Source organism: Collimonas fungivorans Ter331 (genome assembly GCF_000221045.1).
GTDB lineage: Bacteria > Pseudomonadota > Gammaproteobacteria > Burkholderiales > Burkholderiaceae_D > Collimonas > Collimonas fungivorans_A.
Genome location: NC_015856.1, coordinates 115,343 through 170,027 on the forward strand (window position 1 = coordinate 115,343; position 54,685 = coordinate 170,027).

The 54,685-nt window shown below is 59.7% G+C and carries 58 protein-coding genes and 1 pseudogene (2 of these 59 cut by a window edge); 39 read left to right on the forward strand and 20 right to left on the reverse strand.

The window, feature by feature from the left end; genetic code table 11:
* From CFU_RS00405 to CFU_RS00420, 4 genes are all read left to right on the forward strand, one after another.
* A protein-coding gene (locus CFU_RS00405) for a type VI secretion system Vgr family protein (RefSeq protein ID WP_050808701.1) crosses the window boundary here: on the forward strand, positions 1-862 show its 3' end. It extends 1,778 nt beyond the left edge of the window; the window shows 862 of its 2,640 coding nt (coding positions 1,779-2,640); the start codon falls outside the window, past its left edge; it ends in the stop codon at positions 860-862.
* A complete protein-coding gene (locus tag CFU_RS00410) occupies positions 852-2,066 on the forward strand; it encodes a hypothetical protein (RefSeq protein WP_041741006.1) in 1,215 nt (404 codons plus the stop codon). The genes CFU_RS00405 and CFU_RS00410 overlap by 11 nt, the downstream gene beginning before the upstream one ends.
* Entirely contained in the window at positions 2,045-2,965 is a 921-nt protein-coding gene (locus CFU_RS23145; protein ID WP_238531370.1) for a hypothetical protein, read from the forward strand. Before CFU_RS00410 ends, CFU_RS23145 begins: the two co-directional genes overlap by 22 nt.
* Before the next feature lie 312 nt (positions 2,966-3,277).
* Complete coding sequence (locus tag CFU_RS00420) at positions 3,278-3,712, forward strand: hypothetical protein (RefSeq protein WP_148264720.1); 435 nt, start codon at positions 3,278-3,280, stop codon at positions 3,710-3,712.
* Positions 3,713-3,824: 112 nt separating this feature from the next.
* Here CFU_RS00420 and CFU_RS23575 read toward each other — a convergent pair whose 3' ends face one another.
* Together CFU_RS23575 and CFU_RS00430 are read right to left on the reverse strand one after the other, a co-directional pair.
* Positions 3,825-4,232, reverse strand: coding sequence for a VOC family protein (locus CFU_RS23575; RefSeq protein WP_014004075.1), 408 nt, complete (start codon positions 4,230-4,232; stop codon positions 3,825-3,827).
* A gap of 48 nt (positions 4,233-4,280) precedes the next feature.
* On the reverse strand, positions 4,281-4,757 hold the full coding sequence (locus CFU_RS00430) for a MaoC family dehydratase (protein WP_041741009.1): 477 nt from the start codon (positions 4,755-4,757) through the stop codon (positions 4,281-4,283).
* A gap of 317 nt (positions 4,758-5,074) precedes the next feature.
* Between CFU_RS00430 and CFU_RS00435 the strand changes: the two genes are divergently transcribed.
* A complete protein-coding gene (locus tag CFU_RS00435; protein WP_041741010.1) occupies positions 5,075-5,665 on the forward strand; it encodes a BPSL1445 family SYLF domain-containing lipoprotein in 591 nt (196 codons plus the stop codon).
* A 69-nt stretch (positions 5,666-5,734) separates the two neighbouring features.
* Here the strand turns inward: CFU_RS00435 and CFU_RS00440 are convergent, their stop codons facing one another.
* Positions 5,735-6,940: an AI-2E family transporter gene (locus CFU_RS00440; RefSeq protein WP_014004078.1), complete on the reverse strand. Its 1,206-nt coding sequence runs from the start codon at positions 6,938-6,940 to the stop codon at positions 5,735-5,737.
* Between the two features lie 314 nt (positions 6,941-7,254).
* Here CFU_RS00440 and CFU_RS00445 point away from each other — a divergent pair, with 314 nt between their 5' ends.
* Positions 7,255-7,617, forward strand: a complete 363-nt coding sequence (locus CFU_RS00445) for a DOPA 4,5-dioxygenase family protein (RefSeq protein ID WP_014004079.1) — start codon at positions 7,255-7,257, stop codon at positions 7,615-7,617.
* Complete coding sequence (locus tag CFU_RS00450) at positions 7,614-8,324, forward strand: right-handed parallel beta-helix repeat-containing protein (RefSeq protein ID WP_014004080.1); 711 nt, start codon at positions 7,614-7,616, stop codon at positions 8,322-8,324. The genes CFU_RS00445 and CFU_RS00450 overlap by 4 nt, the downstream gene beginning before the upstream one ends.
* 6 nt (positions 8,325-8,330) lie before the next feature.
* Here CFU_RS00450 and CFU_RS00455 read toward each other — a convergent pair whose 3' ends face one another.
* Entirely contained in the window at positions 8,331-9,311 is a 981-nt protein-coding gene (locus tag CFU_RS00455; RefSeq protein WP_014004081.1) for an aldo/keto reductase, read from the reverse strand.
* 250 nt (positions 9,312-9,561) lie between these two features.
* Between CFU_RS00455 and cysS the strand changes: the two genes are divergently transcribed.
* Positions 9,562-10,941 (forward strand): cysteine--tRNA ligase, encoded by a 1,380-nt coding sequence (gene cysS / locus CFU_RS00465; protein WP_041741012.1) that lies wholly within the window; start codon positions 9,562-9,564, stop codon positions 10,939-10,941.
* Positions 10,942-10,989: 48 nt separating this feature from the next.
* On the opposite strand, the gene CFU_RS00470 is transcribed toward cysS, so the two are convergent.
* Together CFU_RS00470 and CFU_RS00475 are read right to left on the reverse strand one after the other, a co-directional pair.
* Complete coding sequence (locus CFU_RS00470; RefSeq protein WP_014004083.1) at positions 10,990-12,489, reverse strand: CoA-acylating methylmalonate-semialdehyde dehydrogenase; 1,500 nt, start codon at positions 12,487-12,489, stop codon at positions 10,990-10,992.
* Between the two features lie 12 nt (positions 12,490-12,501).
* The gene (locus tag CFU_RS00475; protein ID WP_014004084.1) at positions 12,502-13,830 is read right to left on the reverse strand and encodes an aspartate aminotransferase family protein; all 1,329 of its coding nucleotides are present in this window, start codon (positions 13,828-13,830) and stop codon (positions 12,502-12,504) included.
* Positions 13,831-13,995: 165 nt separating this feature from the next.
* Between CFU_RS00475 and CFU_RS00480 the strand changes: the two genes are divergently transcribed.
* Complete coding sequence (locus tag CFU_RS00480) at positions 13,996-15,426, forward strand: PLP-dependent aminotransferase family protein (RefSeq protein ID WP_050808430.1); 1,431 nt, start codon at positions 13,996-13,998, stop codon at positions 15,424-15,426.
* Between the two features lie 27 nt (positions 15,427-15,453).
* On the opposite strand, the gene CFU_RS00485 is transcribed toward CFU_RS00480, so the two are convergent.
* Both CFU_RS00485 and CFU_RS00490 read right to left on the reverse strand, forming a co-directional pair.
* Positions 15,454-15,666: a tautomerase family protein gene (locus CFU_RS00485; RefSeq protein ID WP_014004085.1), complete on the reverse strand. Its 213-nt coding sequence runs from the start codon at positions 15,664-15,666 to the stop codon at positions 15,454-15,456.
* A 61-nt stretch (positions 15,667-15,727) separates the two neighbouring features.
* Positions 15,728-15,940, reverse strand: a complete 213-nt coding sequence (locus tag CFU_RS00490; RefSeq protein ID WP_014004086.1) for an SDR family oxidoreductase — start codon at positions 15,938-15,940, stop codon at positions 15,728-15,730.
* 32 nt (positions 15,941-15,972) lie between these two features.
* Here CFU_RS00490 and CFU_RS25055 point away from each other — a divergent pair.
* Positions 15,973-16,080 (forward strand): annotated as a pseudogene (locus CFU_RS25055) (LysR family transcriptional regulator); the annotation flags it as partial.
* A gap of 125 nt (positions 16,081-16,205) precedes the next feature.
* Here the strand turns inward: CFU_RS25055 and CFU_RS00495 are convergent.
* The gene (locus tag CFU_RS00495) at positions 16,206-16,613 is read right to left on the reverse strand and encodes a DUF4148 domain-containing protein (RefSeq protein ID WP_014004087.1); all 408 of its coding nucleotides are present in this window, start codon (positions 16,611-16,613) and stop codon (positions 16,206-16,208) included.
* A 581-nt stretch (positions 16,614-17,194) separates the two neighbouring features.
* Between CFU_RS00495 and CFU_RS00500 the strand changes: the two genes are divergently transcribed.
* Positions 17,195-17,809, forward strand: a complete 615-nt coding sequence (locus CFU_RS00500; RefSeq protein ID WP_014004088.1) for a TetR/AcrR family transcriptional regulator — start codon at positions 17,195-17,197, stop codon at positions 17,807-17,809.
* 109 nt (positions 17,810-17,918) lie between these two features.
* On the opposite strand, the gene CFU_RS00505 is transcribed toward CFU_RS00500, so the two are convergent.
* Entirely contained in the window at positions 17,919-18,848 is a 930-nt protein-coding gene (locus CFU_RS00505; protein WP_014004089.1) for a LysR family transcriptional regulator, read from the reverse strand.
* Between the two features lie 98 nt (positions 18,849-18,946).
* Between CFU_RS00505 and CFU_RS00510 the strand changes: the two genes are divergently transcribed.
* A complete protein-coding gene (locus CFU_RS00510; RefSeq protein ID WP_041741013.1) occupies positions 18,947-19,912 on the forward strand; it encodes an SDR family NAD(P)-dependent oxidoreductase in 966 nt (321 codons plus the stop codon).
* Positions 19,913-20,079: 167 nt separating this feature from the next.
* Positions 20,080-20,583, forward strand: a complete 504-nt coding sequence (locus CFU_RS00515) for a hypothetical protein (RefSeq protein WP_238531372.1) — start codon at positions 20,080-20,082, stop codon at positions 20,581-20,583.
* Positions 20,584-20,673: 90 nt separating this feature from the next.
* Here CFU_RS00515 and CFU_RS00520 read toward each other — a convergent pair whose 3' ends face one another.
* A complete protein-coding gene (locus CFU_RS00520) occupies positions 20,674-21,297 on the reverse strand; it encodes a TetR/AcrR family transcriptional regulator (protein ID WP_014004092.1) in 624 nt (207 codons plus the stop codon).
* A 145-nt stretch (positions 21,298-21,442) separates the two neighbouring features.
* Between CFU_RS00520 and CFU_RS00525 the strand changes: the two genes are divergently transcribed.
* From CFU_RS00525 to CFU_RS00535, 3 genes are all read left to right on the forward strand, one after another.
* Positions 21,443-22,102: an epimerase gene (locus CFU_RS00525; protein ID WP_041741014.1), complete on the forward strand. Its 660-nt coding sequence runs from the start codon at positions 21,443-21,445 to the stop codon at positions 22,100-22,102.
* Positions 22,103-22,339: 237 nt separating this feature from the next.
* Entirely contained in the window at positions 22,340-22,624 is a 285-nt protein-coding gene (locus CFU_RS00530; protein ID WP_014004094.1) for an HU family DNA-binding protein, read from the forward strand.
* A 274-nt stretch (positions 22,625-22,898) separates the two neighbouring features.
* Positions 22,899-24,767: a DUF885 domain-containing protein gene (locus CFU_RS00535; RefSeq protein ID WP_014004095.1), complete on the forward strand. Its 1,869-nt coding sequence runs from the start codon at positions 22,899-22,901 to the stop codon at positions 24,765-24,767.
* 58 nt (positions 24,768-24,825) lie between these two features.
* Here CFU_RS00535 and CFU_RS00540 read toward each other — a convergent pair whose 3' ends face one another.
* The 3 genes from CFU_RS00540 to CFU_RS00550 form a co-directional block, all read right to left on the reverse strand.
* Entirely contained in the window at positions 24,826-25,188 is a 363-nt protein-coding gene (locus CFU_RS00540; protein WP_014004097.1) for a VOC family protein, read from the reverse strand.
* A 51-nt stretch (positions 25,189-25,239) separates the two neighbouring features.
* On the reverse strand, positions 25,240-26,079 hold the full coding sequence (locus tag CFU_RS00545; protein ID WP_014004098.1) for a helix-turn-helix transcriptional regulator: 840 nt from the start codon (positions 26,077-26,079) through the stop codon (positions 25,240-25,242).
* A gap of 119 nt (positions 26,080-26,198) precedes the next feature.
* On the reverse strand, positions 26,199-26,957 hold the full coding sequence (locus CFU_RS00550; protein ID WP_041741015.1) for a 3-oxoacyl-ACP reductase family protein: 759 nt from the start codon (positions 26,955-26,957) through the stop codon (positions 26,199-26,201).
* Positions 26,958-27,094: 137 nt separating this feature from the next.
* Between CFU_RS00550 and CFU_RS00555 the strand changes: the two genes are divergently transcribed.
* Entirely contained in the window at positions 27,095-28,018 is a 924-nt protein-coding gene (locus CFU_RS00555; RefSeq protein WP_014004100.1) for a LysR family transcriptional regulator, read from the forward strand.
* Between the two features lie 77 nt (positions 28,019-28,095).
* Here CFU_RS00555 and CFU_RS00560 read toward each other — a convergent pair whose 3' ends face one another.
* Complete coding sequence (locus CFU_RS00560; RefSeq protein WP_238531373.1) at positions 28,096-28,800, reverse strand: helix-turn-helix domain-containing protein; 705 nt, start codon at positions 28,798-28,800, stop codon at positions 28,096-28,098.
* A 172-nt stretch (positions 28,801-28,972) separates the two neighbouring features.
* Here CFU_RS00560 and CFU_RS00565 point away from each other — a divergent pair, with 172 nt between their 5' ends.
* Positions 28,973-29,458: a hypothetical protein gene (locus CFU_RS00565; RefSeq protein ID WP_014004102.1), complete on the forward strand. Its 486-nt coding sequence runs from the start codon at positions 28,973-28,975 to the stop codon at positions 29,456-29,458.
* Between the two features lie 62 nt (positions 29,459-29,520).
* Positions 29,521-30,306, forward strand: coding sequence for a DUF2145 domain-containing protein (locus CFU_RS00570; RefSeq protein WP_014004103.1), 786 nt, complete (start codon positions 29,521-29,523; stop codon positions 30,304-30,306).
* A gap of 60 nt (positions 30,307-30,366) precedes the next feature.
* On the opposite strand, the gene CFU_RS00575 is transcribed toward CFU_RS00570, so the two are convergent.
* Entirely contained in the window at positions 30,367-31,251 is an 885-nt protein-coding gene (locus CFU_RS00575; protein WP_014004104.1) for a cysteine hydrolase, read from the reverse strand.
* A gap of 39 nt (positions 31,252-31,290) precedes the next feature.
* Positions 31,291-31,770, reverse strand: a complete 480-nt coding sequence (locus tag CFU_RS00580; protein ID WP_014004105.1) for an HAD domain-containing protein — start codon at positions 31,768-31,770, stop codon at positions 31,291-31,293.
* Between the two features lie 216 nt (positions 31,771-31,986).
* Between CFU_RS00580 and CFU_RS00585 the strand changes: the two genes are divergently transcribed.
* Both CFU_RS00585 and CFU_RS00590 read left to right on the forward strand, forming a co-directional pair.
* Entirely contained in the window at positions 31,987-32,994 is a 1,008-nt protein-coding gene (locus tag CFU_RS00585) for an LLM class flavin-dependent oxidoreductase (RefSeq protein ID WP_014004106.1), read from the forward strand.
* Between the two features lie 12 nt (positions 32,995-33,006).
* Positions 33,007-33,903, forward strand: a complete 897-nt coding sequence (locus tag CFU_RS00590; RefSeq protein WP_014004107.1) for a 1-aminocyclopropane-1-carboxylate deaminase/D-cysteine desulfhydrase — start codon at positions 33,007-33,009, stop codon at positions 33,901-33,903.
* 4 nt (positions 33,904-33,907) lie between these two features.
* On the opposite strand, the gene CFU_RS00595 is transcribed toward CFU_RS00590, so the two are convergent.
* A complete protein-coding gene (locus CFU_RS00595; RefSeq protein ID WP_014004108.1) occupies positions 33,908-34,177 on the reverse strand; it encodes a hypothetical protein in 270 nt (89 codons plus the stop codon).
* 112 nt (positions 34,178-34,289) lie between these two features.
* Between CFU_RS00595 and CFU_RS00600 the strand changes: the two genes are divergently transcribed.
* The 9 genes from CFU_RS00600 to alaC all read left to right on the forward strand — a co-directional run bounded on the left by CFU_RS00600 (position 34,290) and on the right by alaC (position 42,341).
* Positions 34,290-35,252 (forward strand): LysR substrate-binding domain-containing protein, encoded by a 963-nt coding sequence (locus CFU_RS00600; protein WP_014004109.1) that lies wholly within the window; start codon positions 34,290-34,292, stop codon positions 35,250-35,252.
* 38 nt (positions 35,253-35,290) lie between these two features.
* Positions 35,291-35,932 carry a tRNA-uridine aminocarboxypropyltransferase gene (locus CFU_RS00605; RefSeq protein WP_014004110.1) on the forward strand — a complete coding sequence of 214 codons (642 nt, stop codon included), beginning with the start codon at positions 35,291-35,293 and terminating at the stop codon, positions 35,930-35,932.
* Between the two features lie 193 nt (positions 35,933-36,125).
* Positions 36,126-37,172, forward strand: a complete 1,047-nt coding sequence (locus tag CFU_RS00610; RefSeq protein WP_014004111.1) for an extracellular catalytic domain type 2 short-chain-length polyhydroxyalkanoate depolymerase — start codon at positions 36,126-36,128, stop codon at positions 37,170-37,172.
* A 53-nt stretch (positions 37,173-37,225) separates the two neighbouring features.
* Positions 37,226-37,858 (forward strand): hypothetical protein, encoded by a 633-nt coding sequence (locus tag CFU_RS00615; protein WP_014004112.1) that lies wholly within the window; start codon positions 37,226-37,228, stop codon positions 37,856-37,858.
* A 212-nt stretch (positions 37,859-38,070) separates the two neighbouring features.
* Entirely contained in the window at positions 38,071-38,349 is a 279-nt protein-coding gene (locus CFU_RS00620) for a DnaJ domain-containing protein (RefSeq protein ID WP_014004113.1), read from the forward strand.
* Positions 38,346-38,879, forward strand: coding sequence for a hypothetical protein (locus CFU_RS00625; RefSeq protein ID WP_014004114.1), 534 nt, complete (start codon positions 38,346-38,348; stop codon positions 38,877-38,879). Before CFU_RS00620 ends, CFU_RS00625 begins: the two co-directional genes overlap by 4 nt.
* Before the next feature lie 31 nt (positions 38,880-38,910).
* Positions 38,911-39,624, forward strand: coding sequence for a hypothetical protein (locus tag CFU_RS00630; protein ID WP_014004115.1), 714 nt, complete (start codon positions 38,911-38,913; stop codon positions 39,622-39,624).
* A gap of 39 nt (positions 39,625-39,663) precedes the next feature.
* Positions 39,664-40,875 (forward strand): hypothetical protein, encoded by a 1,212-nt coding sequence (locus tag CFU_RS00635; protein ID WP_148264721.1) that lies wholly within the window; start codon positions 39,664-39,666, stop codon positions 40,873-40,875.
* A 266-nt stretch (positions 40,876-41,141) separates the two neighbouring features.
* A complete protein-coding gene (gene alaC, locus CFU_RS00640) occupies positions 41,142-42,341 on the forward strand; it encodes an alanine transaminase (protein ID WP_041742863.1) in 1,200 nt (399 codons plus the stop codon).
* Between the two features lie 23 nt (positions 42,342-42,364).
* On the opposite strand, the gene CFU_RS00645 is transcribed toward alaC, so the two are convergent.
* Positions 42,365-42,676 (reverse strand): DNA-binding protein, encoded by a 312-nt coding sequence (locus CFU_RS00645; protein WP_041741018.1) that lies wholly within the window; start codon positions 42,674-42,676, stop codon positions 42,365-42,367.
* 326 nt (positions 42,677-43,002) lie between these two features.
* On the opposite strand from CFU_RS00645, the gene tagH reads away from it, so the two are divergent.
* The 4 genes from tagH to CFU_RS23150 are packed head-to-tail and all read left to right on the forward strand — an operon-like array spanning position 43,003 to position 47,252.
* The gene (tagH, locus tag CFU_RS23580) at positions 43,003-44,193 is read left to right on the forward strand and encodes a type VI secretion system-associated FHA domain protein TagH (RefSeq protein WP_190275206.1); all 1,191 of its coding nucleotides are present in this window, start codon (positions 43,003-43,005) and stop codon (positions 44,191-44,193) included.
* Positions 44,186-45,004, forward strand: coding sequence for a PP2C family protein-serine/threonine phosphatase (locus tag CFU_RS00655; protein ID WP_014004121.1), 819 nt, complete (start codon positions 44,186-44,188; stop codon positions 45,002-45,004). Before tagH ends, CFU_RS00655 begins: the two co-directional genes overlap by 8 nt.
* A gap of 47 nt (positions 45,005-45,051) precedes the next feature.
* Complete coding sequence (locus tag CFU_RS00660; protein WP_148264722.1) at positions 45,052-46,755, forward strand: serine/threonine protein kinase; 1,704 nt, start codon at positions 45,052-45,054, stop codon at positions 46,753-46,755.
* A gap of 23 nt (positions 46,756-46,778) precedes the next feature.
* Complete coding sequence (locus CFU_RS23150; RefSeq protein WP_148264723.1) at positions 46,779-47,252, forward strand: TssQ family T6SS-associated lipoprotein; 474 nt, start codon at positions 46,779-46,781, stop codon at positions 47,250-47,252.
* A gap of 7 nt (positions 47,253-47,259) precedes the next feature.
* Here the strand turns inward: CFU_RS23150 and CFU_RS00670 are convergent, their stop codons facing one another.
* Entirely contained in the window at positions 47,260-48,177 is a 918-nt protein-coding gene (locus tag CFU_RS00670) for a LysR family transcriptional regulator (protein ID WP_014004124.1), read from the reverse strand.
* A 216-nt stretch (positions 48,178-48,393) separates the two neighbouring features.
* Between CFU_RS00670 and CFU_RS00675 the strand changes: the two genes are divergently transcribed.
* From CFU_RS00675 to CFU_RS00695, 5 genes are all read left to right on the forward strand, one after another.
* A complete protein-coding gene (locus CFU_RS00675; RefSeq protein WP_014004125.1) occupies positions 48,394-49,503 on the forward strand; it encodes an amidohydrolase family protein in 1,110 nt (369 codons plus the stop codon).
* 123 nt (positions 49,504-49,626) lie between these two features.
* Positions 49,627-50,901 carry an SGNH/GDSL hydrolase family protein gene (locus tag CFU_RS00680; RefSeq protein WP_014004126.1) on the forward strand — a complete coding sequence of 425 codons (1,275 nt, stop codon included), beginning with the start codon at positions 49,627-49,629 and terminating at the stop codon, positions 50,899-50,901.
* Positions 50,902-51,040: 139 nt separating this feature from the next.
* Positions 51,041-53,116: an NADPH-dependent 2,4-dienoyl-CoA reductase gene (locus CFU_RS00685; protein ID WP_041741019.1), complete on the forward strand. Its 2,076-nt coding sequence runs from the start codon at positions 51,041-51,043 to the stop codon at positions 53,114-53,116.
* A gap of 224 nt (positions 53,117-53,340) precedes the next feature.
* A complete protein-coding gene (gene pip / locus CFU_RS00690; protein WP_014004128.1) occupies positions 53,341-54,327 on the forward strand; it encodes a prolyl aminopeptidase in 987 nt (328 codons plus the stop codon).
* 86 nt (positions 54,328-54,413) lie between these two features.
* Positions 54,414-54,685, forward strand: partial view of a hypothetical protein gene (locus tag CFU_RS00695; RefSeq protein ID WP_014004129.1) — the 5' portion only. The gene runs 262 nt beyond the window's last position; 272 of the gene's 534 nt are visible here — the first part of the coding sequence; it begins with the start codon at positions 54,414-54,416; the stop codon falls past the right edge of the window.

The following is a 54,685-nucleotide window of genomic DNA, read 5'->3' on the forward strand; positions in this document are numbered from 1 at the left end:
TATGGGCGAGACGGTGCAAAGGCTTACCTCTGCGCGCGACCAGCACGAGACGCTGGCGGAGATGGCGCAGCAGGCGGGGGCGCAGGAGAAGCAGGGTCAGCAGGCCGATGTTGCGCAGATTCTCAAGACGCAGAATGAGGCAATCAAGGGTGGCACAGCAAAAGAGGGCAGTTTCCCGGAACTGGCCCAACCGCATCTGGTGCTGGCCAGTCCCGCCGGCATAGAAACCACCACCGCGCAATCGACGCACATTGCCAGCGATGAGCACACCGCCATCACTACCGGCAAGAGTCTGTCCATTGCCAGTGGCGATAGCCTGTTTGCCAGTATTACGAATACTTTCCGCTTGTTTGTACAAAAAACGGGAATGAAAATGGTCGCAGCTGCCGGCGATGTGGATATGCAGACTCTCTCAGACAGCATCAACCTGCTGGCCAAGTTGAACATCACGCAAACTGCAAACACCATTACCATTACCGCCAAAGAAGAGGTAGTGATCAATGGCGGAGGCAGTTACGGGAAATTCAATGCCGGCGGCATCGAGCACGGTACTAACGGCAATTATGTCGCCCATGCAGCTACGCACAGCTTGCCAGGAGCGAAAAATCTGGCCATCAAAATGCCTGAGTTCCCTCACGTAGCTATGCCTGGCGTGTTCAATGAATATTTTCATATCGCTGAAGAAGGCACGGGAAAAAAATTGGCCAACATACCGTACACTCTCGCACGTCATTCAACAGGTGAGACGATAGAAGGAGTAACCGCCACAAATGGCAAGACACAATTAGCTGGCACTGAAAAAAAATCCGACGATCTGCATTTCTTCTATACAGGTGATAAAAAGGAAAATCATGGCTGGTGAAGAAACAAAGACCATTGGCAGACTGCTTAAAGTAGCCAAATCCACGCCATCTGAAAATCAGGAAGGTGTTGCCGCGCAAATTAAATTCGCGGCATTGGCGAAATACGAGGTCAATGTACGTTCGTTTCACCCTAACCGGCAATTTGAACGCAAGGGCTTTAGATTCCATGGGGACAATCGAGGCTTTTCTTTGGGGGAGAGCTGGGTTGGCGGGGATGATTCAAAAGGTCGGCCCACATCGCGAATTTGGCAGCGGTATATTCTAGATACGAATTTAATGGTGACCGGAGCATTAACAAAATCCACCGATTCAAATTTGGAACAAGCGTCAAATCCTTCTGACTCCGGCCCTGGTCTATGGAGCATATTTGGAAGCCGAGAAGACTATAAGAAAAAGGAATTTCAACCGCACGGCACGCTTGTAGTTACGCAGGTCAACACTCCGCATGGCGGGCAAAAGGAACTTCGAACGAAAAGCTGGTACGGTGGTATAAATTTTGCGTTTTTGATGTCGAAGCCTATAGAAAAAGTAATTGGTACAACCCCCGTACCTTCATTGGACGTATTTAATGAAATATGGATCAAGGTAGAGAGGGTTAATCTCTATATGGACATATTGTCTCTAACCTATGGAGATGGTTTTCCAAATTGCGAAAGCTTCGTAAAAGATCCCGCAGGGAATACGCTCTTCTTGGGAAGTCACGTGCGCATCGGAGACCCGTCTACTCATTTGTGGAACGTGAATAAGCGTTTGATGTGGGCCAACACGATACGTATAGAAATAGACGAAAAGGGTAATTTCGGCCAAAAGCTTTGGGTATTCGGGCAGGTCTTGGGTGGGTCTCCTAGCTTACGCGAGTTATATCCGACCTCAGGAGAAGACGAGACATGCATGATCGCGTCCGGTGACATGAAGTCCGACGTATCAAAAAAAACATGGGGAAAATTTGAGTGGAATTGTGGTGATCCTACTCAAATTACTCAACCAGAAAAAGGGAGCACGCTGCCTCTGTATTTATCAGCCTATCAAACGCCCCTCGATGTGTTGTCCGGCCTATTAGATGCAACATGGAAAATCGGGCCACGGAATAAAACTACACGTGACGATTGGAACAACTATCATTTGCATCGCAATCCAAACGAAGGACGGACAAAAGATGATTACGATCTGGCTGACGAAAAATGGAAGCTAAAAAAGCAATGAGAATATGGTTAACACGAAAGCGGAATCTATGGCTGGCATTTTTTCTGCTCGCCGCATTGAGTTATGGAACAGTGAGATTTTATAAGGAAATAACGATGCCCGCCCCACTGGTATTTCTGATCCCCGATAGCTATATTGGGCCTGTGTTTTTTTTCTTTGGTCAAGCCGACGGTGTAGATGTGAAATCCGACCCTCTCGGCAAAGCCGTGTGGGTTCCAGAAAATGGCGTAGTCAAATTGAAAGCTCCTGTAGATGAAGTGATGGGAGACTCTACCCCTGGTCACAGAGCAACCTATATGGTCTCCGTTTCGAAAACAGGAGAACGGAAAATTCTAAAAATGCATGGTGATGCAGCTCAAGATGACGACGACAAATGGTTTACCTTCTACTTTGACGAAAACACTCAAATTCATAAATTTCCGACTGCATCGGAAAGTGGCAAATCCAGATTTTATTATTTTACCGACGTCCAAAAAAACGAGCCTATGGTGTTTAACCATGGTAGCTGTTCCCATCAGGATTTCATTCCCGATAACGATGCAACTGCAGAGGCTCCGGCGTGTGGAAAATTTCTAGTTGTATCGCCAAATCAATATTTAACGTTACCCGACTGGATGTGGAAAAACCTTCAGCATGCTTACAGCTCTATCCAGTCGTTCGAAACCGAAGCGAATCAGCGTGTACAACTAAAAAAGGAGTACTACACTCCAGAGCAATCGGCACTCAAACAACCTGACGCGCCGCTACGCGAAAAAGCCGGCCAACCGAGTCCAAAGACAGGAGTGTGGGAGTCTATGGACGCTGTTCCAGTCCAACGCATCTTCAAAGCAGGAGAGATTATGCCCAATCTGAAATCGGCGTATGGGCTAACCGTGTGGCAATGGCTAAGAGATTCTTAGGGTACTCAATCTGCTCAATGGTACCCGCTGTGCTGACAAAATTCTCGGCCACGCGTGAGCAAAAAGAAACTGAACTCAAGGCCAAAGGCATGGCAATTGACGAAACGTATCGAGACCCTCCGATTCCGAGTTGAAGCGGGAAAACGCCCGGGAAGGCGTAATCATCCTTTGATGAACAGTTCTATCAATGACGTTTAGGAAATTTCTTTCTAAAAACTGGGTTCTTGGCGTATTGGCGCTATGGCTAATTGCCTCTATGGGGAACGCATTCTGGTTTGTGTTTAATCTCTTGGCGAAAAAATTCTTCGTAATATGCGTGCAGCCCTCTTAAAATTTCTACGTACGGCAGCTTTGATGCTGATCGCGTTTGGGATTTTTGCCGTAACGTATAAAGATCACGGTGAGAACTGGTTTTCACTATGGGTGGGGATACTTCTCATATTGAGTGTTTTTCTGCTTTTCGATTTTCGAAATATCGTAAAACTTCTTTTTTCGATTAATACTCCAGAGGGAGAATTCAAGATACTGGCACACACTGGCGCAATTTTCTTGGGGACATTTTTTTATTTTGCAACCGCTTCATCAAAGGACGCAGCGTCCAAAATATCTCCTTGGGCAGCCGCGATTCTCGGGCTGTTAACTGTGTATTTATTTTATTTTCTTTGGTGGCTGGTATTCGAACGTCCTTTTTCTGGCTCCAGCAAGAAGCATAAGCCTCCAAAGAAGCGCAAGCACCCAATCCCTTAGGCTAGAGCGGATCGTTCATAAGCTGCCGGATGCCATCTGCGGCCTGTCTATTCCAACAGTAAGCGCGTGCAAGAAAATATTCCATCCAAATGAATAATCGTCGTTTGATCCATCAATCATACGGCGGCCCCTTGAGCTCAACCACATTCCCCTCCGGATCCGTGACATAAATCGACGGCCCTTCCCCTTCCGCCCCGTTTCTTGACTCAAGCTCGCCAGCCGCTACGCCATGCGCAACAAGATGCGCGCGAATCGTCGCTTCGTCGAAGGGTTCAACCCGAAAGCAGAAATGATCGAGGTTGCGCCCTTCCTTCCCCGGCGCCGCGCCGCCCACACTGCCAAGCTTGCCATCGACCGGCACCAGGTCGAGCATGGCGCTGCCGGCGCGCAGCTGGACCAGGCCGATATTGTCCAGGCGACGGTCAACAGTGCAGCCGAGCGCGTCGCAGTAAAAGCGCAGCATCTGTTCAAGATCGGTCACGCGCAATACGATGTGGTCGATTTCACGGATATGTATCATCTCGGCGCTCGTTCAAAAATTTTATTGTAGATCCGCAGGCCATTCATTTCACGCAGCCGCCGGTTTGCGGAACACCACCAGCTTCGACACGAACAGCTGCAGCACTTCGCCGCGCTGGTTGCGGGTTTCGCTGCGCAGTTTGACCATGCCGCGGTCCGGCCGTGAACGCGATGGCGTGATTTCCATGATTTCGCTTTCCACGCGCAGGATGTCGCCGGCGCGGGTTGCTTGCGGCCAACTGATTTCGCCGCCGGCGCCGATGATGCCGTCCTGCAGCGGCATGCCGCTGGTGACCAGCAGGCGCATGGTGATGGCCGCGGTATGCCAGCCGCTGGCCGCCAGGCCGCCGAACAGGGTGCCTTTGGCGGCGGCGTCGCTCAAGTGGAAAGGCTGGGGATCGAACTGGCGGGCGAACTCCAGGATCTGCTGTTCGTCCAGCGTGTGTTCGGCGCTGCTGAAGCGGTCGCCGGTTTTCAGGTCGTCCAGGTAGAGCCCGGGCTGCGGCTTGGCGCTGTGTTCGTTCATTGCAGATTCCTCGCTATGGTCAGAGCTTCCTGCTCTCGGCAACCCGGGCAGGCAATAGCTGTTTGAATGTGTGCTACCGTACAGATGCAATCTTACATCCCGCCTAGAGTGAAACCATGATTGCGGATAATGATGCGCCGCAGCTTGGATGCCGCGATGTCGCCTTCGTTGCGGCCGATTCAGTCAGGGATACCGTCAGGAGCTGGGAGGTCATGGAAGCTCAGTCAAAAAATGCCGCTTTATACACGTCCTTTGCAATGCGATATATAATTTACAACGTTGTCTAATTGTTATCCTTATTCTTGATGGAGAAAAAAATGCAAAATAAATTCTCATTCCCTTCCAAGGGCCTGGCAGCTGTCGCCGTCGCCATGGCCAGCCTGACGTTTGCCGGCTGCACCACCACCATGCCGGGCAAGGACGCCAGTTCTTCAACCAGCCGCAACGACGTCAATGCCGGAGTGGACGCCACTTTGTCCAAACTGTATCAGACCGCGCCTGCTTCGCGTGACCTGGTAGCGCGCGCCAAGGGCGTATTGGTGTTCCCGGAAGTGCTGCAAGCCAGCTTTGTGATCGGCGGCGAATACGGTAAGGGCGCATTGCGCGTCGGCGGCCGCAACGTGGGCTATTACAGCACCACAGCCGGTTCCATCGGCTTCCAGGCCGGTGCGCAATCGAAAGCCATCGTACTGTTGTTCATGACACAGGATTCGCTTGATAAATTCCGCAACAGCAACGGCTGGACTGTCGGCGCTGATGCCACCGTCGCGCTGGCCAACATTGGCGCCAACGGCAACATCGACACCAACACCGCGCAACAGCCGATCATCGGTTTCGTGACCACCAACGGCGGCCTGATCGCCGGCGTGTCGCTGCAAGGCGCCAAGATCTCCAAGATCTCGCTTTAATTCCCGCCTGAAACCTGGCTTGATGCGGCGTCCTCGGATGCCGCATTTTTTTGCCTGCAGAAAAGAAGGCTAGTCGCCCAGCAGCTCGGCGACCGCATGCATGCGGTCCACGTGCTTGGCGATGACCTTGACGATGACGATGATCGGAATGCCCAGCAGCATTCCCCATACTCCCCACAGCCAGCCCCAGAACAGCAGCCCGATGAAGACCGCGGCCGCATTCATCTTCGCGATCCGGCCTATCATCCAGGTCGTCACGAATGTGCCGACCAGGGTTGCGATGACCAGCGTCGAGGCCGACACCAGCAGCATCATCGAGAACGATTCGAACTGCATGAAGGCGGTCAGGCCAGTAGCGACGGCGATCAGGATCGGACCGAAGTACGGAATGATGTGCAGAAAACCGCTGGCGACGGCCCAGGCGCCGGCGTTCTCAAGTCCGATCAGGCGAAACACCGCCCACATCAGGACCGCCAGCAAGGCGTTCGTCACCAGCAGCATGAACATGTAGCTCTGGATCGAGGTATTGATGTCGAACAGAATGCTGACGGCTATTTTCTTGTTGGTGAGCGACGGCCCGGTCAGTTTTACCAGCTTGCGTTTGAAGGTGTCGCCTGACAGCAGCAGGAAAAACACCAGGAAGATCACCATCACCGCCTGGCCAAGGAACAGCATCGCGCCCATCGAGCCGGTCCACAGCCATTCGCTCAGTTGAAATGACGGCGGCGCCGGACTGGCTTGCCGTTTCGGATCCGGCCGCACGCCGGCAGCCTGGCCGGCGGCGGTCTGGATTTCGTTGGCCGCCGCCTGCATTTTCTGGATCGTGCTGGCCTGGCCTTGCGTCCTGGCTTGTATGCTGGCCATGGAGCGCGCCAGTTGATGGGACGCGGCCGGCAGGCGCTCGATGATGGACTGGAACTCGCCGCGCAAGGAATAGGCAACCTGGCCCAGGCCAAATAGCAAGGCCGCCATCACGATGCAGGTGCCGACCAGGCGCGGGATGCGGAGGCGTTCCAGCCACGCCACCAGGGGGTTCAAAGTGTAGGCGATGAAAATGCCGAAAACCAGCGGGATCAGGAAGCTCTGTGCCCACTGCAGCGCAAACACCAGGGCCAGGACAGTCAGTATGCGCAAGCACAGGTTGCGAACATTGGTGGGTCCGGCGACGGTAAACGGCGCCAGCGGTCCGGTCATCGGCGCAGCCTCGGCCTTGCTTGTTTCAGGTACTTCGCTTGCGCTTGTGTCCGCCGCTGCGATTGGTGGTTCCATGGTCATTTTCTGGTGCGCTCTTCAAGGCAAGCCGATACGAGCAGGTTACCTGCCCGGATTCATGTTTTAGGTACGTCACCGTACAAAGCCGGCATTATTTTCTTCCGGGATGATTGTGCGCCAAATCCGGCTCCATGAACGTTTTCGCAGGTATTCATTGCAGGAGTGGTGGACAAAAAGACAAGCACGGTTTTGCGCTTTGCGGGGGATTTCCCTGGCTGCAGAAAAAGAGGTATTCTTGATTTTTGGCAAGATAAGAACACAGGAATACAGACAGAAATCCGTTCTGCCATCCCCACTACATCTCTGGAGTTTCCCGCATGACCGAACCGTCCGCGCCGAGCATCACCGGCTACCATGCCCACGTCTACTTCGATGCCAGCACCCTGGCGCAGGCGCAAGCCTTGTGCGAAGAGGCGGCGCAGCGGTTTGCGCTAAGCATGGGCCGGGTCCACCAGCGCCCGGTCGGTCCGCATCCGGACTGGAGCTGCCAGCTGGCTTTCGACGCGCCGCTGTTTGACCAAGTGATTCCCTGGCTGGCCCTGCATCGCGCCGGCCTGGTGGTGTTCATCCATCCGCTGACCGGCGATGACCTGCGCGACCATGCGATCTGGATGGGAGCGGTGCGGCCGTTGAAACTGTCGATATTTTCCGGGGAGCCGGAGGCGGCGGTTGAGCAATGAGGCCGGCTCTTACCAAAACTAGCCTGCAGCAATGCGCGGCGGCGGCGCTGCTTGCCATTCTGCTGGTCCCAGGCATGAGTGCGGCGGCCGGCCGGGCCACCATGATCGCTGCCGACCGCGCCGACAAGCCGGGTTTCCTGGTCGTCATCGAAGAAGCCGGATATTACCGGCTGTCAGGCAACCTGAAAGTACCCGACGCCAATACCACGGCGATCGAGATCAACGCCGACAACGTCACGCTCGACCTCAACGGCCATGCCATCCAGGGGCCGGTGCGCTGCCAGCAGCTGCCCGCGCCATGCTGGCCGGGCGGCAGCGGCAATGGCGTCCATGCGGTCAACCGCAGCGGCATTGTGGTGAAGAACGGCATCGTCCAGGGCATGGGGAATTACGGCGTTTACCTGGAAACCAATGCGGCCAGCCTGGAGCGGGTAGTGATGGCCAGGAACGGCCGCGGCGGCGCGGTAATGTTTGGCGGCGCCATCAGCAACAGCGTGGCTGAAGCCAATGGCGGCGACGGCATCTTCGGCGTCGATCTCAAGGTGCGCAACAGCATGATGCGCGGCAACCAGATGCTGGGACTGGCGGCCTACGGCCATTCCACCTTCAGCAACAACCAGTTCAAGGGCAATAACAACAACGCCGCGCAAACCAACCTGAAGCCGGCCGCTGCCGATCGCAATGTCTGCAATGGCGCACCCTGTTAGCGGAAACTAGCGGTCGACCCAGGCCATGCGTTCCTTGCTGTAGCGTTCCCCGGCCACCTGCTTCAGGGCATTTTCCAGCAATGCGGTTTCGCCGGCATCCAGAGTGACCTCGACCGCGCCGGCATTCTGGTCCAGATAAGCGCGGCGCTTGGTGCCGGGAATCGGCACGATGTCGTCGCCTTGCTGCAGCACCCACGCCAGCGCAACCTGGCTGCTGCTGACACCCTTTGCCGCAGCAATCTCGCCGACCACTTTTGCGGCGCGCATGTTGGCGTCGAAATTGTCGCCCTGCAGGCGCGGATCGCGATGGCGGAAATCGGAGTCAGGATAACTTTCCGCGCGCTGCGCCGTGCCGCTCAGGAAGCCGCGGCCAAGCGGGCTGAACGGCACCAGCCCGATCCCCAGTTCGCGCAGGAGCGGCAGGATGTCGGCTTCCAGGTTGCGCTCCCACAGCGAATATTCGCTTTGCAGCGCGCTGATCGGATGCACTGCATGGGCCTTGCGGATATTGGCGACGCCAGCCTCGGACAAACCCAGGTAGCGCACCTTGCCTTCGTGCACCAGCTCGGCCATGACGCCCACCACCTCTTCAATCGGCACCGCGGGATCGACCCGGTGCTGGTACAGCAAGTCGATGTAATCGGTGCCGAGGCGGCGCAGCGAGCCTTCCACCGCGCGCCGTATGTGGCTGAGCTCGCTGGTGATGCCAGTGGTAATGCCATTCTCTATCTTGAAGCCGAATTTGGTGGCGAACACTACGTCATGCCTGCGGCCCTTGAAAACCCGCCCCAGCAGCGCTTCGTTTTCGTAGGGGCCGTATTGTTCGGCAGTGTCGAAGAAATTGATGCCCAGGGCCAGCGCCCGTTCCAGGGTGGCGATGGACTCGGTTTCATCGGCCGCGCCGTATGCGGTGCTCATGCCCATGCAACCGAGGCCTATCGCCGATACTGTCAGCCCGCTTGAACCCAGTTTCCGCTGCTTCATCATGGTTTGCTCCGGATAGTGATAAATGATGCTTCCGGCCAGGGTCAGTGCCCAGGCTTGACCGGGAAAAGCGCTACAAGTTAGTATAAGCGATGCTCACGTTTTTCCTCTTCTTCTCCCGCCCCCGCGTCTGCGCACGTTGTTGTCGCTGCACGACGCTAATGCAGCGCGCCTGATTTTTCCAGCCCGCTGGCCTGTGCACGGCCAGGTTGTTTTTCTCTGGCATCCCTAATTGGTTTTTAAAAAGAATTGCATGGAACTCCATCTATACGATAGTTGGGAGCGCCGCGTCAGGCGTTTTGAAAGCATTGTCCCGGGACGCGCAGGCCTGTATTGCTGCGGACCGACGGTCTACGATTACGCCCACATCGGCAACCTGCGTACCTATGTTTTCGAGGATTTGCTGCGCCGTACGCTCAGCTTTAATCATTACCAGGTGCAGCACGTGGTCAATATCACCGACGTCGGCCACCTGGTTTCGGATGCAGACGACGGCGAAGACAAGATGGAAAAAGGCAGCCGGCGCAGCGGCAAGAGCGCCTGGGAAATAGCAGCGTTTTATAGTGCCGCCTTCATGGCCGATTTCCGAGCCCTCAACCTGCTGGAGCCGGAGACCTGGTGCCGCGCCACCGAATACCTTCCCCAGCAGATTGCCTTTATCCGGACGCTGGAAGAAAAAGGATATGTCTATCGCACCGAGGATGGCATCTACTTCGACACCAGCCGCCAAAGCGACTACGGCTACCTGGCTCGGCTGGACCGCGACGCACTGCAGGCAGGCGTGCGCGTGGCCGTCGGAGAAAAACGTAGCCCGACCGACTTCGCTCTGTGGAAATTCAGCCCTGCCGATTCCAGGCGCCAGATGGAGTGGGACAGTCCCTGGGGGCGAGGTTTTCCGGGCTGGCATATCGAATGCTCGGCGATGTCGGCGGCGCATCTCGGCAGTTGGTTCGATATCCATTGCGGCGGCGAAGATCATATCGCGGTCCATCACAGCAATGAGATAGCGCAGACCCAGGCGTGCCACGGCACGCGTCTGGCGAACTTCTGGATGCATGGCTATTTCCTGCAGACCGGCAGCGAAAAAATGTCCAAGTCGGGCGGCGACTTTCTGCGCCTCCAGTCGCTGGTCGAGCGCGACATCGATCCGCTGGCGTATCGCTACCTATGCCTGACGGCGCATTACCGCAGTCAGCTGGAATTCAGCTGGGACGGGCTGCAGGCGGCGGCGACTGCCTTGCAGCGCTTGCGAGAAGCGTACCATCGTTGGCCCGACGGGACGCAGCCTGACCAGGTTTTCCTGGATCGCTTTCGCGATGCTATCAACAGCGACCTTAACTCTTCGCGTGCATTGACTATCGTATGGGAGCTGGTGCGCAGCGAGGCCGATGTCGTCATGCGCAAAGCCACATTGCGCGTGATGGACCAGGTATTGGGGCTCGACCTGGACAACTGGCGCCCGGCCAGCCATGAGATTCCTGCGGCGGTAAAGGCGCTGGCCGGCCAGCGCCAGGCCGCGCGCGAAGCGCAGCAGTGGCAGGAAGCCGATCGCCTGCGGCGGGAAATCAAGGCGCAGGGATTTCTGGTGGAAGATGGCGTTTCCGACTGGGTGCTTAAGCCGGATAACAATTGAACCGGATCGCCGGCTGCTGGCCGCGGCTGGCGATCCGGGAAATCAGCTTCATTTGGCCACAGGCATGGTGAACTCGGCGCCCTTGGCGATGCTGTCCGGCCAGCGCTGCATGATGCTCTTGTAGCGCGTATAGAAGCGGATGCCTTCTTCGCCGTAAGCATGGTGGTCGCCGAACAGCGAACGCTTCCAGCCGCCGAAGGAATGCCAGGCCATGGGCACCGGGATCGGCACGTTGATGCCGACCATGCCGACCTGGATTTGCCGTGAAAATGCACGCGCCACGCCGCCGTCGCTGGTAAACAGGGAAACGCCGTTGCCGAATTCGTGAGCATTGACCAGTTCCACCGCGCTGGCCAGGTCCGGCACGCGCACCACAGACAGCACCGGGCCGAAAATTTCTTCCTTGTAGATGGTCATTTCCGGAGTGACGTGATCGAACAGGGTGCCGCCGACAAAAAAGCCGTTTTCATGGCCGGCCACGCTGATGCCGCGGCCATCGACCAGCAGTTTTGCGCCCTCTTCAACGCCTTTGGCGACGTAAGCCTCGACCTTGGCCTTGTGCACGCCGGTGACCAGCGGCCCCATCTCGGAATCGGCCTGGTCGCCGTTACCGATCTTCAGGGCGGCGGCGCGCTGCGCCAGCTGCTGCACCAGGCGGTCGGCGACGTCGCCCACCGCGACCGCCACCGAAATCGCCATGCAGCGTTCGCCGGCCGAGCCATAGGCAGCGCCGATCAGCGCATCGACCGCCTGTTCGAGATCGGCGTCCGGCATCACCACCAGATGGTTCTTGGCGCCGCCCAGCGCCTGCACGCGTTTGCCGCGGCGCGCGCCTTCGGTATAGATGTATTCCGCAATCGGGGTCGAACCGACAAACGACAGCGCCTGCACATCGGGATGGGCCAGCAAGGCGTCGACTGCTGTCTTGTCGCCTTGCACCACGTTGAAAACACCGTCCGGCAAGCCGGCTTGCTTGAGCAGGTCGGCGATCAGCAGGCTGGCCGAAGGATCGCGCTCGGAGGGTTTCAGGATGAAGCAATTGCCGCAGGCGATCGCCACCGGGAACATCCACATCGGCACCATCACCGGGAAATTGAACGGCGTGATGCCGGCTACAACACCCAGCGGCTGGCGCAGGTTCCAGTTGTCGATGCCGCCGCCGATATTGTCGGTATGGCTGGTCTTGAGCAGGTGCGGGATGCCGCAGGCGAACTCCACCACTTCGATGCCGCGCACCACTTCGCCCTTGGCGTCGGAAAACACCTTGCCGTGTTCGCGCGTGATCAGCGCCGCCAGCTGGTCGTGGTGCTGCTCCAGCAGCTCTTTGAACTTGAACATGATGCGGGCGCGGCGCAGCGGCGAGGTTTCGGCCCAGGCCGGGAATGCCGCGCAGGCGCTGGCGACGACCTTATCCACTTCCTGTGTGGACGCCAGCGCGACCTGCGCGACGACAGCGCCGGTGGCTGGATTGAAAACGTCGGAATAGCGCTCGGAGCGGCCGGTCGCCTGCGTGCCGGAAATAAAGTGATTGATTTGAGGAATATTCATAGTGAGTCCTGGTTATTTGATTTCGTTGAGTACTTCGCGCACCGTGCCGAACATGCGCTCGATTTCTTCCGGCTGCACGATCAGCGGCGGCGAGAAAGCCAGGATGTCGCCGGTATAGCGCACCATCACACCCTTCTCATAACACTTGCGGAATACTTCATAAGCGCGTGCGCCCGGGGCCTGCGGCCGCGGTTCCAGCTCGATGCCGGCCACCAGGCCGAGGTTGCGGATATCCTTGACGTGCGGCGCGCCGGCCACGCTGTGGGCGGCTTTCTCGAACAGCGGCGACAATTCGCGCGCCCGTTCGAACAGCCCTTCGCTCTGGTACAGGTCGATGGCGGCGATGGCGGCGGCGGCGGCCACCGGATGGGCGGAATAGGTATAACCGTGCATCAGCTCGATGGCGCCGGCAGCGGCAGATTGCAGCACCGTATCGTGGATCTCGCGTTTGGCGGCTACCGCGCCCATTGGAATCGCGGCGTTGTTGATGCCCTTGGCGAGCGTGATCAGGTCCGGCGTGACGCCGAAATAGGCGCTGGCGGTAGGCGCGCCGAGGCGGCCGAAACCGGTGATCACTTCATCGAAAATCAGCAGGATGCCATGCTTGCTGCACAGTTCGCGCAAGCGTTCCAGGTAACCCACCGGCGGAATCAGCACCCCGGTCGAGCCGGCCAGCGGCTCGACGATGACGGCGGCGATGGTGGAAGCGTCGTGCAACGTCACCAGCCTTTCCAGTTCGTCCGCCAGGTGTGCGCCCCAGGCCGGCTGGCCGCGGCTGAAGCCGGCCTCGGCGATATTCAGGGTGTGCTGCAGGTGATCGACGCCCGGCATCAGGTTGCCCGAGAAAGCCTTGCGGTTGTTGAGGATGCCGCCGACCGAGATGCCGCCGAAACCGACGCCGTGATAACCGCGTTCGCGGCCGATGAATCGTGTGCGCTGGCCTTCGCCGCGCGCGCGGTGGTAAGCCAGGGCAATCTTGAGTGCGCTGTCGACCGCTTCCGAACCGGAATTGGTGAAGAAAATCCGGTCCACCCCGGCCGGCATCAGTCCAGCTACTTTTTTTGCTGCCTCGAACGCCAGCGGATGGCCCATCTGGAACGACGGCGCGTAATCCATGCTGCCGATCTGGCGCGTCACGGCCGCGATGATCTCGTCGCGGCAATGGCCGGCGTTGACGCACCACAGGCCGGCGGTGGCGTCCAGCACCTGGCGGCCGTCGTCGGTCTGGTAATACATGCCCTTGGCCGAGACGAACATGCGCGGCGCTTCCTTGAATTGGCGGTTGGCGGTGAATGGCATCCAGAATGCCGACAGGTCCTGATCCGAGTGTGGTGTGTTCATGTGGGTTTGATGGGATTAATTGGATTGGTTGACGAGGGTTGGCGAAGTTTGGCCATGGCGTCGATTATTGCAGTTACAATCCAGATTGTTAGATACACTTTGTACAAATCGTGGAAAGTGTACTGTTGCCGACAGCAATCTGTACTGAATACACTTGAAGATGCCATGACTAATACCCAGGTTTCGCGCTTTCCCCAGCTGTTGCAGCCGCAATCGGCGCTGAGCCTGGTGGAACAAGTGGTGGCCGGCCTCGGCCGCATGATCGAAAACGGCAAGCTGCGGCCAGGCGAACGGCTGCCGTCGATCCGCCAGTTCGCGCTGCAGCAGGGCGTCAGCAATTCGACCATCGTCGAAGCCTATGAGCGGCTGGTGGCCAACGGCATGCTGATTGTCCGGCGCGGCTCGGGGTTTTTCATCGCCAAGCGCGAGCAGCCCGAGAGCAGCGGCATGCCTTCAATCTTGCCGAATCCGGTGATCGACTCGGCCTGGCTGTTTTCCGAAGTGTTTGCCGACGAGCGGGTGCCGATCAAGGCCGGCTGCGGCTGGCTGCCGAGCAGCATGCTGGACGGCGCAGGTCTGCATGCAGCGGAGCGGCGCATTATCCGCTCGCCCGGCGCCCAGCAGGTGGGTTACGGCCATCCCTTCGGTTACGGCCCGCTGCGGCAAACCATCGCCAAATCGTTCGCCAACTGGTCGCTCGACATCAGCCCCGACCAGATAGTCACCACCCACGGCGTCACCCAGGCGCTGGACCTGATCATGCGCACCCTGGTGAAACCGGGCGATACCGTGTTCATCGAAGAACCGGGTTATTGCAACCTGATCGCCATGCTGCGGCTGGCCAATATCGATGTGATCGGCGTGCCGCGCACCGTCAGCGGGGTCGACCTGGAGCGCTTGGAGGAACTGGCGCAGATCCACCGGCCGAAGATATTTTTCACCAACCCGGTGCTGCAGAATCCGACCGGCACCACCTACACTCCGGCCTGCGCGATGCGGGTGCTGCAGGCGGCCGAACGGCACGGTTTCTGGGTGGTGGAAGACGACCTGTACCGCGAGCTGGCGCAAGCCACCGATCCGATGCTGGCGGCGCTGGATGGATTGCGGCGCGTGATTTATGTCAGCGGCTTTTCCAAAACCATCGCGCCATCGCTGCGGCTCGGCTTCATCGCCTGCCAGGCTGACCTGGCCAAGGAATTTGCGCGCACCAAGATGGTCTTGACCCTGACCAATTCCGAAATCACCGAACGGCTGGTGTACAACGCGCTGACCGAAGGCCATCACCGGCGCCATGTCGAGCGCCTGGCCAGCACCCTGCTCACCGCGCAGGCGCAGGTGAGCGCCAGGCTGGAGGAGGTCGGCTTATTGCCGTTCGGTCCTCCGCGCGGCGGCATGTTTTATTGGGCCAGGATGCCGCAGGCGGCGCTGAGCGCCAAGGAAATCGGCGACCGCGCCCTGCAACAGGGCATCTGGCTGGCGCCGGGAGAATTCTTTTACGTATCGCAGCCGGAACACGCCTGGTTCCGCTTCAACGTGGCTTTTTCGGACTTGCCCAAACTGTCCGATTTCTTCCGCAATCTGGTGGCCGGCAGCTAGCCGGCCACATCTTCGAAGGCCGAGGCTTCAGCGCGCCGCCGCTTCGCGCTTGCGGATAACGGTGACGCTTTCGCCGCCCGCGCCCCAGTTGTCGGTATCGACTTCATCGATGACGACGAAGGTGGTGGCCGGTTTCTTGTTGAGCACGCGCTCCAGTAACTCGGTGACGCCGGCAATCAGTTGCTGTTTCTGTTCTGCGGTGACTCCTTCGCGGGTGACGCGGATATTGACGTATGGCATGCGGGAACTCCTGCATAAATGGTTAGAGGACGGGCATCGGCCCGATTTTTTGCGCTCGTGTTTACCAGGTGCCGGCGGTGGCGCCGCCGTCCACCGGCAATGCTACGCCGGAAATGAAACCGGCATCGGTCAGGTACAGCACGGCGTCGACAACGTCCTTGGTGCTGCCGGTGCGGCCCGACGGCGACAGCGTGTTGAAGAAGGTCCGCGAATTTTCATAGTCGCTGTGCAGCGGGGTCTGGATGATGCCGGGCGCAACCGTGTTGACTTGCACGTTGGAGGCGGCCAGCTCGTGCCGAGTTTTTTGGCGGCAGCACGCGGCCCTTCATCCTGCTGTATCCGCACGCTCGCCACCTGTCGCTGCGGGCGCGTACTTTCGTCGATTTCATGGTCAAGCACCTGAGCCGAATTTGAGCTCAGTTTGAAGTCCCGGCGCAAAAGCCGGCGGTAATAAAAAACCCGCGCACTCCTCATGAGGCGCGGGTTTTGTCATTTGCAGCGGTTCCCGCATGCTGGCGGGAGCTGCTGTCTGCAGGCGATTAGTTGCCTGTGTTTGTTTCAAGCGGATAGTTGGCGAAATTGATCTGGCCGGAGTTGCGTGCGTCAGCCAGTTCTGCGCGTACTTCGGCACGGCTCTTGCCTGGAGCGTTGGAGACGGTGAACACCGGATATTGCGAACCGGCGAAATCGAGTTCTCCGGCAGCGCGGGCTTTTGCCAGTTCTGCCTGCACTTCAGCGCGGGTCTTGGTTGGGGCCGAGCTTTGGGCGTTGGATGACAGGAACACCGGATATTGCGAACCGGCGAAATCGAGTTGGCCGGCAGCACGGGCCTGGGCCAGTTCAGCCTGGACTTGGGCGCGGGTGAGCGGGGTGACGTTGTCGGAAGCGAATGAAGGAGCTGAAACAATTGCAGCCAGTGCCAATGCGGCGATCAGTTGGGTTTTCATGATGGTTCTTTCTTTTTAAGTTAATGACAAAGTGCCAAATGCAGCGGTCACACAAGCGCATGAACTGACGGATAGGCATTGCTGCTGCACCGTCCTGGCTGTCGGCAGGGATTTGATTTGCATCTATCACTAGATAGATAAATCAGGAAAATAAAAAGCGTCTTTCTTGTTTGACGCCTTCCACTCCACTAATCCACCGCTGGCAGTCCGGGCACGTTGTTCGATCCAGTTGTTGCCAAATAAAAACTAAACCTGGGTCGCTTGCCGCTTATAACAACGTGTCTGCAACTGCTGTGACTCAACTATAGTTATCTACTGCTAGGTAGTCAAATAGAATTTTCTTATAACATCCATAGGCTAATAAAAAGCCGACGCAGGCCGTAAACGGCTTGATTATCTACCTTTCAGTAGATAATATATAGGCATAGCGTCTTTTTGATTTTACATTCCACGCCCGTGCCGTCAGAATATTGCCGGCCGGGGCATAAAAGACGTAGCATGGCAGCAGCAAGCGTGGCTGCCTGAAATTCAGTCACCCATGCCGGTGTCGTGCATCGCTATCTCTTTATAGGTAAAAAATCATGAAGGCCGTTTCCCCCGTACGCGAACAATTACTGGAGCACACGCTGGTCCTGCTGGGCACGCGCGGCTACAACGGCTTCAGTTACCGCGACCTGGCCGAGCTGGTCGGCGTCAAGACTTCCAGCATCCACTATTATTTCCCGACCAAGGAAGACCTGGCGCTAGCGGCGGTGCAAGCCTATGCGGCAAATATCGGCGAAATCATGCGCGACATGGATGTGAACGGGCCGCTCAAGGAACAGGTCGAGAAATACCTGGCGCTGTGGCGCAAGAATCTCGGCACCGGCCGCGTCTGCCTATGCGGCATGCTGGCCGCCGAAGCCACCAGCCTGCCGCAAAACGTATTGGCCGCCTTGCAGGCTTTCTACAGCATGCACGAGGCCTGGATTACGCAGCGGCTAGAGCGCGCGGTTGCCGACAAGGGCGTGCAATTGCCCGCCCCGCCATCGGTCTATGCCATGACCATTCTCGGCGCCTTGCAAAGCGGGCTGATTTCCGCGCGCCTGTTCGGCAAACCCTGCCGGCTCGACGCGGCATCGGCCATGTTGCGCTCTGCCGTGACGCCGGAAAACGGCAAACAACAGGCGGCGCCCGCCGACGCTGTCTTATCCTGATTCCAGGACGCCGCTCATGCAGATAGCCATGAGCGGCAACAAGCCGTGCTTGCCCCCGCCACGGAAAAACTGTCCAGCGTCTAAGCATCGATAAATAATCGCATCACGCTTAATCGGTCCATGGCGCGGTTCTGGCCGGCTGGTCGTTGTCGGTTATGTAGCGGGAAACGCCACTGGCCAAGGCATCGAAGGTGATCCGGCAGCGCTCGCTGGAACGCAGGTCTTCATGCATCACGATCCAGGTTTCGAGTTCGTCCTTGAGCGCCGCCGGCAGCACCGGCGACAAATCGGGATTGTTTTTTACCAGTCCCGTCTGGCACATGCCGATGCCGTAACCGGCGCGGATCGCCGCCAGCTGCACCAGCTGGTTGTCGGCGCTCAGCGAAAACGTGTCGCGCGACAGCGGCAGGCCGCGCTTTTGCATGGCGCGGATGTAATTGGTTTCCTGGTCGAAGCCGATCAGCGTGTGCTGCTTCAGTTCGGCGATGCTGGCCGGCATGCCGTGCAATTCCAGGTAGCGGCGGTGCGCAAACAGGCCGAGCGGAATGGCGCCGATCCGGCGCGCGATCAGGGCCGCCTGGCTGGGCTGCACCATCCGCACGGCGATATCGGCATCGCGTTGCAGCAGGTCCTGGGTGCGGTTCGAGGCCACCAGTTCAATCTTGATGGCCGGATGGGTTTCGCGCAGCGCGGTCAGGATCGGCGGCAAGACCTCGACGCAAACCACTTCCGACGCCGTGATGCGCACCGTGCCGCCGCCGTTGGCGCTGGCGTCGGTCGAGGCGCGGCGCAGGGCATTGGCGGTGGCGCGCAGGTTTTCGGCGAACGGCCGCAAGGTGAGCGCGGTGTCGGTCGCGGCCAGCCCGGTTTGCGAGCGGGTGAACAGTTTTACTCCCAGCGCCAGCTCCAATGTTTCGATCTGGCGGCCCATGGTGGGCTGAGTCAATCCCAGGCTGCGGGCGCCGCCGGACAGCGAGCCTTCTTCCAGCACGGCCAGGAACGCCCGGTACAGGTCCCAGCCTGGTTCTTGGATAGTCATACAAATATGTATAGTCGATATGTGAAGATAGCCAATTTTAAACCAATAGCTACACTGTTACGCTGGACTCCTACAACATTTTTCAAGGAGTGCACATCATGAAACAGCAGATCGCATTGGTGCTCGGCGCCACCGGCGGCATCGGCAACGCCATGGCAAAAAAACTGATGCAGCGCGGCTGGCAAGTGCGGGCGCTGCACCGGCGTGCAGACCAGATGGCCGCCAGCGACCACGACAGCGGCATCGTTTGGCGTCAAGGCGACGCTATGCAGGAGCAGGATGTGATCGCCGCCGCTGACGGCGTGTCGATCATCGTCCATGCGGTCAACCCGCCGGCCTATCGCAACTGGGCGCAGCTGGTAGTGCCGATGATAGACAACAGCATCGCCGCGGCGCGCGCATCCGGCGCCCGCATCATCCTGCCCGGCACCGTCTACAACTACGGCGCCGACGCTTTTCCAGACCTGCGCGAAGTTTCGCCGCAAAATCCGAGCACTCGCAAGGGAGCGATCCGGGTGCAGCTGGAGCAGCGGCTGCGCCAGGCCGCGCAGAGCGGCGTGCGCTCGCTGGTGGTGCGCGCCGGCGACTTCTTCGGGCCGCACATGGCCAATTCCTGGTTTTCGCAAGGCCTGGTCAAGCCGGGGCAGCCAGTGGCGACGGTGAGTTACCCCGGGCAGCGCGGCATCGGCCATCAGTGGGCTTACCTGCCGGACGTGGCCGAGACCATGATGCAACTGATCGAGCACGAACCGGCGCTGGCTGCTTTCGATACCTTCCACATGAACGGCCACTGGGACGCCGACGGCACCGAAATGGTGGCCGCCATCGGGCGCGTCACCGGCCAGCCGGGCCTGAAGGCAAAAAGCTTCCCCTGGTGGCTGCTGCCGCTGGCGGCGCCGTTCGTCCCGGTTTTCCGCGAGCTGCGCGAGATGAGCTACCTGTGGCGCCAGCCCTTGCGCCTGGACAACCGGCGTCTGCTGCAGCTGCTCGGCAGCGAGCCGCACACCCGGCTGGACGAGGCGCTGAAGGCGACGCTGGGAGGCATGCGCTGCCTGAAACAGTGATCTGGGGACAACAATATATTTTGCTGCGATCCATTCCTAGCAAATCGTGTCGGGGGATAATGCGTACTGCAATCGATTCATAAACGGCTGCTATTGCAATATGCAGCCATCATTATTGGAAGTAACGCATTTTGAACACGACAAGAACCAAACGCTGGACCGGCAAGATGGACTCCCTGACAACGGCATACCTGAAAGATGTCATGGGCAAGATGGAGGTATACGGCGACCGCGTACAATTCGGACTGGCCAGCCCGGGGCCGCGCCCGTATTACCAGCTCACCAACAGCGCCGAAAAGAAAATGGCCTTCGACAGCAACAACCACCTGCTGCACCCGAAGGAAGATGAATTCACCGGCGCCAACGCCACGCCGGTATTCACGCTGGAACAAATCAAGGCAGCCATCGCCGCCGGCGGTTTCCGCTCCAGCAGCGCCACCCGAAGTTCTGCCGGCGGCCGCGTCGTCAGCCGCAGCAGCAGCCCGCGCGGCGGCACTATCGCAATGAAAGCCAAGGACCTGATCGATGCCGCCCGCTATGAATATTTCCGCAGCAACCGCCAGGCGCTGCCGGACGGGATCGGCGAACATACCGCCGAAATCACCGAGCTGATGCTCAAGGGCAGTTCCGCCGAAGATGCATTCGGCGAGGTAGTGAAACGGCATTTCTGATTGCCGTGCTGCGGCCCGGCTGCCGGGCCGCAGTATTCTATGAATGGCATGGCCCGGCCGTTTTGCCGAGCGCGGATTTGTCGGGCTGCGTTACCGAGCCGGGCCGCCTGCCGCGTAATTAGCCAGGAACATATCCACCGCCGAATCGACCACCTGCTGCTGCAGCGCCGCCGCCAGCGGCGGCTGGCCCAGCGTGACCTGCGGCCAGAATGCGAAAGTTTTCAGCAGGCCTTGCAGCTGGTGCGCCGCGAACGCCGGATCGCCCGGCTTCAGCCGGCCGTCGGCCTGCGCCGCGCTGATCCAGGTGTTGATGCCTTCTTCGCGCTCGCCCAGCCTGGCGACCATGTCCTGGGTCCGCTCCGGTGAATGGATGGTGGCCGCAATCGCCACCCGCGCCAGGTCGAGGAAATTGCTGTCGCTGAGCATGCGCATCTTCGACTGCATCAGCTCGAGCAGCTGCGGACGCAGCGGCTTATCATGGCGATAGATGAGGGCACGCTGTTCGGCGCTGCTTTCCCACAACTGCATCAGGATTTCGGCGAACAGCTCTTCTTTGCCGGGGAAATGGTTGTACACCGTGCGCTTCGACACCTGCGCCCGCGCGGCGATCTTGTCCATGCTGGTGGTTTCAAAGCCGTTGGCGCGGAATTCGGCAATCGCTGCCTCGAGGATGGCCTCGCGCTTGCGGTCTGTGAGGCGTTGGGCTGTGGTCATGATCTGCTTCTGGATGACGGATAGCTGGATTTTACACCAGGTAGTTTACTTTTCTTGAGCAAAAAACTACACTGTGCAGTGTAATTATACAATGCTAACGAGTCGCCGGGCTGCCGGCGGCAGCACAACAAGATCGGAACCTGCAATGAAAGTAATCTTATTTGGCGCCAGCGGCATGGTCGGACAAGGCGTGTTGCGCGAGTGCCTGCTCGATGACGGCGTCGAATCCGTGCTGGCCGTCGGCCGCAGCGCCGGCGCCGGTGCATCCGGAAAACTGCAGGAGCTGGTCATCCCCGACCTGGCCCATATCGGCGACCATGGCGCGGCATTGCAAGGCTACGACGCCTGCTTCTTCTGCCTCGGCGTGTCGTCGGCCGGCATGTCCGAAGCGCGCTACACCGAACTGACTTACGACCTGACGCTGGCCATCGCAAAGACGCTGGCGGCGCGCAATCCCGGCATGACCCTGACTTACGTCTCCGGCGCCGGCACCGATTCCAGCGAGCACGGCAGCAGCATGTGGGCGCGGGTCAAGGGCCGCACCGAAAACGCCTTGCTGCGCCTGCCGATCAAGGCCGCCTTCATGTTCCGTCCCGGCGTGATCCAGCCGCTGCATGGCGTGCGTTCCAAGACCAGGTCCTACCAGCTGTTCTATACGCTGGCGGCGCCGCTGCTGCCGTTGGCCAGGCGGCTGTTCCCGAAACACATCACCACCACCGAACAGATGGGGCGGGCGATGATCAAACTGGCGCGGCAAGGCGGTCCCAAGCAAGTGCTAGAGGCCGCGGACATCAACGCCATGTAGGGTGGGCGCCTGTGCCCACGCGGGAGTACGGGCCGTGCACCCCCCTGCATTTCCCCATCAAAGCCCGCTTTTTTTTGTCGCAAAAGCGGATTTTTGTGCTACAGATACAAAGCCCGCAAACGAAATTTTAAAAGCAATTTGTCTCAATCCCGCGTTTGCGGTAGTCTACATCGCCGATTCCAAGCAAATACGGTGCTAGAATTTGCAACTCACCACTTTTTTTGAGGATTTAACGAAATGAACAAAACCGAATTGATCGACGCCATTGCCACTGATTGCGAAATCTCGAAGGCCGCTGCACAGCGCGCTTTGGAATCCGTAGTAGACAACGTGATCAAGGCCGTGACTAAAGGTAGTACAGTTCAGTTGATTGGATTTGGTTCGTTCTCTTCCGGCAAACGCGCTGCACGCACCGGTCGTAACCCACGTACCGGCGAAGCAATCAAGATTGCCGCAGCCAAGACCGTCAAGTTCACAGCTGGTAAAGCATTCAAAGATGCAGTGAACAAGAAGAAGAAATGATGTAATAAAAAAGCCCCTTGGAGAGATTCAGGGGGCTTTTTTTTCGCCCGCGCCGATTCTTTCTAACGGCGATCGCTTCGCACGACACAAGAAACGCATTCATTCCACGCGATGAACGCAAGCCGCTAGCGCAGCACAAAGCCGTCCTCGCCTCATCACCTTCGTCAATCGCATTGGCGACTTCCCGCAGCAGAAATTTCATTGACACCGTTCCGCCACTCGCGATATGGTCGGCAACGCATAAATTCTTTTCTCCCAGCAATAAAAGGATTCCATGAACGACACCTCCCCTACTTTTTCCCGCCGTGAACTGCTGCTGAGCGCACTGTCCGCCGCCGCTGTTGCCGCACTGCCTCGCATCGCAAGTGCACAGACCAAGGAAGCACTGCCGGCCGATGCACAATTTTCCACCCTGCTGGCCGATTTTGCGGAAGAGATCCTGCGCCTGTCGCCGACTTCAGCGACTGCGCTGGGACTCGATTCCGGCGCCCGCTCAGGACTCAAATCGCGTCTGCAGGATGGTTCTCCCGCCGGCGATGCGGCCTGGGCCAGCCAGGTCAAATCGATGCTGGCGCGCCTGGCTCCGCTGGAGCGCAACAAGCTCAGCCCGGATGCGCAAGTCCGCTACGATAGCGTGCAATATGCGGCAAGCGCAGGAGTGGATGGGCTGCGCTTTTCCTACGGCGGCGCGGCCAGCGGTTTTTATGGCGGCACGTCACCGTTCCCGGTTACCCAGCAGGACGGGGCGCTGACCGCGGTACCCGAATTTCTCGATTCGCAGCACAAGATCGCCAACGCAGCCGACGCCGAAGCCTATCTGGAGCGCGTGACAGCAATGGCGCGCCTGCTCGACCAGGAAACGGCGCGCATCGCCGAGCAGGCGGCCAAGGGCATCATGCCGCCCGATTTCATCGCGCATACCGCGCTGGGCCAGCTACGCAACTATCGCAAGACGCCGGCGGCGGCGCAGAAGCTGGTCACTTCGATCGCCGGACGCACCCGGAAACTCGGCATAGAAGGCGACTGGGAAGCGCGCGCGACCAAGCTGGTGAACACGCTGGTGTATCCGGCCCTGGAACGGCAGATCGACACCTTTGCCAAAGCCACCGCCAAGGCCACCGATGTCGCCGGCGTGCAGCGCCTGCCCGATGGCGCGGCGTATTACGAATGGGCGCTCAAGCTGGGTACCACCACCACCCATGGCGCCAGTGAAATCCATGCGATCGGGCTGGAGCAGAACAAGATGCTGCAGGCGCGCATCGACGCCATCCTCAAGGCGCAGGGGATCACGCAAGGCACGGTCGGCGAACGCATACTGGCGCTGTCGAAAGATCCTGCGCGCTTTTATGCCGACGATGACCAGGGACGCGCGCAGCTGATTGCCTATTGCAACGAGCGCGTGGCTGCGATCCGCAAGCTGATGCCGAAAATTTCGCACCTCGACCTGCAGGCGCCGCTGGTGATCAAGCGCGTGCCGTCAGATATCGAAGCCGGCGCGGCGCTGGGTTACATGAACTTCGCGGCGCTGGACGGATCGCGGCCGGCGATTTATTACATCAACCTGAAATCGACCAAGCTCTGGCCGAAATCCGAAATCGCCACGCTGACCGCGCACGAGGGTATTCCCGGCCACACCTGGCAGGGCGCCTACCTGGCCGAGCACCATGCGCAGATACCGCTGATTACGTCGCTGATGGGCTTCAACGCTTTTGTCGAAGGCTGGGCGCTGTATGCCGAGCAGCTGGTCGACGAATTCGGGCTGTATGCAACCGATCCGTTCAGCCAGGTCGGCTACCTGCAGGCGCAGCAGTTCCGCGCCTGCCGCTTGGTGGTCGATACCGGCCTGCATTCGATGCAATGGACGCGGCAGCAGGCGATCCAGTTCCTGATCGAAAACACCGGGCGCGGCCAGGCCGCCATGACCAGCGAGATCGACCGCTATTGCGTAATGCCGGGGCAAGCTTGCGGCTACAAGATGGGACACAACGAAATCCTGCGCCAGCGCGAACGCGCAAAAACCGCGCTGGGCGGCAAGTTCGACCTGGCCGCTTTCAATGACGCGCTGGTGAAATGCGGCGGCGTGCCGCTGACGGTGCTGCCGACCGTGATTGACCGCTACATCGCCGCCAAACGCACGGTATAGCACGGTATAAAGGATGCGGCGCGGCCGTTGTCAGGCCGCAGCGCATCCTCATCCATCTTCAGCCGGGACAAACGGCCTCGACATTGTTCCCGTCCGGATCGATCAGGAATGCGCCGTAGTAAGTGGGACTGTATTCGGTGCGCAGGCCCGGTTTGCCGTTGTCGCGCCCGCCAGCCCTCAGGCCGGCCGCGTGAAAGCCTTTGACCTGCTTGTGATCGGCGGCGCGGAAAGCGACGTGTGTGGTTCCGGCCGGCGTATCGGTAGCAGCATATAACCAGAGCGCCGGCTGCTCCGGCGGCCCGAAGCCGGCATAACCGTCGCCCTGCACTGCCAGGACATATCCCAGGTTTTCCAGCGCTGCCTGGTAAAACTGCAGGCTGGCGTCCAGGTTCTTCACTTTCAATCCGATATGGTCGAACATGATGATCTCCTTGTCATCGCATCCAGATGGATGCGTCAGGCAATCATCATTTCAGATCGAACCCAGTTTTTCTTGGAAAATCTTGCGCTCGCCGCGCGCTACGCGCTGGAAATGCTTGGGCGAGACGCCGGCGGCGCGGTGGAAGGTGCGCACGAAATTGGATAAATCGTTGAACCCGACGTCGTAGGCCGTATCCGTGACGGAGCGGCCGTCTGCCAGCAGGCTTGCTGCATGGCGCAACCTTGAGCGCAGCAGGTACTGGTGCGGCGTGACGCCGAGCGTGCGGCTGAACAGCCGCAGGAAATGGAAAGGACTCATGCCTGCCTCGCCGGCGGTCCGTTCGAGGTCGATTTCTTCATGTGCGTGCGCGGTAATCCACATCGCGGCATTGACCGCGCGGCGCCGGTCCTGGCTCGTCGTCGCCAGCGGCGCGGATTGCTTGCCGGAACTGAGCGCGACAAAACGCGCGGCAAGCAGCAGCCCGATTTCCTCCAGGCCGACGTCGCTGCGCCCTTCTGCGGCGGCCTGTCCCAGTTCGCCGAGCATGATGATGCCGTTCAGCGGCGGCAAGGCGCCGCTGCGCCATAGCGTTTCCTTGGCGCCTATCGATTCGATGCATTCCTCGGAAAACTGGAAAGACAGGCATTCGTCGCCGCACACATGATGGTCGTGGGTGCAGCAGTATTCATCGCCGGGATAGCCGATCATCACCGAGCCCGGCACCAGTTCGTGCTGCACGCCGCGGTAGCGCAGGCCGAAGCTGCCGCGCCGCACGTAGGACACCGAATGCTTGTGGTGCGATTCGGTGACCGGCAGGTCGCCCGGGCTGGCGCTGCAGCGGTAATCGATCACCGTCGCCGACGCGCTTTGCGAAAGAATCAGGGTATTCATCCTATTAAGTCTACGCCAAATAAAAAAACGCGGATGGCTTGCATCCGGTTTTTATAAGCGCTTGACTTCAAGTTAACTTGATAGACGATGCCCTACGAAATCCAGCAAGAGCAAGTTCGTCAGGCAGCAAACCCGCCGTCGATAGACAGGCTGGCGCCGGTAATGTAAGCGGCTTCCGGGCCGACCAGGTAAGCGACAAAGCTGGCGATTTCTTCATCCTTGCCATAACGGCCGACCGGCATCATCGCTTTCAGGGTGGCGGCGAATTCGCTGCCGGCCGGATTCATTTCGGTATCGACCGGGCCCGGCTGCACATTGTTGATGGTGATGCCGCGCGGACCGAGATCGCGCGCCAGGCCGCGCGTCAGGCCGACCAGCGCCGACTTGCTCATCGCATAGGGGCCGCCGCCGGCAAACGGCATGCGGTCGGCATTGGTGCTGCCGATGTTGATGATCCTGCCGCCCTCGGTCATGTGGCGCGCCGCTTCTTGCGTCGCCACGAACACGCTGCGCACATTGATCGCCAGCGTGCGGTCGAAATCTTCCAGGCTGAATTCGGCCAGCGGCGCAATCGCCAGCACGCCTGCATTGTTGACCAGGATGTCGAGCCGTCCGAAAGCGGTGACGGCTTGTCCGATTGCCGCCTTGATGGCGTCTGCATCGGCGCTGTCGGCCCGGATCGCCAGCGCGCGTCCGCCGGCGGCTTCGATGTCCTTGACGACTTGCATGGCGCGGTCGGCCGAGCTGATATAGGTCAGGGCGACAGCGGCGCCGTTGCGGGCCAGCCGTTTGGCGATGGCGGCGCCGATGCCGCGTGAACCGCCTTGGATGAAGGCGACTTTGTTGGCAAGCACAGCTGTTTCTTGGTTGATGGCCATGGTATTTCTCCTTGTTGGTTGGGTGTTTGCCATAGTAGCGAACGCCGGGTTGACAAGCGAAGTATCTGCCGATCATTATGTCGTTACTAGCCCCTAATCTTCATATTCACTTGATACCAAAGGTTTAAAATAAACCCATGGAAACCATGATTGGCATGCAATGTTTCGTCCGCAGCGCCGAGGCCGGCAGCTTTTCAGAGGCGGCGCGGCGGCTTGGCATGACTTCGGCGGCGGTCGGCAAGAACGTGGCGCGGCTGGAGACCGGACTTGGCGTGCGCCTGTTCCATCGCAGCACGCGCAGCCTGACCCTGACCGAGGCCGGCGAAAGTTTTCTGCATGAAATCAGGGATGGCCTGACGTCGATCCAGTCCGCCGTCGACAACCTGGCCAGCGCCGGCGGCCAGCCGGCCGGCGTGCTCAAGGTCAGCATGGGCACAGGTTTCGGCCGTGTCTACATGGTGCCGTTGCTGGCGCCGTTCCTGGAAAAATATCCGGCGATTTCGCCCGACTGGCATTTCGATAACCGCCAGGTCGACCTGATCGCGCAAGGTTTCGATGCCGCCATCGGCGGCGGTTTCGAACTGCCGCCCGGCGTCGTGGCGCGCGAACTGGGGCCGGCGCACCGCGTGCTGGTAGCCGCGCCAGCGTATTTCAACGAGCGGCCGGCGCCGGCCTCGCCGGCAGACCTGCACGCATTCGACGGCATTTTCATCCGCTCGCCGCAGACCGGGCGGGTGCGGCCGTGGCCGCTGCGCAACGGCAGCAACCAGCAGGCGCCGGTGACGCTGCGTGTGCGCATGACCATGAGCGATCCCGAAGCCGCTTGCGAAAGCGCGCAAATGGGCCTCGGCATCGCCCTGGTCAGCGTGCCGAACGCCTTGCCGTTCTTACTTAATAAAACCCTGGTGCGCGTGCTGCCGGACTGGTATGTCGACGGCGGCACCTTGTCGCTCTACTTTGCCGCCCAAAAACTGCTGCCGGCCAAGACCCGGGTGTTCGTCGATTATGTGGTGGAGCATTTCCGGACGCAGGAACTGGCCAGGCATTTTTCGGCGTTTTGAAAACCTTGGCAGCTTGAGACCAGGCATGAATGGTCGCTGCCGATATCAGGCTGGCACTCGGTTAGAAATACCGCCTCTCATGATTTGGCTTTTTTCTGCAATTTTTTGAACGATTCAGGAGACCAGGGGCGTACCGCCAGGATCAGGCTGGTGCCAAACCGTTCAGAAAAAGGCAGGCTCAGGTCCTGATGATGCAACGCTGAAAATTCTGCATTTAAACGACGCATGTGATGCTGGACAATCATGTTGCTTGCGCGTGAGAGCATGCCGCTGACCATTGTCATTTTTTCGCCCTCGCGGTCGAAGCGCGAATTGAAGAAATCATTTCTTAGCTGTGCGCGAAAATATTGCTGTATCGGCCCCCCCGGCAGCCAGGTGAAGTCTGGCGCCACCCGCACGCGTATTTTATTGTTGGGCATCAGGTCAATGATGCCCAGCTTGTCCAGCCGCGCGAGTATGCGTATGCATTCGGCTTTGGAAAAATCGAATACCTCCAGGATTTCTTCTAGCGACCAGTGATTGAGCGCATGCACCGCGATCAACAGCAATTTCGGATCGGACACCAGTTTGTCTTCCTGTTCTGGCGACAGCTGGGAGGGCGTTGCCGATTCGTGCGCAATCATGCGGGCGAGGTCGCTGATCTGTATGTCCAGCAGCATGCATATCTGATCAAACCGTTCTAGCGTAAAGCTTTTTTCTGCAAATACGCGCTTAACGCTGGCTTCGCTCAATCCCAGGCTTTTTGCCAGCTGCGCATAAGTGATGCCGCGCGCTTTCAGCACATTCTTTAACGCCCCGACCAAGGCTTCTGTTTGCGACATTTTTTTCCGCCGACTTTACTGTGTGGAATAGTATTGTATTTCAATACCTTATTAAATAATATGTGATTCTACCGATTACTTATTTGAATCAGGCGATACTTTTGTTAAAGTCTGCCCGTCGCTTAATAAAACGATGCAATCGCGGCAAAGCAGCAACGGCAATTGGTTATATCCGGACTTCAATCAACTTATCTCAGGGAAAAATATAATGAAAAAATTAACGTTACGTCGTGTTGCCGTTGTGCTTTCTTTGTGCGGCGCCTTGGCTGCTAACCAGGCATTTGCACAATCCACCGCCAGCGACATGTCGGCGATATCGGTGGTGGCTTCGGTTGTAGCTCCGGCTTATTTTATTTCCGAAGGTGGCGAATATCTGGTCAAGGGTGTGGAAGCTTCCGGCAACGGCACGCTCTATGTCCTGGAAAAAGTCGGCACCGGCGTGCGCGGTTCGGTCACTGTTGCAGCCAATGCCAGCGGCGCGGTGTCGGTCGGCGTGGGCGACATCCTCAGCACCACCGCGACCGCTGCCGGCATGCTGCTCGTGAGCGCAGGACGGGTATTGGCGATCATTCCTACGGAGCTTGGCAAGTCACTGATGAAAAGCAAAAAAATATCGTAGTTTCTGACGCTGCCTTGGATCATTCTTGGATCACTCCCATTCAATTTTCATGAAAGCGCACCATGTATAAGCGACGTCTGCTAACGGCCCTGGCCGGTTTGTGTATTTTAGCGCCGGGTCTCGGTTACGCCGGCCAGGCTTGTGAACAAAAGCCGCCGACCGCGGCCATGGTGACGCAAGGGCTGACGCTGGCCCTCAAGACTGTCGAGCAGCTCAATGCCAGTGGGGCCGAAGTGGTTATCATCGGCCGTGTCGGCCAGGATCTCAGTAAATATGGGCAGCATTATTCCCACATCGCGTTCGCTTACCGCGATGGAACGACCTGGAATATCGTACATAAGTTGAATGAATGCGGGACAGCTGTCAGTAATATTTTTGAGCAAGGCATGGGGCAATTTTTCCTCGACGATCCGTTCAAATTCGAGGATGCCTTTGCGGTGCCCGCGCCAGAGGTGCAGAAGCGGATACTGGCTGTGCTGGTGAGCCGGGACAAGGTGCTGACTGAGCATATTCCGCAATACAGCATGCTGGCCTATGCCTGGGGCAACAAGTATCAGCAATCGAACCAGTGGGTGCTGGAGACACTGGCGCTGGCGATGGAGCCGCAGATAACAAACCGCGAACAGGCCCAGGCATGGCTAAAGTTCAAGGGTTATGAGCCGGCTACGCTGAATATCGGCCCGATGACACGCCTCGGCGCCCGCATGTTCAAGGCTAACATCGCATTCGACGATCATCCCAACGAAAAGCGTTTCAGCGACAGGATTGAGACGGTTACCGCGGATTCGGTTTTTGATTTCCTGAAAAAATCCGGACTCGGGATCGGTTATTTCACGGTCAATCTTTAGGCCATACCGAGCAGTTTGCCTGCGCCATGCGGTTGGCAAAGATGGCACGCATAGGAGACGTCATGTTTCTTTCGCGTCGCCATCGGCATTGCCTAGCAAATCCAGCAATACATCCGCCACATCTGCAGTACGCGCTCCGCGTGCCGCCATATCTTCGACAAACTGCCGATACTGTTCCTGAAAGCCGCTTACCGGACTCATGCAATCGGTAACCAGCACCAGCTTTCCGATATGTTGCGGGCCGAAGTAATCGGCAATATGCTCGGTAGTCGCTTTCACGCAATGGCTGCCCGCTTCGCCTGTGATGTAGATGCAATCGGCCTTGGCCAGGCTGTCCAGGAAAGCCTGGTTCGATTGCGTCAGTGCGTCGTCCGGGTCGGGCACTTCGGCCTGCACCGCGGAATAGTGCTCGGTCCACGGATTGCTACCCTTGCTGATCTTGGCGACGCTGCGCAGGGTGCGTTCTTCCCAGCGGTTATAGGCGGAGCGCACATCGGCGTGGACGTTATGTCCCCATGAGCCGATCTCGCAATGGACCGGCCACACCATCAGCTGGTAACGTCCGGCTGCTTCCAGCTGGTCCAGGTAATGCAGCACCCGCGGCAGCGCAGCCGGCAGGCGCGGCAGATAGCTGCCGGCGCGCACCTCGGCGGCCGAGATCTGGGTGAACGGCGCGACTTCGCCGCCGGCGGCGCTGGTCCAGAATCCGGGATGGGCGATATCGAGCCGGTGGTGCGAATCGAGCGTGATGCTGATGGCGCTGATGCCGGCGCCGCCGCGCTTGATCAGGTCGGCCACGCGCAGCATGTCGGCGTGAGCCCCGGGCACCGGCAGCGCTGGCCCCATTCTGCCGCCGCCGGCCGGATTATCGGGAAGATAGCCGGCAGGCAGGTCGCAAAAATCGTTCTGCGGATCGATGATCAATAGGTGCAGGTTGCGGCGCATCTGTTTCTCCGGTGCCGTCTGTATGGCTTATCTGTTTGCTTACAGCGCTGCCAGCATGGTTTTCAGCGCGTCCTGCGCCGCCGGATCGCTCAGGCCCAGGCTGCCCTTGGTTTCCAGCAGGCGGTCGCGGCAGGCGGCCGGCCAGCCGAAGGCATCGTCGTCCAGCGCCAGCCAGCTGGTCGGCTTGCGGCGTTCAACGTCGCGCCAGACCTGCATGCCGCGCGGCATGGTGTCGAATTCCGCCGGCGTCAGCTTGGGATGGTGGAAGGTGGAGCCGATCACGCGCTCGCGCAGGCTCTCCGAGAGTTCCTGCCTGGTGGCGTCGAAGCCGAGCGCCCTGACCCAGCTGGTGGAGAGCACGATCTTGACTTCAGGATAGGGCGCCAGCAATTCTTCCAGGATCGGCATCCATTCGAAGAATGAGCGGTCCGGGGTGGCGATGTAGAGGCCGCGCTGGCGGTTGCGGATTACCTTGGCGTCGTGCAGGACGCCGTTGTAGTCCAGGTAGAGAATTTTCATAAAACATCAGTCATCAAAGTAGATCGGATTGGTGGCAGGCCGGTCATGGCCGAATCACGCCAAGCATGGGAATGGCGCTATTAGACCATCAAGTTTACTCCAAGGGAATCGCGGCGGCGCCCGGATCACGCCGCGGACGGCAAAACGGCGCTCCGCCAGCAGGCTTAAAGCGCTGCGGATATACTCGAAAACCGCAAGCTGAACAAGGAAGCCGCTGTGATCCCAATTTCAATTCTGGACCTGGTCCGTATCCGCCAAGGCAGCGATGCGCGCAACGCGCTCGACCATGCGCGCGATCTGGCGTTGCACGCCGAGGGCTGGAACTATCGCCGTTTCTGGATGGCGGAACACCATAATATGCGCGGCATCGCCAGCGCCGCTACCTCGGTGGCGATCGCCCATGTGGCGGCCGGCACCAGCACCATCCGGGTAGGCGCCGGCGGCGTCATGCTGCCGAACCATGCGCCGCTGGTGATCGCCGAGCAGTTCGGCACGCTCGCCGCACTGTTCCCGGGCCGCATCGACCTCGGCCTGGGTCGTGCGCCCGGCACCGACCAGATCACTACCCGTGCGCTGCGGCGCGATCCGGCCAGCGCCGAATCGTTTCCGCAAGACGTGCTGGAACTGCAGGCTTTCCTGGCGCCGGCCGAGCCGGACCAGCGCATCGTCGCCGTGCCAGGCCACGGCAGCAAGGTGCCGCTATGGATACTCGGGTCGAGCACCTTCGGCTCCCGGCTGGCGGCGGAATTCGGGCTGCCCTACGCGTTTGCCTCGCATTTCGCGCCCGATTCGCTGGAAATGGCGCTGCAGCTGTACCGCGCCCAGTTCAAGCCGTCCGAACAGCAGGCCAAGCCGCACGCGATGGTGGGCATCAACATCATCGCCGCCGATACCGATGCCGAAGCGCGCCGCCTGGCGACTACTCAGCAGATGTCCTTCACCGACATGCATCGCGGCGTGCGCGGCCTGAGCAAGCCGCCCATCGACGATATCGAAACCTACTGGTCGCCGCTGGAAAAGGCGCAGGCCTCGCACATGCTGGCGTGTTCTATCATCGGCTCGCCGGAAACCGTGCGCGAAGGGCTGGAAAGATTCCTGCTGCGCACCGGCGCCGACGAGCTGATGATTGTCTCGGACATATTCGATCACAAGGCGCGGCTGCACTCCTACGAGATCATCGCCGACGTTGCGCGCGGTGTAGAACCTATCCCAATGTCTATCTGATTTTGCCCTGACGTGCAGTTTCCCAGCCAGCCCTCTCCTTGCCAGCTCCTGCAAAGCACCGCTTTCCTCGGGCGCGAGGTCTGGGTAAAGCGCGACGACCTGCTGCATCCGGAGGTCTCGGGGAATAAATTCCGCAAGCTTAAATATCAGCTGTCGGCACTAGAGGGGAAGCAAGCGACGCTGGTAACCATGGGCGGCCCGTGGTCCAATCATCTGCATGCGCTGGCCCACGCAGCTGCCTTGGGCGGCTGGCCGGCGATTGGCCTGGTGCGCGGTGCGGCAGGGCTGGACAGCGCCACGCTGGACGATTGCCGGCAACTGGGCATGCACATCCAGTTTGTCTCGCGTGAGGACTACCGGCAGCTGCGCGAGGACCCGCAAGCCTGGCGCCGGCACATCGCCGCTGCCGACGACAGCCATGTCTGGCTGCCGGAAGGCGGTAGTGCGCCGGCGGCCTTGCGCGGCGTCGCCGAACTGGTGGACGAGTTGAGCACTGAGTTGCTGCCGGATGTGATCATGGTCGCCTGCGGCACCGGCGCCACGCTGGCCGGCATCCTCGCCGGTTTGCAGGGCCGGGGCCGGGTGGTCGGCATCGCGGTTCTCAAGGATGCCGATTATCTGCACCAGGAGATCGCCCGCTTGCTGCAGGAGGCGGGCTATCCTGCCTACCAGAATTATGAACTGATCACCGATGCCCATCACGGCGGTTATGGCAAAGCGCCGCCCGAGCTGCGCCAGTTCTGCCGCGAGTTTTCACAGGAATTCGGCCTGCCGATAGAGCCGGTTTATACGGGCAAGCTGTTTCACGCGCTCAGGCGCTTGCAGCAGGCCCAGGTTTTTCGCGCCGATGAACGGGTGCTTGCCGTACATACCGGCGGCATGCAAGGAGCACGCGGGTTTATCGGTTGAAGTCTCAATAAATCGTATCCCTGCGCGCCTGTTCGCGCGGCTGCACTGAATCGATGTAGCCGATGTCGCGTAAAAGGTGGTCGCTCAGTTCGCGCACATTCAGCACATATTTTTGTGGCGCCTCTGCCAGCGACGCTTTTGCTGGCTGTGGCGGGATCAGGCGCTGCTGCCACCAGCCGCCAGTACTCTTGACGGCCTGGAACAGGTTACCCAGCAAACCTTGCGGGCGTGGCAATGTTGTCGCGATTTGGTCCGGTGTCGATACGCAGTTCATGGCAAACTCACAAGTTGGTTGTAGGGAATATTCGCAGCGCTTTCAATACTGGTCAGAATATCCAACCACAGCTACTTAGGGAAACGACTTGTTCTAACCATCTTGGTCAGCTATGCTTACCATCATGAGCCGACTCCCTTTACATACCCTCCCGGTCTTCCGCACCGCCGCCCGCCTGCAGAATCTGCGCGCTACCGCGGTCGAAATGCACCTGACCCACAGCGCCGTCAGCCAGCAGATCGGCGTGCTTGAGCAGCAGCTCGGTTTTGTCCTGTTTGAGCGGCGCGGCCGCCGCATCGTGCTCAACGAAGCGGGCCAGGCGCTGCTGTGCAGCGTCGAGTCGGCGCTGGCACAGCTGGATGTCGGCGTGCTGGCCGCTGCCGCCACGGCGACCGGCGTTGCGCAGCGGCTGCGGCTGACGGTGATGCCGTCTTTCCTGCAGCGCTGGCTGCTGCCGCGCATGCAGCGCTGGCGCCAGCGCCATCCCGACATCGCGCTGGAGCTGCATTCCTCGCAGCAGGTGATGGACCTGCAGCGCGACGGTTTCCACGCCGCGCTGCGCCAGGGACGCGGCGGCTGGTCCGGGCTGAGCGATGAACGTTTGTTCGACAGCCCGCTGGTGGTGGTGGCTTCGCCGGCTACCGCGCGCCGCCTGCAAGGTGGAGGCGCGGCGGCGCTGGTGCACGAGCCCTTGCTGGGCGATGCCGACCTGTGGGATCTCTGGTTCAGCGAAGCCGGACTCACGGTGAGGACCAATCCGGTGGCCAGTTTCAACGACGCCGGCCTGATGCTGCAAGCCGCTGAACAAGGTTTGGGCATAGCGCTGGGGCGCGAATTCATGGTGGCCGATGCCTTGCGCGACGGCCTGCTGGTGCAGCTGTCTGAACAGCGGCTGGCGCCGGACGCCGATTATTCGTCTTATTTCCTGGTCTATCCGCCTTCATTGTGCGACTGGGCGCCGCTGCAGGCTTTGCGCAGCTGGCTGCACGATGAGGTCTGCGCTTTGCAGGCGTCGGCCGCTGCAGCGGCGGAAGAAACGCCGGCGCGCAAGCCACGCCGCAAGAAAGCGCCGTAGCAGCAATAGCGGCCCGGATTCCTCCAGCTCTCTACATCATGACGCAGCCCGACCATCTCCAGCGCCTCGCCTGTCCCAGATGCCTGCGTCCGCAGAGCGCTTGCATCTGCAGCTGGATTACACCGACAGAGCCGGCGATCGACGTGCTGATCTTGCAGCATCCGCTGGAAGTCCGCCAGGCCAAAGGCAGCGCCCGCCTTCTACAGCTGAGCCTGGCGCGCAGCGAACTGATTGTCGGCGAAACCTTTGACGAGCAGGGTTTGAAAGCGCTGCTGCATACGCCTGCCAGGCATGCCATCCTGCTGTATCCCGACAGCCCCGCGGATAAAAGCCTGGAGCTGGCCGCAGCGCCGCCGCTGGACCAGGCGTGGTTGCGAGAACCGGCGCAGTTGCGGTTGGTGGTGCTGGACGGGACCTGGCGCAAGAGCCGGAAAATGCTATACCTCAATCCGCTGCTGCAGGAGCTGCCGCGCCTGTCGCTGCAGAATCTGCTGACTTCGACGCCGGCATCGCGCTACCTGATCCGCAAGGCCCAGCGCCCGGGCCAGCTTTCCACGCTGGAGGCAACTTGCCATGCCTTGATGCAGCTGGAGCAGGATGAGGAAAAATACCAGTCCTTGCTGACGGCTTTCGACGGTTTTGTGGCGCAGCAAGTGGCTTGCCGGATCAGGGCAAGCTAGATCAGGCCAAGCTGTCAAATTTGATAGTTTTTAACGATGCATGTCCATGCTATCGTGCACTTGGCTCACTGGAGCGCGTGACAGGTTTCGTTAGGTTCCGGCAAAAACCTCAACCGTAGAATGATGAAAGCAGACACATCTCTGCTAGCGTCCGCACACCGCGCATGCTTTATGCTCACCAGGGGCCTGACTCATGAAAATCTTTTTCCGGCATTGTGTAATCGTCTTCTCGGTTTTATTTTCCGCGTTTTCCCTATCCGCAAGAGCAGCGCCGATTGCGGAACTGGGCGCCTACGGCGCCGATCTCCGCCAGACTTCTGTCTCCGGCCTGTCTTCCGGCGCATTCATGGCGGCGCAGTTTGATGTCGCCTTTTCCAAGGAGTTGGTAGGCGCCGGCATCATTGCCGGCGGGCCGTTCTACTGTGCGGGCCAGACCACCGGCGTGATACCGTTCATCGCTGCCCAGACGCTGTGCATGCAGCCGCTCGGCAGTGCGCCCAGTGCGGAAAATTCGTGGCTGGCCGCGCAGAAATTCGCGCAGCAAGGGGTGATCGACGATCCGCAGCATCTGCAGCACCATCGCGTTTATGTTTTCAGCGGCACCAAGGACGCCACCGTGCTGCCGAAAGTCGTGGATGAAACCGCCAGGTTTTACGAGCTGGCCAAGGTCCCGAAGGAAAATATCCAATACATTCACGACATCGCGGCCGGTCATGCCATCATCACCAGCAACGCTGGCGACGTTGCCTGCGGCAGGAGCGCCGCACCCTATATCAACGATTGCAATTTTGAGCAGTCGCACCAGATCCTGCGTTGGATCTACGGCAAGATGAAAGCCCCTGCCGCGCGGCTGAAAGGCAAGTTGTTGCAGTTCAACCAGCGTGCATTCGATCCCGACAAACAAGCCTGGCTGAGCGACATCGCCTATCTGTATGTACCAGCCAGCTGTGCCGCCGAGGCTTGCAAAGTGCATGTGGTTTTCCACGGCTGTGGCCAGGATGCGCTGGCTATCGGTGATCGTTATGTCCGCACCACAGGCTATAACGAACTGGCCGACACCAATAAAATCATCGTGCTTTATCCGCAAGTGGATAAATCCTTTGTCAATCCCAAAGGATGCTGGGATTTCTGGGGCTACACCAGCCCCGAATCCGCCAAGCCGAATTTTTATACACGCCAGGCGCCGCAGATGGCTGCAGTGATGCAGATGGTGCGGCAGCTGGGTGAAAAACGCCCTTAACCGAATATCCAACCGAAGATCATCCAGCAATCCAATTCTCAAGGAGCTTAGACATGCAATCCGATTTCATCGCGCAATGGGGAAAAGCCAACCAGGATGCCATGGGCGTTTTTTTTAAAAGCCTGGCTCAGGCGGTGCCGGCCATGAACCAGGCAAATACCGGCCCTGCGGCAGTCACCGCGGATAGCTGGAAGACCCTGGTAAGAAACCATATGGAACAGGCCGCCGGTTTCTCAGCCGACAAAAATGCAGCGGTCAACGCTGCCTGGCGGCACCGGCGCGACCAGCTTGATTTCGGCGCCAGCGCTGTCGCCTTGCAAGGTTTGGCCGACATCCAGATCAACCTGATCAGCCGCCTGGTTGAATCCCATGTGCAAAATATCCGCGCCGTGACAGAGGTGAGCGCGCAGTATTTGCAGAATCTGGCGCTGACGCGCGATGGCAACGACATCATGATGGCGCTGGGGCAATGCGTCAGCGGCCTGGAGGCAGCGGCGAAATCCAACGCGATAGAAGGCGTCGGCATCGCGAACGGCATCAAGCCGGCGTTGACGCAATGGCTGCAAGCCAGCGTAAGTGAAGCATCGGGCGGGGAAACCGCAGCTGCCGGCCAGAATGGCAATTCACAGGAAACTGTCGCGGATGTTGCCAAAAAAGCAGCGAATCCGCGCGGCGGGCGGAAGTAATTGCAAAAGAGCCGGAATATGTCGCGCGCGTCCTGCAAATCGTGGCGTGCAGGCCACGCGCGGCATCGACTTCTGGCGTCCGCTCGTGTATCCTCCGCAGACTCTTCCAAAGTGTTTGTGTCTTTTCGGCAACAAACACTTGCCCCGCAAGCATTCCATCAGCAACAAGACGACGGTCGCCCGTGACCGGCTACGCCAACGTGTGAGGACGCATGAAGGATTATTACGCCGTTCTCGGCACAGACAGCGATGCAACCGCCGGCGCCCTGAAAAACGCCTATCGCAGGAAAGCCTCGGAGTTTCATCCCGATCGCAATACCGCGCCCGACGCGCCCGCGCGGTTCCGTGATATCCAGGAGGCCTACGACTTGCTGTCGGATGCGGTGAAACGCCAGGAATACGACGAAAACCGGCGCCGCAGCTTGCTGGAAAACCCGCTTGAGACCGCCCAGCAAATCTGGACTACCTACATGAACAAGGTTCTGCAATGATGCTTTCCGCTTTTTTCGAAGATTTGACCAAGGCTTACCAGGCTGAGCTGGAGGATTTGCAAAGCGATTCCGAAGGCAACGATATCCTGGCGTCGCGCCTGAAAAGCAAGCGCGCGCAGTTTGCCTTGATGATGCCGATGATAGAAACCGATCCGGAAATGGTGGCGGTGGCTTTCCATGGCGGCGTCGATTTTACCAATCCGCAGGCGCTGACCATGCTGCTGGGCGAAGAACCGGACGACTTTCCATCGTGGACCGAAGTCGCCGACACCGTACAGTTCGAATCGTGGGCGCAGAAGCTGGCCGAGATTGCCTTGCAAGAGCCGGGCGGCGAGCGTTTCCTGATCACCACGGTTTGCCTCGAGTACCTGCACGAGAAAAGCAACGGCAGCTACCAGGGCACTTATAGCCAGTCTGACTCGGATGATGCAGTCGATGAGGTCGAGAGCGACGACGAAGAAGACGGCCGCGACCTGGAAATCGAAGGCGCCGACTGGCTGGCGGAGCAAGGCTTCGAGCGCCTGGGCTAAGCAATTCAGATATCTTGGACAGAGTGACACCATGACAAACGCGCTAGTAGTGAAAGCAGCAAACCTGATCCGCAACGGCGATATCGCCGGCGCCGAATTCGCCCTGGTCAGCCTGGCTGAGACCGAGGGCGATTACGCACTGGTGGCGGCGCTCGACACGCTGCCGCCGAAGGACCTGCTGGCGGTGATCCGCGAATACGACACCTCGAAAGAATCGGTGGTCAACCTGCTGGTGACGCCGGAACAGTTTGCGCGCGCCGTGGTCATGGAACGGCTGTATGGCGACCATAGCCATGTGCGCCTGCGCGGCATGGTGAATGCGGTGCTGTTCCGCGACGACAGCCAGACCGGCGAATTCCTGGAAGCGATCGGCGATGTCGACGGCGGCTGCGAAGCGCTGATCGATTACCTGTCGGACCGGGATGAAGAGGTGGTGCATTTCGTTACCTATGACACGTTCAACGTCAACCGCACCGAAGAGGGCGACGAAGTCGACAAGTCGGAAGTCAGCGACCGCGACTGGAAAGAACTGACCTGGCTGCTCAAGCATGAGCACCCCGACATGTTCGAGCAGATCTGGCCGGTGCTGAAAAAACGCATGAAAGAACGCCTGCGGCGCGAAATGGAGCTGGAAAGGCAGGAGCAAGAATTGCAGGAGCAGAAAAAACTCGAATCGGAGGAGCGCCCGGCAGCAGCAGCGCGGCCCACCGCTGTTGTCGATCCAGGTGAAGAGTCCGCGCTCTAAGCTTTCGCTGTTTTACCGTTGCTGAAACCTACGTATCCCATGTCCGACAAACACCGGAATATCGACCTCGTCGACAAGCGTCCTTTCTTTGAAAAGGCGCTTGCTTTCGGCCTCAAGAGCCGCATCCTGGACCAGGAAAAATGCCGCGCGATGATCGCCGATGCCGCCAAGGGCACGGTGCAGGTCGCCGCCTTCTTCGGCACCAGCCACCTGCACACCGATCTTGAGAATGCGCGCCAGCGCATCGTCAACCTGATCAGCCTCTACCTGGAACATACGTTCAGCGGCGACCTGCAAAAAGCGGCGGAATCCCTGCGCGACAATACTTTCCTGTCGCATTCGCGCGGCGGCAACGAGATGCTCAAGGCCTTGCATGGCTTGCCCGACTCTACCGTTTTCGGCGATACCAAGGGCCAGGGGCTCAAGGAATTCCAGGACGAGCGCACGCTGGCCAAGCCGTTTTCCCTCAATGCTTATCGTAAAGAGCGCAAGGCGCGCGAGGAGTGCGCGGCGGTGATTGCCGCGGCGCTGTGGTTCGCCGGCGATCTGGGCCTGGCGCGTTCGGAGCTTGAATTCGCGGGCGCCGAAACGGTCATTCGCACGGCGTTGCTGATGCGTCTTGGCGGCGGCCAAGAATTTCCCGACCGGCTGGGTTTTGCCAGGTTGATCGCCGCGGTGCGCGGCAACAGCGCCGCCGGCGCGAAATTGAAGATTTCCAAAAAACTGCTGGACGACGTGCCGCTGGAATATCGCGATGTTGCGGACAAGGTCCGGCGCGATATCGAGAAGCAGGATGCGCTGGCCAATGCCGCGGTGGCGCTCGACTCCCTGCTCAATCTTGTCGAGTTGCGTTATTTTGTGCGTGAGGGCGGCCTGGAAGACGTGGACGGGTTCGATGCCCTGGTCTCCAAGGAATGGCACAAGGTTACCAAGGGTAAGGAAGATCCATATTCACGGCTGACCATCTTCATGTGCATCGCGTCGGGTGTGAAGCCGAAGACGACGGTGTCGGAGACAGAGGCCAGGGCCATGATCCGGCGGGTGCGCGAGCACGGCTTCGACAGCGCGGCGGTCTCGGCGTTTATCCGGAGTTCGGCGCCGTTCGAGATCAAGGACAATCTGCTGTCTTTGTGGGAGAATGAATTCCTGCCGGATGCGGAGCAATACCTGGTCGACGATGACGATCTCAAATACACGCGCGCGCTGAAGTTCTTGAAAGAGAACTGCAATATCAAAGTCAAAAGCAGTTAAATGGGGTCGGAGTTTTTTTTTCGCGTCCTTTGCGAAAATTACTCTGACCCCATTTAACGGACCACGGAGTAAGTGTGGTCGCATTCGACGACCTTGGTTTGTTGCTGCCTAAAACCTAAGCTGCGCACTTTCTCGTGGCCCGGCAAATTTTCTTCGTTGCGCAATAACCGGATGTTCAATAGAATCGTCGCTGGGACATTCCATGCAAATGGAAAATCCGTTCCAACGTCGCTCGGACGGTTCCGGGCGCTAACGTGAAAGAAAACATGTCTGAATCCCCAACTCCGCGCAGGTTTTCGCGCATCGATCGTCTTCCTCCCTACGTTTTCAACATCACCGCCGAGCTGAAAATGGCGGCGCGCCGGCGCGGCGAGGATATTGTCGACATGTCGATGGGCAATCCCGACGGCGCCACGCCGCCGCACATCGTCGACAAGCTGGTCGAGGTTTCGCAACGGCCCGACACCCACGGCTATTCTGCGTCCAAGGGCATTCCCCGTCTGCGGCGGGCGATCAGCCATTGGTACAAGAAGCGCTACGACGTCGAATTCAATCCGGATACCGAAGCGATCGTCACCATCGGTTCCAAGGAAGGGCTGGCGCACCTGATGCTGGCGACGCTGGATCGCGGCGATACGGTGCTGGTGCCGAATCCGAGTTATCCGATCCACATCTACGGCGCGGTGATTGCCGGCGCCGACATCCGTTCGGTGCGCATGAGCCCGGGCGTGGATTTTTTCGCCGAGCTGGAGCGGGCGATACGGGAAAGTTATCCTAAGCCGAAAATGATGGTGCTGGGTTTTCCCTCCAATCCGACGGCCCAATGCGTAGAGCTGGAATTTTTCGAGCGCGTGGTCAAGCTGGCCAAGGAACACAACATCCTGGTAGTGCACGACCTGGCGTATGCCGACATCGTCTTCGACGGCTGGCAGGCGCCTTCCATCATGCAGGTGCCGGGCGCGCGCGATGTCGCGGTGGAGTTTTTCACGCTGTCGAAAAGCTACAACATGGCCGGCTGGCGCATCGGCTTCATGGTCGGCAACAAGGAACTGGTGGCGGCGCTGGCGCGCATCAAGAGCTACCACGACTACGGCAGTTTCACGCCGGTGCAGGTAGCGGCGATCGCGGCGCTGGAAGGCGACCAGCAGTGCGTCAAGGATATCTGCGCAAAATACCAGAGCCGGCGCGACGTGCTGGCCAAGGGTTTGCATGAGGCTGGCTGGATGGTGGATATCCCGAAAGCATCGATGTACATCTGGGCGCACATACCGGAAGCCTACCGCCATCTGGGATCGCTGGAATTTGCCAAGCAGCTGCTGGAAAAAGCCAAGGTATGTGTCTCGCCGGGCATCGGTTTCGGAGAATACGGCGACGAGTATGTGCGCTTTGCGCTGATCGAAAACGAAGCCCGGATCCGGCAGGCGGTCCGCGGCATCAAGGCCATGTTGCGCGATCCCAAGCCGTAAGGGAGTTGCGCTGCCCGCATACGCTAAGTGTGTGCGGGCGGCGCGGCCACGGCTTGCACGGCAAGGCGCAGTCCCACCGCTTTCAGGATGGCGGCAAGGCTGCTCAATGCAGGATTTCCGGCCGGCGACAGGATACGATACAGCTGGGTCGGATTCAGCTGCGCCGTTTCCGCCACGGTTTGCATGCCGCCAAAAGCCTTGGTCATTTGCCGCAGCGCGATCAGCAGGTCGCTCTGGTCGCCGTCGGCAAGGATGCTGTTGAGCATCTGGATGGCGTAAGCGGGGTCGTCGCGGTATACCTCGGCCATGGCGTCGTCATGCATTCTGTCTTTCATAACCCAATCTCCTTTGCTCGTCTTACGAGATTCTGCTCTTTTCATTTTCACTTATAAACGAACTTACCTCATTTTTCCAGGTTAATACCAGGTTAAAGCTCCTTGTTCTCAGCTGACAGAAAGTGTCACCAAGGTTGACAAGAGAGGGCAGGTTTTCCTGCGGAAAGCCACATAAAAGCTGGGTTTTCCCATCTTTTTTACAAATTCGAGGCAGCATTTCTTGGGCATGAAACTTGCGATCAGGCAAGTAACGATGGGCCGGTCGATTTGCGCAAACGCTGCGCATGTTTGTACTGTGTCCGCAAAGCCCGGCATGGAACGAATCAATGATTAAAATTAGTGTCATTTCTTACAATAATGTGGCGCCCGAAGCGCCCTTGTCGGCCGTGTTCGGCCGTGAGCCGAAAACCCTGGGCCGCAGCGAAGAGAATTATTTCGTGCTGGCCGATCCCAGGAATTTCGTCTCGCGCATCCAGGCCGAGATCAAAAGCGACGGCATCCGTCAATCCATCACCAATCTCAGCCGCGCCAATCCGATACTGCTGAACGGACATGAGATCGATGCCGAGGAAGAATACGATTTACAGATAGGCGACGAAATCCAGATCGGACTGTACTTATTGCGCGCGGAGGCGCAGCTCAACTTAATGAAAGATAACCCTGACATGACCAACCAGTCCGGCCAGCCATCGGCCAATCCGGTGAAACGGGTAAGCGGCGGCAAGCCTTTGCTGAGCGTATCCGAGACCCGCCTGGCGGCGCTCGCGCAATTGAACCTGGAGCTGGCGGCAACTGCCAACGCAGCCTTGCCGACCTCGCCGGTGCGTCCGCTGAACACGATCCCGCGGGCGGCTGCGAATCCGGCGCCGGCCGGTCCCGGCGAAGATAGCCCGGCCGAGCCGTCCGCATCGGGCGAAGCGCTGGTGCAGGCGTTCATGAAAGGCGCCGGTTTGCCGGCAGGGTCCCTGGCGTCGGAACTGACGCCGGAAATGATGGAAATCGTCGGCAAGCTGCTGGCGACGGCGGTGCAGGGCACGATAGACCTGAACGCCTCGCGTGCGCTGGTAAAACGCGAAGCACATGCGGATGTGACCAAGGTAGTGGTCAGGAATAATAATCCGCTGAAATTCTTTTCCGACAGCCAGACCGTGCTGATCCAGATGCTGCGCAAGAAAATGCCGGGTTTCATGGGCGCCACCGAAGCCATGCAGGACGCTTACCAGGATTTGCAGGCGCACCAGGTGGGCGTGGTTTCGGGCATGCGCGCCACCATGAACGAGATGCTGCAGCGTTTCAATCCTGAAGTCATGGAGCGGCGTTCGAAAAAAGGCGGCGCGCTCGATGCGCTGATGCCGTCCAAGCGCAAGGCAAAGTTATGGGATGCCTATGCCGAGCGTTACCAGCGGATTATCGCGGAATCCTCGCAGGACGATTTCCAGACCTTGTTCGGCAAGGCATTTTTGCAGGCTTACGAAAGAAAAGTGGAAAAGCAGAGAAGAGAGACGCAGCATGCCTGAGCAATCGCTGCTGGCCGACATGGCGGTGCCGGTTGCCTTGAGCCTGGCGCAGTTGAGCCACGCCGGCGGCCGCCAGGTCAACCAGGATTCCTGGGGCAGCGTGCTGCAGGAAGACCTGGCTTGCGTGATTGTCGCTGACGGCGTCGGCGGCCAGTACGGCGGCGAGATCGCCTCGAATATCGTGGTCCATTCGATCATGGAAATGTTTGTCGAAGAAGCTTCTTTCGGTCCGCGCGCGCTGCAGTCCTATATCGAGCACGCGGTGGCGCAGCTGAACCGGCGCCAGGCGCAGATCCCGCGCCTGAAAGACATGAGCTCGACGGTGGCGGTGCTGCTGATCGATCAAACCAACCGTTGCGCGCTGTGGGGCCACATGGGCGATACCCGCGTCTATCTGTTCCGCCGCCACAAGCTGCTGAGCGCGACCAAGGACCACAGCCTGATCCAGCAGTTCGTCGATGCCGGCCATTGTTCCCCCGAGCAGTTGCGCAGGCATCCGCGCCGCAGCATCCTGAGCGCCGCCGTCGGCGTCGAGGGCAGCGCGCCCGCCGAGGTGACCCAGAACGCGGTCCAGATACAGGACGGCGACGCCTTCCTGATCTGCTCCGACGGTTTCTGGGAATGGATCAGCGAGGCGGAGATGGAGCAGGCCGCAAGCCAGGTCACGAGTCAGGCAAGTTCTGCCCAGGAGTGGCTGGACCTGATGCATGCTGTCGTGAAAAAGAACGGCAGCGCTTCCAATATTCCACTGGATAACTGTACTGCGTTTACAATTCGTGTTGCTGAGCCTCGATCTTCAGCGAGCCGTTAGTGCTGATAGCCGTCCAGAATAATATTAAAACGCCGAATCCAGAGAATATGCAAAACGCCAAGCCGCTTGATCCGCAAGAAACGACGGCTGTCGAAAACTGCCTGCCCAAAGGCACCCGGCTGGCCGATTTCGAAATCATCGGCGTGATCGGCGAAGGCGGCTTTGGCATAGTCTACTTTGCCTTCGACCGCTCGCTGCGGCGCATGGTGGCGATCAAGGAATACATGCCGGGCACGCTTGCCGGGCGGGGGCCGGATAAAAAAGTCGTGGTGCGTTCGCAGCGTCACCGCGAAACCTTCACCATCGGCCTCAAGAGTTTCATCAAGGAAGCGCGCCTGCTGGCGCAATTCGACCATCCGGCGCTGATCAAGGTCTACCGTTTCTGGGAACAGAACAACACTGCCTACATGGCGATGCGCTACTACGAAGGCCGTACCCTCAAAAGCGTGGTGCAGAATTCGCCGGCGCAGGTGACCGAAGCCTGGCTGAAAAGCATGCTCAAGCCGATGCTGGAAGCGCTCGACGCCATGTACCGGGTGCAGATACTGCATCGCGACATCTCGCCCGACAATATCATGATCCAGAAAAGCGGCGAAGCCGTGCTGCTGGATTTCGGCGCGGCGCGCCAGATCATCGGCGACATGACCCATTCGCTGACGGTGATCCTGAAGCCGGGATATGCGCCGGTCGAGCAGTATGCCGACGACGCCATGATGAAGCAGGGGCCATGGACCGATATCTATTCGCTGTCGGCAGTGATCTATTTCGCCATCGTCAAGAGCGCGCCGCCGACCTCCGTGGCGCGCATGATCAAGGACCCGATCCTGTCCTTGCAGGACGGCGAGTACAGCGGCTTCAGCAAGGAGTTCCTGGCTGCCATCGACAAGGGCCTGGCAGTCAAGCCGGACGACCGGCCGCAATCGATAGAAGAATTCCGCAAGCTGCTGGACCTGGAGCTGTCGGTGCCGATGCCGATGCCGGACAATGAAGCTTCCGCCCCGGTCGCATTTCGCCTGCCGAGCCGGAAGAAGCCCGGCGACGAACCAACCATAGCCAACGATAGACATGCCCGCAAGCGGCCGGTTACACCGCCAAGCGTGCTGGACAAAACGCTGAGGGCTCCTGCCTGGTGGATTGGCGCTGCCGTCGCCGTGCTGGCGCTGGGCGGCTATCTGTGGCTCAAGCCGGCCCGCTTGCCTAAGACGCCGGTGGCCGCGGCGCGGGTGGCCGCACCCGCCTCCGTTCCCACGCCCGCTCCCGCTGCATCGCCGACGGCGTCCAAGCAAGCTGCCGCGCCGGCTGAACAGGTCCTCGATGAAGAAACCATCGCCTGGGAGACATTGAAACAGCAGAACGGCGCGCCGCCGCAGCAGATCGAGGCTTTCCTGGAGAAGTATCCGAACGGTCAGCATGCGGGAACGGCGCGGTCCGGGCTGGCGCAGCGGCAAGACAAAGGCGCGGAGAACGTTGCGGCAGCCAAGCCAGCCGTGCTCAAGGAGGCCGAGGTAAAAGCGGTCGATGCAAAAGTGGTCAATGCTACCGGCATAATTTCGCTGACCATCAAGCCGTGGGGCAACGTGCTGGTCGACGGCAGCATGAAGGGCGTTAGCCCGCCATTGAAAAAGCTGATCCTGCCGGAAGGCAAACATCAGATCAAGCTGCTCAATCCGAGTTTTCCTGACCGGGTTTTTGAAATTGACGTCAGTCCGAAAAAATCGCGTAATATCGACTACGATTTTTCGTCCCACTAATGCATTTCAGCAAAGAACGCGTCATGACCCCCTCTTTTACCCGTATCAGCAGCTTTGCGATGCTGGCTGCAGCCGTCATGCTTGGCGCTTGCGACACTCTCGACACCATCACCAAACCGGCAACGGCAGCGTCGACGCCAGGCGGATCGACAGCAACGGCGGCTGCCGCCGCCGTCCCGGAACCGCCGGCGCCGCCAGCCGCCTTGACCGACGGCATCGCCCTTTACAACAAGGGCAGTTACAGCGCCGCCATCAAGCGCTTTACCAATACTCCCGAGATCTGGTCGGCGGATATCGCGACCCAGACCGAAGCCCTGAAATACATGGCTTTCAGCTATTGCGTGACTTCCAGGAAGAAGCTGTGCCGGCAGCAATTCGACAAGGCCCTGAAGCTCGATCCCGGCTTTGACCTGACTGCCGGCGAAAAGGGCCATCCGCTGTGGGGGCCGGTATTCAACCAGGCCAAGAAGGCGGCTGCAACCACCGCAAAAAAATAAGGTTGCCCTAGCGTCCGAAGTGCGGCGCGGAGAATCCCGGCAGCTGCGGGATCCGCTCCGTCATGAAGTTCATGAAAATCGTGGCGCGCAGCGACTGGTAGCGGCGCGACGGATACAGCAGCGAGGCTTCCTGCCCCGCTGCGCTCCACCCCGGCAGGACGCGCCGCAGCTGGCCCGATTCGAGCAAGTCGTGCACCAGCCAGGACGGACAGATGCCGAGGCCGGCGCCCATCAGGAAACTCTCGCGTATCGCCAGCGAACTGTTGACCAGGTAGCCGCTGCGGGTAGCAATCTGCACCGTGCCGCCCGGGCCGCTGAGCTGGCTCACTTCGCCATTGGCCGGCCGCGCAAAGCCGATATAACGATGGCTGGCCAGGTCTTCGGGCCGCCTGATTTCCGGGTGGCGCGCCAGGTAGGCCGGCGCCGCCACCAGGTAGCGCTGCGCACTGGCGATCTTGCGCGCAATCATGTTCGGCGGCAGCGAACCGGCCAGCCGCAGCGCCACGTCGACGCCGTCTTCCACCAGGTCGACGAAGCGGTCGTTCAGGATCAGCTCCACCTCGATCTCCGGATGCAGCTCCAGGAACTCCAGCACCAGCGCGTTCAGCCTCAGCTGGCCCAGGCCGAGCGGCGCATTGACGCGCAACAGGCCGGTCGGCTTCTCGGTCAGGCCGCGGGCGTCGCTGACGGCTTCGCTGAATTCTTCCAGCACGCGTTTGGCGCGCTCATAAAAACGCTTGCCTTGCTCGGTGGTGGTCAGGCTGGTGGTGCTGCGCTCCAGCAGACGCACTCCGAGCTGCTTTTCCAGCGCGGCGATGGTCTTGCTGACGGTCGGTTGTGTGCTGTGCTGCTCGCGCGCTACTGCCGACAGGCTGCCGAGCTCGACGGCCCGCACGAAGCTGCGGCATGCCTTGATTTGGTCCATGTCATTCTGATCTGGAATGGTGATAGCGGATTATCGGTCTTCTTTTGCGATATCGGGAAGAAGCCGTCGATTTATTTATTTCCACAAGGAAATGTTTGATATAAAGTCATCGTTGGCGGTTTGCCAAGCATTTTAAGAAAAGCCCATGGCTTGAGCGCAAGGCAGGCATGCTAAATTTCCAACTTCCTTGTCGATTCACTAATCCAGGAGATTGCGATGAATGTTTGCAGGCTTTTATTCCGTTCCGCCGTGCCGGCGACGCTGGCGATGGCTTTCAGCGGCGCCGCCGTCGGCCTGACGCTGGAGGATTACACCAACCCCAGCCCGGCTTGTTTCAACCGCGCTACCCAGCCGCACCTGACTGTGGCCGATACGCATATCCACTTCCGCCCGTTCGGCGGCGAATCGGTTTCCTACCACGACATGCTGAAGCTCATGGCCGACAACGGCGTGGTGTTCGGCGGCGTAATGGGCATAGGCCAGCGCCTGCCATGGGATGCGCGTCCCGGCTGCGATTCCTACCAGGATTGCCGGGACCTGCCGGCCAACCCCACCATCAAGAACGATTTCGTCAACGCCGCCAATTTTGCCGAGTTCAAGTCGCCGGGCCGTCAACTGGTGTTTTCCATGACCTTTCCGGACCTGGCCAGGCCGGCCGAGATTCCTGCCCTGATTGCCCTATACGACAAGGAGTATCCGGGACTGTTCAAGCTGATGGGTGAAGCCAACGTAGTCAAGCAAGCGCTGTTCCCCAATGGCCATGTACCGGTTACTACGGCCCAGATCGACCAATGGGCGGATTTCATGAAAATCCTGCGCGAACGCAATATCCCGCTGGCCCTGCATTCCGACCTGGGCAACGATACGGGGGAGCCCACCAAGTATCGCCTGCTTCTCGAGCATGTGCTGAGGACATATCCGGATAACAAAATCATCTGGCTGCACCTCGGCATGTCGAGCCAGCAGGTGGCGATGGATCCCTTGAACCATATCCTGCTGCTGCAGGGCATGCTGGATCGCTTTCCCAATCTGTACCTCGATATTTCCTGGGGTGTGCTGGAGCAAAATTACTTCAGCAAGTATCGCCAGGGTTATGTCGATTTCATCAATCGCAATTCCAGCCGCATCATCACCGGCAGCGACTATGTAGCGTACAAGAACAAGCAGCCGGCTTATAACTATGCCGATGAGCTCAAGACTTCCAGCGCAATGAATGCCTATCTGAACAACGACGCATTCCGCAACATCGCGCTGGGCCAGACCTACCTGACCTTGCTGGGCATGAACGCGACGTATAACGCGCCGCAAATCTGTCCCTCGCGCTAGGCCGGATTTGAGGATGCTCATTCCCAATTGGAATGAGCATCATGCAATTCAAGCCTCTACCATGCGCAACATGAAGGGCCTATCTTAGCGTTATCGTATTCCGATAAATCCAAGGAGCTCTTCATGCGTCATCTGAAAATTACCGCGGCCCTCGCCCTCCTGTCGGCTCTGGCACTGCCGGCCGGCATTACGCGGGCGGCCGACAGCAATCCTGTGCAGCCGGCCTGGAGCGCCAGCTGGACGGCCAGTCCGCAACCGGTCTGGGAAGCCGGCTTCGCCTTGTCGACCAACATCCCGGCCAGCCTGTCGAACCAGACCATTCGCCAGATAGCGCGCATCAGCCTGGGCGGCAAGCGCGCCAGGGTCGTATTGTCCAACGAATACGGCACGACGCCGCTGACCGTGGGTGCGGCGCATATTGCTTTGACTGCGCTGGCCGGCAGCGGCTCGGACATCTTGGCCGGCACTGACCGCGTCCTTACCTTCGGCGGCCGCGATGTGGTGACGATTGCGCCTGGCGCGTCGGCGTTCAGCGATCCGGTCGATCTCGAACTGGCGCCGCTGGCTCAGGTCGCGGTCAGCATCTTTCTGCCGCAAGCCACGCCGCTGACCACCTTCCACTGGGATGGCAAGCAGACTGCCTACATCGGACCAGGCAACCTGGCGGCGGCGCCCCTGATCAAGGCTAGCCAGACGCTGGAAGCGCGTTTGTTCCTCAGCGCGATCCTGGTCGAAGCCGCGCCCGCGGCGCGGGTGGTGGCGGCCTTCGGCGATTCGATCACCGACGGCGCCGGCTCCACCCCGGACCGCAACCAGCGCTGGCCCGACCAGCTGGCGCAACGGCTGGTCAAGCAAAACGTCGCGGTAATCAACGCCGGCATTTCGGGCGCCAGGGTGCTGAGCGACAAGATGGGCGTCAACGCCCTCGCCCGCTTCGAGCGCGATGTGCTCAACCAGCCCGGCCTCGATAGCGTGATCCTGCTGATGGGCATCAACGACATCGGCTGGCCCGGCAGCAGCTTCACGCCGCAGGACCCTGCCTTGGCGGCGCAGCGCCTGATCGACGGCTATCGCCAGCTGATAGCGCGGGCGCGCCTGCACCATGTACGCATCGTCGGCGCTACCCTGACGCCGTTCGAGGGTGCATTGCAGGATACGGCGCTGAAAGGCTATTATTCCGCGAGCAAGGAGCAGACCCGCCAGGCGGTGAACCACTGGATACGCAGCAGCGGCGAATTCGACGCGGTCATCGATTTCGACGCCGTGCTCAGGGATCCGAAGCATCGGCGGCGCTTCCTGCCCGCCTTCGATTCGGGCGACCACCTGCATCCAGGCGACCGTGGTTACCGCGCCATGGCGGATGCGATTGATCTGGCAACATTGTTAGGTTCGCGTTGACCGGCCGGGATGCCTCGAAATAGGTTAGTGGCTCTAATCGCCGCTGAAACAGGGCGGTTTCAGCGATCTGCCGGCGCTTTTCAGGTAGATTCCGGCCTGTCGCCGACTTTTGCAGCGCTATCGCTTCTTGGAAAAACCTATGTCCCATCCTGTCTACCCGCACCTGCTCGCCCCGCTCGACCTCGGTTTCACCACCCTCAAGAACCGGGTGGTGATGGGTTCCATGCACACCGGCCTGGAAGACCGCTTTTTCCACTATGGCAAGCTGGCGGAATATTTCCGGGCGCGCGCCAAGGGCGGCGTCGGCCTGATCGTGACCGGCGGCATTTCTCCCAGCCGGCAGGGCTGGCTGCTGCCGTTCGGCGGCACCATGAACAGCGTGGGCGACATCCACAACCACAAGCGCCTGACCAGCGCCGTGCACGAAGAAGGCGGCAAGATCGTAATGCAGATCCTGCATGCCGGACGCTATGGCTACCAGCCGTTCGTGGTGTCGGCCTCGGCCATCAAGTCGCCGATTTCGCCGTTCAAGCCGCGTGCCCTGAGCGAAAGCGGGATCCAGTCCACCATCGCGGCTTACGCGCGCTGCGCCGAACTGGCCCAGCGCGCCGACTACGACGGCGTGGAAATCATGGGCAGCGAGGGTTACCTGCTGAACCAGTTCCTGTCGCCGCGCACCAACCGGCGCCAGGACCAGTGGGGCGGCAGCATCGAGAACCGCATGCGGCTGGCGCTGGAAATCGTGCGGCGCATGCGCGCTGCAGTCGGCGAGCGCTTCATCATCATGTACCGCCTGTCCTTGCTGGACCTGGTGGAAGGTGGCAATACCGGCGCCGAAGTGGTGGCGGTGGCGCAGGCGCTGGAACAGGCCGGCGTGACCTTGATCAATACCGGCGTCGGCTGGCATGAAGCGCGCATCCCGACCATCGTCACTTCGGTGCCGCGCGGCGCGTTCCGTGAAGCGACGGCGCGCCTCAAGCGCGCGGTCAAGATCCCGGTGATCGCTTCCAACCGCATCAATACGCCGGAAGTGGCTGAGCAGATCCTGGCGGAAGGCGACGCCGACATGGTGTCGATGGCGCGGCCGTTCCTGGCCGATCCCGAATTCGTGCTGAAGGCGCAGCAGAACCGCGCCGATGAAATCAATACCTGCATCGGCTGCAACCAGGCTTGCCTCGATCACACTTTCAAGCGCCAGCGCGCAACCTGCCTGGTCAATCCGCAGGCTTGCCATGAAACCGAACTGGTATACCGGCGCACCGTCAAAGCGCGGCGGGTGGCGGTGATCGGCGCCGGCCCGGCCGGCTTGTCAGCAGCTACCGTGGCAGCCGAACGCGGCCACCAGGTGACGCTGTTCGAGGCCGCGGCCCAGATCGGCGGGCAGTTCAATATCGCCATGCAGATTCCTGGCAAGGAAGAATTCAGCGAAACCATCCGCTACTTCCATCACCGCCTCAAACGCACCGGCGTCGCGCTGCAGCTGAACCAGCGCGTCAGCCGCGAGCAGCTGGCGGCGCTCGGTTTCGACGACGTCATCGTGGCGACCGGCGTGACGCCGCGCAATCTGCGCATGCCGGGGATCGACCATCCGATGGTGCTGTCCTATCTCGACGTATTGCAGCGCAAGGCGCCGGTCGGCAAGCGGGTAGCGGTGATCGGCGCCGGCGGCATCGGCTTCGATTTGTGCGAATTCCTGCTGCACGATGCGCATGTGCCTTTGCCGGTGCCGATTGCGGAATGGATGGATGAATGGGGCGTCGATCCCCTGGCGGTGGAATCGGGCGGATTGCGGCCGGCGGCGACGGTCGTGCCGGTGCGCGAAATCCATCTGCTGCAGCGTAAGCAGAGCAAGGTGGGCGCGGGCTTGGGCAAGACGTCAGGCTGGGTGCATCGCAGCGTGATGCAGCGGAATGGCGTACAGATGCTGGCCGGGGTCGATTACCAGCGGATTGACGATCAGGGTTTGCATGTCAGCGTGGGCGGCGTGGACCGTTTGCTGGCAGTGGATAATGTGGTGATCTGCGCCGGGCAGGAATCCCTGCACGACTTGATCCCGGCAGAGGCCATTGCGCCTGGCAAGCCGGGCGAGGCGGTGAAAACCATGGCGCAGCAAACGGGCTTGCGTTATCACGTGATTGGCGGCGCGTCGTTTGCCAGCGAGCTGGATGCAAAACGTGCAATACGCGAAGGCGCGGAGCTCGCCGCAGCACTGTAGTTAAATGGGGTCAGAGTTTTTTTTCGCAGTCCTTTGCGAAAATTACTCTGACCCCATTTAACGGGCCACGGAGTGCGTACGCCCACATTCGACGGTCTTCGTTCGTAGTTACCTAGAACCTCCGCTAGCCACATGATTGTCCGTCAGGGAACCCTCCCCCGCTGGACGCGATCGCCATAGTTGCTTATGATCTTCATTCCAGACTCCCACAAGGAAACGATCTCATGACAACCAGCCAACCCGCTGTGCAGCAAACCGCCACTCCACAATTACGTGGCTTGTACCCGCCGCTGGAGCCGTTTAAATCCGGCTTGCTGGACGTGGGCGACGGCCATCAGGTGTATTGGGAGTTGTGCGGCAATCCTGATGGCAAGCCTGCGGTATTCCTGCATGGCGGTCCGGGCGGGGGTTGCAATGCTGATCACCGGCGCTTGTTCAATCCGGAAAAATATTGCGTCATGCTGTTCGACCAGCGCGGTTGCGGGCGGTCGACGCCGCACGCTAACCTGGAAGCCAACACGACCTGGCATCTGGTGGCCGATATCGAACGGCTGCGCGGGATGCTAGGGGCTGAAAAATGGCTGGTGTTTGGCGGTTCATGGGGCAGCACCCTGGCCCTGGCGTATGCCGAGAAACATCCGCAGCATGTCAGCGAGCTGGTGCTGCGCGGCATATTCACCGGCACGCATGAAGAGGTGCAATGGTATTACCAGGACGGCGCGTCGCGCCAGTTTCCGGACAAGTGGGAAGATTTCCTGGCGCCGATTCCCGAGGCCGAGCGGCACGACATGGTGGCAGCCTATAGCCGCCGCCTGACCGGTTCCGACGAAACCGCCAAGCTGGCGGCGGCGAAAGCATGGAGCGTATGGGAAGGCAGCACGGTCAAGCTGATTCCCGATCCTGCGCTGGCCGAAGCGCACGACGAACCGGAATTTGCAATCGCTTTTGCCCGCATCGAAAATCATTATTTCACCCACGGCTGTTTTTTTGAAGATGACCAGTTACTGCGCGATGTCGCACAGCTGCGGAATATCCCCGGCGTTATCGTGCAAGGCCGCTACGATGTCTGCTGCACGCCGAAAACCGCATGGGCCTTGCATAAGGCTTGGCCGGAAGCGGAACTGTACATCGTTGCCGATGCCGGGCATGCGTATAGCGAGCCCGGCATCTTGCATCAGCTGATTCTGGCGACCGACAAGTTCGCCGCCTGAGCAGAAACTGAGCGACGGCGGTGCAAGCGGAGGGCGCCTTGCCCTCCAAAAAATGCTGCAATGGCTGATCATTCAGGAGATCCGGTATGCCGTCACCGCTTCGCTTGCGACATGCATTGCCAGTCTTGCTGGCGGCAGCCGGAATGATCTCGCCGGCCTGCGGCGAAACTCTGAAAAACTGGTTCAACGATCCATTCATCCAGGTGCGCAGCGCCGTCGCCGACTGCCCGCAACCGCTGGGGCCGCTGGCGAGCGAAGAAGAGATGCGCAAGGAAACGCACTGGCGCAGCGAACGCGGCACCACCTGCTGGCTCGCCGGGAAATGCGACAAATCGAATTCCTATCTGTACGACGCGCC

What these genes read in the sequence shown, in the direction of transcription:
- CFU_RS00545 (WP_014004098.1), bottom strand. Translation starts at nt 26,079, where the DNA reads ATGAATACCCTGATTCTTTCGCAAAGCGCGTCGGCGACGGTGATCGAT.
- CFU_RS00440 (WP_014004078.1), bottom strand. Translation starts at nt 6,940, where the DNA reads ATGACCATGGAACCACCAATCGCAGCGGCGGACACAAGCGCAAGCGAA.
- CFU_RS00580 (WP_014004105.1), bottom strand. Translation starts at nt 31,770, where the DNA reads ATGAAAATTCTCTACCTGGACTACAACGGCGTCCTGCACGACGCCAAG.
- CFU_RS00550 (WP_041741015.1), bottom strand. Translation starts at nt 26,957, where the DNA reads ATGGCCATCAACCAAGAAACAGCTGTGCTTGCCAACAAAGTCGCCTTC.
- CFU_RS00645 (WP_041741018.1), bottom strand. Translation starts at nt 42,676, where the DNA reads ATGAAAGACAGAATGCATGACGACGCCATGGCCGAGGTATACCGCGAC.
- CFU_RS00570 (WP_014004103.1), top strand. Translation starts at nt 29,521, where the DNA reads ATGTATAAGCGACGTCTGCTAACGGCCCTGGCCGGTTTGTGTATTTTA.
- CFU_RS00555 (WP_014004100.1), top strand. Translation starts at nt 27,095, where the DNA reads ATGGAAACCATGATTGGCATGCAATGTTTCGTCCGCAGCGCCGAGGCC.
- CFU_RS00455 (WP_014004081.1), bottom strand. Translation starts at nt 9,311, where the DNA reads ATGATGAAGCAGCGGAAACTGGGTTCAAGCGGGCTGACAGTATCGGCG.
- CFU_RS00610 (WP_014004111.1), top strand. Translation starts at nt 36,126, where the DNA reads ATGAAAATCTTTTTCCGGCATTGTGTAATCGTCTTCTCGGTTTTATTT.
- CFU_RS00510 (WP_041741013.1), top strand. Translation starts at nt 18,947, where the DNA reads ATGAAACAGCAGATCGCATTGGTGCTCGGCGCCACCGGCGGCATCGGC.
- CFU_RS00685 (WP_041741019.1), top strand. Translation starts at nt 51,041, where the DNA reads ATGTCCCATCCTGTCTACCCGCACCTGCTCGCCCCGCTCGACCTCGGT.
- CFU_RS00430 (WP_041741009.1), bottom strand. Translation starts at nt 4,757, where the DNA reads ATGAACGAACACAGCGCCAAGCCGCAGCCCGGGCTCTACCTGGACGAC.
- CFU_RS00535 (WP_014004095.1), top strand. Translation starts at nt 22,899, where the DNA reads ATGAACGACACCTCCCCTACTTTTTCCCGCCGTGAACTGCTGCTGAGC.
- CFU_RS00475 (WP_014004084.1), bottom strand. Translation starts at nt 13,830, where the DNA reads ATGAACACACCACACTCGGATCAGGACCTGTCGGCATTCTGGATGCCA.
- CFU_RS00625 (WP_014004114.1), top strand. Translation starts at nt 38,346, where the DNA reads ATGATGCTTTCCGCTTTTTTCGAAGATTTGACCAAGGCTTACCAGGCT.
- CFU_RS00480 (WP_050808430.1), top strand. Translation starts at nt 13,996, where the DNA reads ATGACTAATACCCAGGTTTCGCGCTTTCCCCAGCTGTTGCAGCCGCAA.
- CFU_RS00575 (WP_014004104.1), bottom strand. Translation starts at nt 31,251, where the DNA reads ATGCGCCGCAACCTGCACCTATTGATCATCGATCCGCAGAACGATTTT.
- CFU_RS00565 (WP_014004102.1), top strand. Translation starts at nt 28,973, where the DNA reads ATGCAATCGCGGCAAAGCAGCAACGGCAATTGGTTATATCCGGACTTC.
- CFU_RS00520 (WP_014004092.1), bottom strand. Translation starts at nt 21,297, where the DNA reads ATGACCACAGCCCAACGCCTCACAGACCGCAAGCGCGAGGCCATCCTC.
- CFU_RS00635 (WP_148264721.1), top strand. Translation starts at nt 39,664, where the DNA reads ATGTCCGACAAACACCGGAATATCGACCTCGTCGACAAGCGTCCTTTC.
- CFU_RS23150 (WP_148264723.1), top strand. Translation starts at nt 46,779, where the DNA reads ATGACCCCCTCTTTTACCCGTATCAGCAGCTTTGCGATGCTGGCTGCA.
- CFU_RS00660 (WP_148264722.1), top strand. Translation starts at nt 45,052, where the DNA reads ATGCAAAACGCCAAGCCGCTTGATCCGCAAGAAACGACGGCTGTCGAA.
- CFU_RS00605 (WP_014004110.1), top strand. Translation starts at nt 35,291, where the DNA reads ATGACGCAGCCCGACCATCTCCAGCGCCTCGCCTGTCCCAGATGCCTG.
- CFU_RS00495 (WP_014004087.1), bottom strand. Translation starts at nt 16,613, where the DNA reads ATGAAAACCCAACTGATCGCCGCATTGGCACTGGCTGCAATTGTTTCA.
- CFU_RS00655 (WP_014004121.1), top strand. Translation starts at nt 44,186, where the DNA reads ATGCCTGAGCAATCGCTGCTGGCCGACATGGCGGTGCCGGTTGCCTTG.
- CFU_RS00505 (WP_014004089.1), bottom strand. Translation starts at nt 18,848, where the DNA reads ATGACTATCCAAGAACCAGGCTGGGACCTGTACCGGGCGTTCCTGGCC.
- CFU_RS00445 (WP_014004079.1), top strand. Translation starts at nt 7,255, where the DNA reads ATGACCGAACCGTCCGCGCCGAGCATCACCGGCTACCATGCCCACGTC.
- CFU_RS23145 (WP_238531370.1), top strand. Translation starts at nt 2,045, where the DNA reads ATGGAAGCTAAAAAAGCAATGAGAATATGGTTAACACGAAAGCGGAAT.
- CFU_RS00435 (WP_041741010.1), top strand. Translation starts at nt 5,075, where the DNA reads ATGCAAAATAAATTCTCATTCCCTTCCAAGGGCCTGGCAGCTGTCGCC.
- CFU_RS00680 (WP_014004126.1), top strand. Translation starts at nt 49,627, where the DNA reads ATGCGTCATCTGAAAATTACCGCGGCCCTCGCCCTCCTGTCGGCTCTG.
- tagH (WP_190275206.1), top strand. Translation starts at nt 43,003, where the DNA reads ATGATTAAAATTAGTGTCATTTCTTACAATAATGTGGCGCCCGAAGCG.
- CFU_RS00420 (WP_148264720.1), top strand. Translation starts at nt 3,278, where the DNA reads ATGCGTGCAGCCCTCTTAAAATTTCTACGTACGGCAGCTTTGATGCTG.
- alaC (WP_041742863.1), top strand. Translation starts at nt 41,142, where the DNA reads ATGTCTGAATCCCCAACTCCGCGCAGGTTTTCGCGCATCGATCGTCTT.
- CFU_RS00530 (WP_014004094.1), top strand. Translation starts at nt 22,340, where the DNA reads ATGAACAAAACCGAATTGATCGACGCCATTGCCACTGATTGCGAAATC.
- CFU_RS00595 (WP_014004108.1), bottom strand. Translation starts at nt 34,177, where the DNA reads ATGAACTGCGTATCGACACCGGACCAAATCGCGACAACATTGCCACGC.
- CFU_RS00500 (WP_014004088.1), top strand. Translation starts at nt 17,195, where the DNA reads ATGAAGGCCGTTTCCCCCGTACGCGAACAATTACTGGAGCACACGCTG.
- CFU_RS00485 (WP_014004085.1), bottom strand. Translation starts at nt 15,666, where the DNA reads ATGCCATACGTCAATATCCGCGTCACCCGCGAAGGAGTCACCGCAGAA.
- CFU_RS00525 (WP_041741014.1), top strand. Translation starts at nt 21,443, where the DNA reads ATGAAAGTAATCTTATTTGGCGCCAGCGGCATGGTCGGACAAGGCGTG.
- cysS (WP_041741012.1), top strand. Translation starts at nt 9,562, where the DNA reads ATGGAACTCCATCTATACGATAGTTGGGAGCGCCGCGTCAGGCGTTTT.
- CFU_RS00470 (WP_014004083.1), bottom strand. Translation starts at nt 12,489, where the DNA reads ATGAATATTCCTCAAATCAATCACTTTATTTCCGGCACGCAGGCGACC.
- CFU_RS00410 (WP_041741006.1), top strand. Translation starts at nt 852, where the DNA reads ATGGCTGGTGAAGAAACAAAGACCATTGGCAGACTGCTTAAAGTAGCC.
- CFU_RS00630 (WP_014004115.1), top strand. Translation starts at nt 38,911, where the DNA reads ATGACAAACGCGCTAGTAGTGAAAGCAGCAAACCTGATCCGCAACGGC.
- CFU_RS00615 (WP_014004112.1), top strand. Translation starts at nt 37,226, where the DNA reads ATGCAATCCGATTTCATCGCGCAATGGGGAAAAGCCAACCAGGATGCC.
- CFU_RS00620 (WP_014004113.1), top strand. Translation starts at nt 38,071, where the DNA reads ATGAAGGATTATTACGCCGTTCTCGGCACAGACAGCGATGCAACCGCC.
- CFU_RS00515 (WP_238531372.1), top strand. Translation starts at nt 20,080, where the DNA reads ATGGACTCCCTGACAACGGCATACCTGAAAGATGTCATGGGCAAGATG.
- CFU_RS00675 (WP_014004125.1), top strand. Translation starts at nt 48,394, where the DNA reads ATGAATGTTTGCAGGCTTTTATTCCGTTCCGCCGTGCCGGCGACGCTG.
- CFU_RS23575 (WP_014004075.1), bottom strand. Translation starts at nt 4,232, where the DNA reads ATGATACATATCCGTGAAATCGACCACATCGTATTGCGCGTGACCGAT.
- CFU_RS00540 (WP_014004097.1), bottom strand. Translation starts at nt 25,188, where the DNA reads ATGTTCGACCATATCGGATTGAAAGTGAAGAACCTGGACGCCAGCCTG.
- CFU_RS00670 (WP_014004124.1), bottom strand. Translation starts at nt 48,177, where the DNA reads ATGGACCAAATCAAGGCATGCCGCAGCTTCGTGCGGGCCGTCGAGCTC.
- pip (WP_014004128.1), top strand. Translation starts at nt 53,341, where the DNA reads ATGACAACCAGCCAACCCGCTGTGCAGCAAACCGCCACTCCACAATTA.
- CFU_RS00450 (WP_014004080.1), top strand. Translation starts at nt 7,614, where the DNA reads ATGAGGCCGGCTCTTACCAAAACTAGCCTGCAGCAATGCGCGGCGGCG.
- CFU_RS00600 (WP_014004109.1), top strand. Translation starts at nt 34,290, where the DNA reads ATGCTTACCATCATGAGCCGACTCCCTTTACATACCCTCCCGGTCTTC.